Raw genomic sequence first — 46121 nt, forward strand, 5'->3', positions numbered from 1 at the left:
TAATAAATCGTAAATCTGCTTATCCATTACCTCCGTGGTAATAAAGTCACGCTTGCTTACCTTGGTTGTCCAATCGATAAAGCTTTTTAGTAACCGTTCCGCAAATAAAAACTCGCTAAAGCTCTTGTGAACAAACTCTACTGAACCGCCTTTATCGCCGGAAGCTGGTTTAATATAAAATGCCGTCAACAAATTATTGAGTAGCTTATCTTGTTGATTTTTTTGGGAGGTATTCTCCTGTCTGGCATCCTGAATTAACTTTGCTGCGGGGTTGTTGCTATCTTTGAGCCGTGCTTCTAACATCGTCACTCTGGCAGATTCATTCCCAGACTGCACCACACACAAAGCGGCTTCGGTGAGAAACTGCCGCAAATCTTCACTCTCCAATCCAGTCAAGCGAGAGTTATCATTCTGATTTTCACTGTCACGCTGTTTTTCTAGTACCCACTTCACCGATTCGTCATAGATGCGGATTTTTGCCTTAATAGCATCTGCGCCTGCAAACATTTGGACGTTGAGACGCTTGTCTCGGTGCATCCGTGCTAGTAAATAAAGCAGTAAGGGTTCTCGTGCTAGTTTATTTTTGACTTCATTAGGGCAAGCCTGCAAAAATTCTTCAAACTCACTCTTGTTAACTTGAGCCGCAACCGCCCATTTATCCAGCCATTTTTGCTGAATTGAGTCATCCATTGGCTGAAGTTCGACGCGCTTCAAGCTTTTGGTTTGTGAAAGTAGCCGCTCAATTCCTTGCAGCGCTAAAGGACGACCAGTAATCAAAAACTGATGACGGCAAAAGGGGTTTTTTTGAAACTGTTCCACCTGTTCTAAAAATTCCTTCAAGCCGCCGCTGGCTCGTCCTTCTAGTAATAACTCGTCAAACCCATCTAGTAAAAACAAAAACCGAGTATTCTTATCTGTCAGCCAGCCTAAATCACTGGTGACAAAATAAAAGTGTTGTAAATAGTTCTCTAAAGTATCAGTTAAGTTATCTCTTAGTACCCGCAAATCTCGCAACCGAATCAGAATTGGGGTAAAGCTAGGATGTAATTCTCGCTGTACCCAATCGGCAAACATCCGACAAAAGACACTCTTACCACGTCCGGCTTCGCCTTGAATAAACAAAACTTGTTTGTGTTTTGTATCTGAGTCATTCAGTATATTCTTAACCCACGCTTCTAGTTCCAGACTTGCGTCGTCATTGGCATCCAGTTCTTTGACTTGCAAAGGTACATACAAATCCCGAAAGGTAATATGGATTTCATCAAAAATCTTTTCTTCTGGCTTTGATTTAATTACCTGTTCCAAATAATCTGTAATACTTAGATTCTTCTCTAGCTTTTCTTTTCCTCCGGCGCTATACCATTTCCAAAGTTTGTCTGCTTTCTCCCCGACTTCTACCAATGCATCTTGCATATATTCATCAGTGTGACGAGCTACCCGTTCAGTTAAGGTTTTTGCTTCTGTCTCGGATAATCCCGCTTCTTGCAAGCGTTGCTGTAAAATCTGATTAAATGATTCTGCTAGTTGAGATTCGTGAAAATAGAGAATAGCTTTTTTAACTTCCCGCTCATCAAATTCTTGCTCACCTAATTTCTGAATCTGCGAAGCTAAAGCATGAGAAGCTGGAAGGTTTTGATCAATTTTCTTGAGTAATTCCGAATCTTGTTTGAGAATATCCTGAAAGCTATCTATGTAAGCAGCCTGACTAACTAGTAGCACACAGTTTTCTAAACTTGGCTCTTTGTTGGTTGCATCAATAATGAACTTTAGTATAGTAATGGCGATGGGTGCAAAGGGAATTACTTCTTTGGTAATTTGACCGAGAGGAGAATTAAATACATCTAATAGCGACGAAATCTGTTCTACATAAGGTTTGAAGTTTTGAACATTGGGTTTTTGCTCTTTGATGGCTTTTGCCAAATCAAGCACGGCTTTAGCAGCGTCGGCTCCAGTCTTTGTTACCTCTACGCCTTGTGTCCAGTTCAAATCCTGAATGTTTCGCAAAAACTTCCAGAGTTTCGTCATCGCCATAGACTATTCTCCAACAGCATCAATTTGGTAAAAATGCACCTGTATAGCGCTTCTCGTTTGTATGCAATAGACTTTGACCTCTCTCCAAACCTCTCTCCTAAGAGGAGAGAGGCTTTGAAATTTACTCCCCTTCGCTTGTAGGGAAGGGGCTGGGGGTTAGGTTTATATTGGACTCAACTGAGAACCGCTATATTACTTAACTCATAGTCAACCAGCTAAAAACTTGTTTAACTGTCAGTTTTAACTCGGTATCTGTGAATGTAGGCAACTGATAAGCTATTGTATATAATTTCACTCGCTACTTGGAAACGCTGTTAGCACAGTTTTAAGTTTCATGCAGAAGCGTAGAGACGTAGAGAGTAGTATCAAAGGCTCGTTAATGAGTATCAAAGGTGGATTCATCCAGTTCAAAGGCTCATTAATGAGTATCAAAGGTGGATTCATCCAGTTCAAAGGCTCATTAATGAGTATCAAAGGTGGATTCATCCAGTTCAAAGGCTCATTAATGAGTATCAAAGGTGGATTCATCCAGTTCAAAGACTCGTTAACGGAGTTCAAAATGGATGAATAGACGCGATTAATGGCGTCTCTAAGCTGATGCGCGTCTAGATTGTACATTGCAATCGCTAAGACTGTCCTTTGTCAATTGGTCATCTGTCCTTTGAAATACAAATGACTAATGACAAATGACTAATGACAACCCTCACGAGTAAATATACAACTTAAATGCGTAACAGCTTACTAACTGCGTTGCCAAATTTTAATAGTCTTATCCAAACTCCCGCTCACCAACATCTCGCCGGAAGCTGTGAAGGCTAATGCTGTGACTATATGAGTATGACCTTTAAACGTACCCAGCAATTCCCCGGTTTGTAAATGCCACAATTTGATGGTTTTATCAGCACTACCGCTAGCGATAATTTGTCCATCGGGACTTAATGCGATCGCATATACTCTATCTCTATGTCCTTTCAGAGTATGAAGTAATTCCCCAGTCTCCAATTGCCAAATTTTAATCGTTTGATCCCAGCTACCACTCACCAGCATTTTACCATCTGCACTAATCGCCAAAGAACGAACGATGTGAGAATGACCCATGAGGGTATGCAGTGGTTGTGCGTCCTTTAAACTTTTTATCCCCGTCTCGGGTAAGGTGCGCCAGACTTTAATTTTGCGATAGCTACCTGTAACTAAAGTTTCCCCGTCTCGACTTAAAACCAGGGAATGAGCAGCTGTATCATCTAAAGAGAGTGCGATCGCAACCTGACGATGCATCAAATCCCAAAACAGAATTTTTCTATCATCTCCGCCAGTAGCTAACATTCTCCCATCTGGGGTGAAGGCAGCACAGCGCACTACCCCATTATGTTTGTGCAAAATATCTATCAAGTCTAAAGCACCTACATGCCAAAGCTTAATTGTGGAATCTGCACCGCAACTCACTAAAGTCTGTCCATCTGAACTAAAAGCCAGGGAATTCACTTCATCTACCAGCCCAGATATCACCCAAGGATACTCTGATAATGTATCTATTAATTCACCCTTGCTTAAATCCCAAAGTTTCGTTTCTCCCCGACTACCACTTGCCAATATGGGTAAAGCTTTGCCATTCTTACACCCGGAACTGAAAGCTAGGCAATTAATACCTCTGTTGTGTCCTTGCAAAGTTTGCCAGCATTCCCAGTCACCTACAATACCCTTGAGGCAATGCTCTGATGGTAGAGTCTGTATTGTATCTGCGATCGCTAAATCATTAATTAATGGCGACGTGTCTTTTTTACCAATAAGTGATTCTAAATACCAACTTAACCCCCCTGCATACAACAAGTTACTCGGATTAATGTAGAGTTTTGGTTCAGTAAGTTCAATTTGATTTGCAGGTAAAAAGCCTGTAATTATGCTCTGTTTTTCGTCGTATCCTAGCTTACCTGTAGATTGATAAAACAAACACAGAAAAATTAATACTTGGTGCTTTCTTAAATCTTCTTGAGTAACCGACCACCTAATTTTGTCTTTCTTAATACCATTAAAACTTTCTCCATCAGCAACATAAACTTGAACACTTAGCTGAGGATTATCTTTTAGTACATAAGAAAATTTGCTTTCGCCACACAAATTTCCCTCATCATCTAAAACCATGTTTTCCACGGTATCTTGTGATACCTTTTTTAGCAATTTCCCTAAACGTTCAGTTATCACCCCGTCAACAATATGCTCCCGCAAAAGATAATCTTGGGCTTGTTGTTGGAAGTATGTAGGAAAAGGTATCGTCCAGTCAGGAGGCTCAGGATATTCAGGCGGCGTCGGCGGCGGATTTTTGGCAAGAACTTCTGCTTGTTGGCGAGAAAGTTCTTGGAGTCTAGCCAATGGCTCGCCCCAAAAAGCCATAATTTCAGTGTGACAACCTTTGACTTGACTTTCCAGCAAAGATAAGTCATAAGTTTTAGGTTTTTTCACACGTTGAAGGAAGTCAGCTTGTTGAGATTTTAGTAAGCTAATCCAATCCATCTGCATTCCTGCGGCAAACTATTGCATACCTACGGTAAGCTATACCAATGCAATTACTCAAGTTTATAACCTTAGTTAATTAAAATACAGTAATCTTAGTAGTCTAATAAAACACAGTCATAAGGAGATGTTTCCGGGAAAGATAGAGATTATTGCACTTAGACATTTCATGAACTGATGCAGTTGAAGTATATAGAATTAAATGATGTCAGTCAATTCTAACGGAGATGGAGAAAGAGATACTGTTTCCCTAGAGACAGTTATAGCCGCAAAGGAAAGTTTAAAGTGAGACGGATTTCAAAGGTTGCCGTAACCTTAAGTCAACAAATCCCTACACAAAAATAGCGTAGTACAGCACGGCGGAAGTAAACCACCCATCCCCAATCAATGAAACCCTTGCGGTATAATAATTACGAATTACGAATTACGAATTATTTTAACCTTTGCGTTTTGGTTGTCTGGGTGTGGTACTTGTATCAGAGGAGTCGCCAAAAGTATCCCTTGCCTCAATCTGTTTAATTTTCATTTGCAAATTCAAGTCATCGCTGCTAACAATTGTTTCTAAATTAGCTAATCTTTGCTCTAACAGTTCTATTTGCTGCTGTTGCAAATAGTTAGTTTTTGATTTTTGCTCATCAGAACGCCAAATAGCAACTGTACCAACAGCTGCGCCACCAATTGCAACTAAAGGAAGAATAGCACCGCTTTTAGTAACTGCTGACAGTGGGATGCAAACTCCAAGAATGGCGACTGTAATTACCCAAATTCTTGTGGTGGCAGATAATCTGACATCTTGGTATTGTTCTAGATTGGGTTGAGATTTTTTAGCCATACTTAAATCCATTGAAAAGTTATTTGCTAGATTGGCACAATTGCTTATTAAAATACTTCCTACAATTGGGCTAAGTACAGCATTTCATTAATTCGTAGCAAATTAAATTTGGCAATATCCTGCAATGCCAACGCATCGGCTGACAATGCCAATGCATCGGCTGACAATGCCAATGCGTCCCCTTGCATTAAAAACGCTACAATTTTACGCAAAGCTGTACTAAGTAAATTTTAAGTAGGGTGTGTTACGGCTTTAGCCTAACGCACCATGTTATATAGGGTGTGTTAGGCGCTCATGTCATGTTTTTCGTGACAATCCTCTGATAAAATCCTTTGAGCGTAAGTAGTTAAATTTATTATGACAAGTGCATCTTATATTTTCCTGGCTGGGGCAAGTCGCGGTGTTGGTCGAGAAATTGCTCAATACCTCACAGCGCAACAGCTAAAGGTAAAAGCCCTCCTGAGAACAACAGCAGTTGCTACTGAATTAGAAAAAATCGGTATTGAGGTAGTTCTAGGAGATGCCTTGAATGTTGGCGATGTAGAACGCGCCATGCTTACAGATGAACCTATTCACACTGTTATCAGTACAATTGGCGGTTTACCATCAGATGTAGAAAGACCGGATTACCCTGGTAATAAAAATCTGATTGATGCAGCAGTTAAAGCTGGGGTGCAAAAGTTTATTCTTGTATCATCCATTGGTGCTGGCAATAGTGTTGTTGCTGCGTCACCCCAAGTTTTAGCCGTACTAGGAAAAGTTTTAGCTGAGAAAGACAAAGCTGAACAACACTTAATTGCCAGTGGACTCACCTATACAATTATTCGTCCTGGTGGACTCAAGTCAGAACCAGCAACGGGTAATGGTGTTTTGACTGAAGATCCGCACATTATTGGTAGCATAAATCGTGCAGATGTCGCACAGTTAGTTGGTCGCTGTTTAAATAGCGATGCCTACGGCGGGCTACGCCAACGTGCCAATAATAAAATTTTGTCAGCCATAGACCGAAATATGCTGTTTGGACAAAGAGAATTTGCAGAATTTACTTTGGAGTAATTTAACTAATTACTAATTCGTAATTCGTAATTCGTAATTCGTAATTGGTAGTTTTTGGGTTTAATTCTTCAACTCTTGGAAATGCACTCGCGTTCGTCTATACGTGGCGCTTTTTTTCAGTCAAGGTCTAAATAAGAGTCTGAAACAGTCTTTAATTACGAATTACGAATTATCAATTACGAATTATTTTAGGCACGCCAGCGGAGTATCTGACCCTTGACAGGATTCACAAATTCTCGTCCTTCAGCGACAGACTTAGCATACTCCCGCTTTAACTGGTAATACCACTGCGCCTGCATATCTGAGTCTTTAATCAGCCGCAGCACGGGATTATATTTCAAACCAATCTGCTGCTTTTCCACAACCGTTCGGTCTTGGCCAATGAAAGTCCGCGCCAACACATGTAGCAGTGGCTTGAAAAATCCTACCCAAGGAAGTGTCCAGTAAAGAGCAAAAGTTACCTCCGTTTCTGTGTCTGAAATCGGTGTAACTGCCGTTAAATTAACGACTCGATGGTTGCCAATGGTGGTTTCTTCGATTCTGACTCCAGGTAAACGAAAAGAAATTTCCGTTTCCGGCACACCACCGCCAATCAGCCAGTATAATCGACCCCCATTCGCTGGTAATCGGTGTCGTCGCATTGTGAAGCCGTAGGGCGAAGCATCGAATTGCTTCACTTCCTCATGCAGTTGCTCACTTCGCCACCACCAAGCGCGATGAACATAAGGTGAATGAGCAGGGTCCATCAGACCTACCACTGCATGATCTATAAAACAAGGGAATTTTACCACTTCTACAAACTGGTGCGGCTCGTCAAACCCTGGAATTACCGGAATCTCCATCTCAGAAGCAGGTTGAGGGTTATCGGGATCAGCCATATATATCCAGATATTCCCTTGGGCTTCCCGAATTTCATAGGAATCTACGTCAAAGCGCCTCAAATCCATCTGCTGTTCCTCCACAAGAGATGGAATCGCAGTGCAGCGTCCAGCCGGGTCAAAGCGCCAACCGTGGTAACAGCATTCCACTTCTTGTCCATTGAATCTACCACAACTCAAGGGCACACCACGATGCGGACAAATATCTGTCATCGCAGAGACTTTACCATCCTGGCTGCGAACTAACAGCACTGGTTCTCCCAAGAAAATGCGGCTGATCATCATACCTGGCTTGATCTGATTACTAGGCAGAGCATAGTACCAAGTATTACGTAATACAAAGTTATCGTTATTTTTCATCACTAATTGCGTCTGCCTTTGTCACAACGAAAGTTCTGGTTTGTGGAAAGGAAGGTTATGCTTAGAAACATTCTTTCAGGTTTTTAATTGCTGTAGGTAAACTCAACTGATACACTTGTTAGTTGCGTTCGTAATTTTCTCAGATTTAGGTTGTGGGAGGATTACAGGTGTGAAGTTGCATTATTCGCCAGAAATTTGGAAAAATACCGTTCTTTTGCGCGGCCCATCCAACTCAAAAAACAATACAGATTGCCAGGTTCCCAGAGCTAATTTACCATCCACAATGGGAATTATCTCACTAGTTGTCAGCATCATTGCCATTAAATGAGAGTGAGCATTAATCGGCTCATCTTCCGGGACATCTCTTAAATGCAAGTCATTATGCAAATAGCTGTCTGATTTAGGTGCTAATTTTTGCAAGAACACTTTTATATCTTCTAATAATCTAACTTCATTTTCGTTGATAGCTAAAGCTGTTGTTGTGTGTTGAGAAAATACTAAAACTTGTCCATTTTTAATTGATGTTGAAGTAAGAAAATCTTGGATTTGTGATGTTATATTATGAATATTAATTTTTGGTTTAGTTTCAATTTCAATTAACTTATTAATAATTGGCATCTCTTCAATTTAATATTTGGGATTGTAAAGGAGGTACGCCAACACAGTCTAACGTTCTCATAAATTAAATATCAACTCTTAACTCTTAACTCCTGTACAGACGCGATTAATCGCGTCTCTACTCCTAACTCCTAACTATAGTTTCCAAACCTTGCACTAATCTTTCTATACCTTCTTTTGCTGTCTCTTTTTGCAGCGCCCCATAGGCAACGCGGAGGTAGCATCCGTCATCCATGCCAAAGGTTGTACCTGGAATGACTGCTACTTTATGTTCCTGGATTAGCCTTTTAACTAACTCAAAAGCATCCATCTGAGTATTAACTTTGAGGAAAAAATAGAAAGCGCCATTGGCAGGTGTAATGCTACATAAACCTTGTAGGCGGTTAAGGGAGTCGAGTACTACTTGCCGCACTTGAGCGATGCCTACGGCGGGCTTTGCCAACGCACCTATATTACTCTCCAAATACTCCGCTTTGGCTTGCAATGCCCCTAAAGCTGCATATTGGGAAATTACTGGCGGACAAATCAAAATCGTATCCTGAACTTTTTTGACGGCGACAAATAAGTGTTTGGGAATCACCATGTAGCCAATGCGCCAACTGGCAAAACCGTATGCTTTAGAAAGGCTAAAAAGAGAAATGGTGTACTCGCTACTACTCGCAAATGCACCAGGGGAAACATGTTTTACCCCGTTATAGGTAAAGTATTCATAGGCTTCATCGCTGATGTGGTAAATGCCGCTATCCCCACAAATTTGATTTACTTGGTGCAATGCTGCTTTTGAATAGACCACTCCAGTCGGATTATTTGGTGAGATTGTCACCACAGCCCGCGTTTTGGGAGTAATTGCTTGAGCGATCGCCTCTTTTCGCAGTTGGTAATTTTCATCTGTCGCTACTAACACTGCACGACAACCAGCCATTGCGATCGCCATTTCGTGGTTGAAATAGTAGGGCGTATTCAGAATAATTTCATCGCCTGGGTTAGTTATTGCAAGAATGGCATTCATAAATCCCATATTGCTCCCGGCTGTCACGACGATGCAGTTTTCCCCATTGATTTCAATGCCGTTGAAGCTTTGCAATTTTTCTGCAAGTGCTGTCAGCAACGGGGGAATTCCTTCAACTGATTTGTATAAATTATTAGCGGGTTCGGCGAAGAATTTGGATAAAAATTCTATCGCTTCCGGTGGTGGATTGTAATAAACAACACCCTGTCCTAGAGAGATTGTTCCAAGAGAGTTTTTAATCAGTTCCCCAACCACAGGAATAATTGGCGACTGTACCGCCTGCATACGAGAGGTTAGGGATTCCATATTTCCTTGCCTATTTACCTATCTGGCTTTAGTATCCCTTAATGTGGAAGACATGGAAAGTTCCTTTGTGATAGATTCCCACACTTTCAATACGGTTCGGTTAACAAAGTTTGGGGGTTTAAGTCCCCTGCCTAAGAAGGGCAGCACGTTTTGATGCCTAATTAAAATCCCCGTTACAAAACGTAATTGCGAATGGGCGAAAAAGCGAATTGCGAATTGGTTTAACATGTTTGTCTCTCGGAGATCCCCCCAACCCCCCTTTTCAAGGGGGGCTTTTTCTGATATTTACCCCCTTTTTAAGGGGGTCGCCGCAGGCGGGGGGATCTTATCTTAACTGCAACAATGTGAGAGTCTGTGACCACAATGATTAGCCTGATTTGCGATTACCTAAAAATTTAGTCAATCGAAATCTGTTGAGGCCCACTTGCTTTGCCATTATGTGCATCTGTTGTGGTGCTGGTGTAGCTATTGGAGCGGGTCTGTTGATCCAGCCAGCTTTTTACAGGATCATCTGCAAGATTGAGCCGAAGTACACCAGAGAAGAACCCACCCACAAATGAGGCTGGATGCTGGATAAATTCTTTGAATATAGGTGACAATTCATTAATGAACATTTAGAGACTCCTGGCGGTGCCGTAAAGAATTATTACTTCTTAATTGATCGTAACCTGTTGAGCAATATATGGTTGGCGGTAACGAAAGATACAAATTTTGTCTGCCATGAACTGGGAATAAAGATGAAAGAGATAGCTAAATATTCTGGGTGTCCCACTATCTGAGCGGTTGATGGATTTGGGGCGTGATGAATTACGTAAAGTACGGTCAAAGTAAATCTTCTCACAACCAGTTTGCTGCAAGGCGAGGCGTCCATTTGCAGGTTTGACCGATTAGTATTTCAGGTCGCTATACATAGACTCACATGTAGCTATTTCTTCGCTACTTTTACGCCATTTATAGTTCCAGGTCGAGCCAACTAGTAGGTTATTGTGCCTGAAGCGATCGCGTCCTGCTCCCTTTGCCTGATATAGTGCTTTATCCGCCGCCGTAATTATTTCTTCAAAGTTAGAACCTGGCTCAGGAATTACTGTGGACAACCCAGCACTGAGGGTTATATGAGAACTAACTTGTGAATGACTATGAGCTATTGCCAATCTCCGCACCGCAAAGCAAATTCTCTCGGCAATTTTCGTAGCACCAAGTTCGTCTGTGTCAGGCAAAATCACAGCAAATTCTTCCCCACCATAACGGGCGACTAAATCAGCAGGGCGTTGAACAATATTTTTAATGGCTTTACAAATTTCTATAAGAGCGCGATCGCCTGCTTGATGACCATAGGTATCATTGTAAGATTTGAAAAAATCTACATCAAGGAGGATGAGAGACAGAGGCTGTTGCAAGCGTGCCATGCGCCGCCACTCTTGGTCTATATACTCTTCAAACCGTCGGCGGTTAGCTACTTGAGTTAAGAAATCGATAGTAACTAACGTAGCTAATCGCTGCAATTTTTCGTTAGCGGCAAAGAGTTTTTGATGTAGCTGCGATTGCTCAATCAAGCGTCTTACCCGTTGACGCAAAACTTGCCAGTTAATCGGTTTGGTAACATAGTCGATTGTACTTACTTGAAATACTCGCTCGATTAACTCAGTATCCTCAAGTTCTGTAATCATTAAAACTGGAGTATGTTTGTTTTCTTCAATACTCTGTACCATAGAGCAAAACTCAAACCCATCCATATCTGGCATGATGGCGTCAAGGAGTACTAAATCAGGGTGCAATTGGTGAAAAACATTCATTGCCTCCGTGCCATCTTTTGCCTCCACCACTCGATACCCTGATTGTTCTACCAAAAGTCGCAGTTGTTGACGGTGAAATTCTTTATTATCAACAATAAGAACTAAAGATTGGTTTCCTTGATGAGTAGCTTTCATTGTTGCTATCAACTATTTTTTATGTAGTTCTAAACAGTTGCGTCTACAAGTTGTAATTTTTGTAGCCTGAAGCCCTAAAAGCAAAGCCATCAAAAGAGAAAAATTCTTTAACCGACAGCTTAATACCTGGCTCACTCAATATTACACACTCAAACTTAGGAGTCTGTACGGTTTCAGACATTTGGCTCCTTAGTACAAAACTTTTAACAAAGGCTGCCCGGCCACAGCCGAATCGTCGCCATCAAGGTGAACGGTCTTTATTTAAAGTATATACGTACTAATAAAATTTATATGTTACTTAAGTATGAGCTTTACTACCAGATAAAATCCGGCACGACTTATTTGGGAAACATCCTCTAAGAGGATGAATGAACAAGTCCTCTTCACGGTAGCGAAATGTTCTAGATCCCCCTAAATCCCCCTTTTTAAGGGGGACTTTGATTCCGGTTCCCCCCTTAAAAAGGGGGGTTAGGGGGGATCAATAAGTGCAAAGATACAGCAAATCACTTTTCAAACAACCTCTTAGAGTTACGCCAAGTTTGGAACTTTTTGAGCTTCAACTCGAACAACAAAATTCCCAACTTCTTAAAGAAGTCGGGAATCTGAGTGTGCTGCATCAACCTACAGAGAATCTATAAACTGCTGTACTTTTTCCAGGAGTGGCTGATATTCGATTTGCTCTGCTAACTCTTGGGCGTTTTGATAGCACGATCGCGCCATTTTTTTGCGTTTCGTTGTGGCGTAAAGGCTTCCCATATTCAGCAAAGTTGAAATTTCTCCCAGCACATCGCCGAGTTGTTGATGAATCGCAATGGCTTGCTTATAGAACTTCATTGCTTGCCGATGCTCTGCCAGAGTGCTATAGGTATAACCAATGTTATGAAGCGTTGTTGCCTCACCAGAGCGATCGCTGATTGCTCGACGTGTCAAAAGAACTTGATAGTAGAGCAATAACGCTTGTTTCGGTCTTCCTAAATCACTATAGATTGAGGCAATATTATTCAAAGTGGTTGCTTCACCAACCAAATTCTTGACTGCTCGTTGAATTGGAAGCGCTGCTTGAAAAAATTCTAGAGCTTCCTCAAACTTGCCTAAGACATTGTAAGCAAACCCAATACCATTTAGGGTTGTTGCCTCACCAGAAAAGTCACCTAACAATCGGCGCATCCTCAAAATTTGGTGTTGTAGCAACAGTGCCCGTTTCGGTTCTCCTAACCGGGTATAAATTAGTGCTACATCATTAAGAGTAGAAATTTCACTTTGAGTATCTTGCGATCGCCTGCATATTGGTAGTGCTTGGTCAAAATATTCCAACGCTTGCAAAAAGCGTCCAAGACGGCTGTAGGTAGAACCCAGATTGCTAAGTGCAGTTGCTTGTGCTGGCGCGTTGCCAATTTCAACAGCAACCGAAAGCGCCTGATTAAAGCGCTCTAATGCTTTTTGAGGTTGCCAGCAACTGAGGTGAGCTAAACCAAGGTCGTTTAATGTATAACCTTCTCTGGCTCTGTCTGGAATTGATCTAGCCAAGTCTAAATTCTCCGTTGCCAGATCCAGAGACTCTTGGAATCTCCCCCTCTGGTAGTAGCGGCTTGCTTCATCACGACGTTGTTCCCACTCTTTGACTCGATTTAAAGGTTGCGTCATCTGACCTCAGTTGCATTCTGCGATAAATAGGCAGGACATCTTTTAGGAATGAACCTCTCTTAGGTTTCCCAAATTTTAACCTTAATCATCTACCTTTAGATATAAGACTTAAACAGAAAAATATGGTATCGTTTCATACTTACAGGGATATGCATGAAGTAATTAATACAAATAACCTAGTAGGAACGCACAGCTATGCGTCCCTACCAAAGAGCTAAAGCATATATTCTCTATAGCTTTATTGAGTTTGCAGCAGTGGTTTTTATATGTAGCAGTTGGTTCGCCCATGATTCTGTAGGCTGCGGGATCTGATAGTTTTAAGATTGCGAAATGTAAAGGGAATCATCTGGCTGCCATTCTGTGTGTGAGACAGCGTAGTACACTACATCATGGCCGTAATAGGTAGCATTCTTTTCGTACTTCATCCCTACCTTTTGAATTACACGCACTGAAGCGATATTTTCTGGATGTGCAATCGCTACTATCCGATCTAGCTTCACTTCCCAAAATCCAAACTTTAAAGTTGCAAGAGATGCTTCAGTTGCCAGTCCCATGTTCCAATAGGATTTGTCAAACACATAGCCAAGCTCAACTTCTGGCGTATTTTCCAGAAACCCAAGTCCACACCGGCCAATCATTGCACCAGTTTCTTTGTATATTACTGCCCACATGCCAAAGTTGTGTTGTTGCCACTGTTGGATATGTTTGCTTAAACTTGCCTGGGTTTGTTCCCTTGTTCTTGGCGACAGATACCTCATGACTTCTACATCGCTGTAGAGGCGAAATAGGTAATCGAAGTCGTTTAGATTGAAGTGCCTTAGTCGCAATCGTGCAGTTTCTATCTCAGGCATGGTATCAGAGGAATAGGACAAACGCTACTTTAAACATGCGTATTTTTTTATAAACATTAATATAATGCTCTTACTATGAGCATCTATCAATCTCTCAAAAAATCTTATACGCAAGATCGCCGGAGTGAAAATGACTGGCGGTTGTTTTCGCGTTTAGTGCCTTATGCCCGTCGTAACGGACGGCTGTTGGCGCTATCAATGGCCTTACTCGTACCGATCGCCCTAGCTAATGCCGTACAACCACTGTTGATTGGCCAAGCTATCTCCCTAATTCGCAATGAACCAAGCACTTACGAATTTCTCAGGAATCGCCCCATGTCCGAAGGGCTAAATATCCTGGAGGGATTATTGTTAGTTGCGATCGCAAGCCGACTAATTTTAACAGGCTATCAGGGTTATTTAGTACAGAAGTTAGGGCAACAAATCACCGCAGCAATTCGCCAAGACTTATTCCAGCACGTAACATCTTTAGCTGTACGCTTTTTTGACCGTACACCCGTAGGTAAATTAATTACCAGAATCACTAGCGATGTGGAAGTGTTAGGCGATGTCTTTTCTACTGGGGCAATTGGCATTGTGTCCAATTTGTTTTCCATGCTGGTGATTTTGGGTTTAATGTTTTCCATCCAATGGCAACTCACTTGCTTACTGCTATTGATGTTGTTACCAATTACCTGGTTAATTGTTTACATTCAGCAACAGTACCGCAAAGCCAATTACAAAGGGCGGGAAGAACTTTCTATATTGAACTCACAACTACAAGAAAATGTGGTTGGTATTAATGTGGTGCAGTTGTTCCGCAGAGAAAAATTTAATGCCGAATTGTTTCGCGCCACAAACAGCCGCTACACTCAGCAAGTGGATAAAACCATCTTTTATGATTCATTTATTTCAGCAACCTTGGAATGGATTGGTCTGATTGCGATCGCAGCTGTTTTGTGCATGGGTGGTTTGTTACTGTTAGGAAAAAGTTTAGCTTTTGGGACATTATCTGCATTTATCTTGTATGCCCAGCGATTATTTGATCCTTTAAGGGATTTTGCCGAAAAATTTACAGTAATTCAAGCAGGTTTTACTGCCATAGAACGCGTAGGCAATATATTAGATGAACCGATAGAAATCCGCGATCGCGCCAATGTCCGCTTCTCAATATTTGATGCGAAATTTGGCTATATAGACGAGATAGTTGCCAATCTAGAATCTCCAGACCTGATTTCCCCGCCTGAACTGGGAGAAATCCGTTTTGATCACGTCTGGTTTGCTTACAAAAATGATGATTACGTAATTAAAGACTTAGATTTCACCATTCATCCAGGTGAAAAAATTGCATTAGTCGGCCCCACAGGTGCGGGTAAAAGTTCGATCATCCGTCTTTTGTGCCGCCTCTACGAACCCACCCAAGGACGTATTCTCATAGATGGCGTAGATATTCGGGAAGTACCACAGGCAGAACTGCGGCGCTACATGGCAGTAATTTTCCAAGAAGGCTTTTTGTTTGCTGGCGATGTTAAAAGCAACATTTCTTTAGGAGATGGCTATACTGTTGAACAGATTCGACAAGCAGCAGAGCAAACCAACATTGCCCAGTTTATAGAAGAATTACCCCAAGGTTATGATACTCAACTTCGAGAACGGGGCACAAATATTTCTAGTGGTCAAAAGCAACTTTTAGCCTTTGCGCGGGCTGCTATTCGCAGTCCTCAAATCTTGGTACTAGATGAAGCTACTGCTAGTTTAGATGTTGGCACAGAAGCTTTAGTTCAAGAAGCATTAAACCAGCTTTTGCTCAGACGTACCGCCATTATTATTGCTCATCGCCTGTCTACGATTCGCAATGTAGACCGGATTTTTGTTCTAAAACGCGGCGAATTAATCGAACAGGGAAGTCACGAACAACTACTGGAACAAGGAGGGCTTTATGCCACTTTGCATAACTTGCAGATGTTGGGAAGTTAGACGATATATAGTCAAAAACTAACATTTACTAGAAAAATGCCTTAATTTTGCGGAATAAGTGACAGAGTTTGTGTAGATAATAATGAATAGCCTTTTTGCAAAGTAGTTACTGAAACTGGATTTGCAGAAATAGTGGGTGTGCAACCTTAGCATATCTAGCTTTTGTATTGCACTTGATTAAAAATGACCATAGGTTTATCACAAGCTGGCTCTAAAGACTTTGTTTTTCTGAAAAGCAAATAAGCCTTTGTGTTTATTTTATTGAATACGCCGAGGTAAATTGTGGAAAACCTGGATGTACGTAAATTTTTTCAAGCAACTCAGCCCAGCAAGACGCTGAATGTGAAAAATCAGGACGAGGGACAGTATTATATTGATTTTTCCTCAGTCCGTGGTGGTCAGATCATTGAGGAATTGAAGGAAATTATCACCTTCCTTTCACCTGATGAGCCAACCTGTAATCTATTTACAGGGCATATAGGTTGTGGCAAATCTACTGAGTTGCTGCGACTCCAAGCAGAACTAGAGCGGGAAGGTTTTCATGTAGTTTACTTTGAGTCTAGTAACAACATGGAAATGGAAAATGTCGATATTGCTGATATTCTGTTAGCGATCGCTAGTAGTGTGAGTGAAAGTTTACAACCATTCAAAATCGAGCAACCAAAGCGTCTTCAGGCGTTGCTCAAAGAAGCAGAACAGTGTTTACACACAGAAGTAGGGTTGGAAGCTTCGTTAATTCATAAAGGCAGTGAAGAAGAAATTCATCTTTTTCTACAAATAGGAAGAATTGGTGCTAAAACCAAAGCCCCTGAACTTCGCAGCCGATTGCGGGAGTATTTGGAGCCACGAACAGCACAACTTATAGATGTAATTAATCAGGAATTGCTCCAACCCGCCATAGAGAACCTAAAAGTTGAAGGCAAGAAAGGACTTGTAGTAATTGTTGATAACCTTGATCGCGTGGATATTTCTCCAAAGCCGTGGGGACGCCCTCAGCCAGAATACTTGTTTGTAGATCGGGGAGAGCAATTACGAAAATTGAAATGCCATTTAATATACACTATCCCCTTGGCGTTGATTTTCTCAAATGAATTGGCAACACTCATACAGCGGTTTGGAGTACAACCCAAGGTATTACCAATGGTACCAGTGCAACATCGAGATGGCAGCGAATGCAAAGAAGGAATGGATTTACTACAGCAGATGGTGTTGGCAAGAGCTTTCCCAGATTTGAAAGCAGAGCAACGTATTGACAAAATCGAAGAAGTTTTTGATAGTCCTGAAACATTAGACCGTTTGTGTCGTATCAGTGGAGGTCATGTTAGGAATCTGCTCGGAATCCTCAATCAATCTATTATTAAGCAAAAGAAACTACCTCTGGAATCTCAAATTCTAGAAGACGTAATTCGAGAGCAAAAAAATTCGCGAGTTGCAGCAATTAAAACAGACGATGAGTGGCAGTTGCTAGAAAAAATTGCCCGAGAGAAAAAGGTGATTGAAAATAACCAATGCCGAATGCTGCTCCGCAGTATGTTTGTGTACGAGTACCGTGATTTCGAGGGATCTTGGTTTGATGTTAACCCTTTATTTGTGGAAAAGACAGAATTTAAGTCGCGCGTAGAATCTCAAAAGCAACATCAAAATAAAAGTGCTAAAGATATTATTGATTCAACGCTTTTTGATGGACTAGAAAAACTATCTAATAGATATGATAAGTTTTTTTTAACACAAGATTACTCTAGTGCTTTTGATGCAGCACTTTCTGCTTATAATTTTTGTCAAGAAATTCTTACAAGTCTAGATAAAGAAAAGCAGAGAGATATTTATAGTGTTGTTACTGCTCTGCTTGAATACTGGAAAATAAATAAAGAACAAGCAAAACTATATAATAGATTAGATCAAGATGACTTCTACTAACTCTTCACGATTGCGTTTTAATCCTATTTTTGAAAATATTAAAGATATAAAAGAATTTCTGCATAAAATACCCATGTGGAGATTTTTTTTGTCGCCCATCAAGAAAAAATGTCAAAATGTAAAAAATCTAATTAGTTGTATTGAAAAACAATTAATAGAAGAAATTGATATTTTTTCTCAATTCAATCAATCGCTTAACAATTGTCATTCATTGATATCAGAAGTTTTATTGGCTAGACAACAAGTACACAAAGCAGCTTTATTAATTTATGAGGCAAAAAATTATAAACCAATGGCTACTAATAATACAGAAAATTCCTATGGAAAAATTTCTTCTGCAATAAATCGGCTTGCAATTACGAATAATTCAGAGTCAGACAGAGGTGAATTAGATTCATTACTAAAATTGATTCGTGATAGTATCAAAGACCTGAAGTCATGCAGTGAGGATGATGTAAAAAGGGTTATATACCTTTTCAATAACATAGCAACTCACTATACAGATATGGAGATCATAATTTCAAAAATTATTGCCAGCATTTTGATAAGCTAGATTATGTTATGTATATTGCTTCATCCTAGGAAATAAAAATTTGAGCTTTATATTTATATTGAGGCGTAAAAATATGAGTATTGATTTGTCATTATTAGCTTCTATAATTAAAACAATAGGGGATATAAAATATATCTTAGATACAGTTGAAAAAACAAATATATTTCAACGCCAACCTAAATTAGATGAACTAAAAAGAGAGGTTACGTCTCTGGAAAAGCAAGTTAATAGTGGGTTTCCTACTTTAGTACAACTTCTTCGCTCTTATTCTTTAATATTATCTGATGTAAAAGTAGTAATAGCCATATCAAATAAGGCTTCTGAACTTATTGCAACAGCACCAGATAAAGCACTCCAGTATACAGGAATCTTTATCAATCAAATCGAAACTAATCATGGTCAAATTAACTTTGGTATGAGTCAGCTTCCAGCACTTGATGTTAGAGAAGGAGGAGAATTAAGTGGAAAGCTAAATTCAATTCGTGATTTTATTAGAGATATAAAAAGAGAAAATAATATCCAAAATATCAAAAGAACTTTTGATAATATATCTACTCAATATACAGATGTACAATCAATACTATCACGACTGGTTGAAAGAATTTTGAGTAGTTTAGAGTCAAAGAACTAGTACTGCTATGCAGAATTCAAGATTCAAAATGCCTATGAAGTAATCCCTTAAGCAATTTAAAATGGTAGCTTTATTTACAATGGCTGATTTAGGAAAATGGATTTAATAGCTTACAACTTTCGTAGTGGAGGCAGTATGAGCGGCGGCTTCCGCCGATTATAACTGCTGTTGCGTTACATTTATAACCCACCGAAAGCACCTTTAATGGTGTGTTACGCTGTTGCTAACACACCATACAAAAAAGAAGTTTTGTATTTTGTTTAATCCAAGTTACTTAATTATTGTACATAGTCATTATTAGCCATAAGACTGATAAGTAAGCATGAATAAACCGAACTATGCAACGAAATGTAAACTCGCTAAAACTCTTGTGATTGCTTTGTTTCACTTCGTTACACTCGCAATGATGAACTTATAAATTTTCCCACCCACCTACTTAATCTCATTCACCTTTAATTATTAATTTACAGAAAACGCTTGAGGCTGCTATATCAATCTGGTCTGCATCAACTGTGTTCAAAAACAAATTCTTTAGGAACTGAATTAAAATGACACTCGATTTGCAGAAGTTTTACCAAGCTTGCAACCCTAGCAAGACCTTGGCTGTAGAAAATGCCGAGGATCGAAAGTACTATATTGATTTTTCCTCAGTGCGCGGTGGCAGGATTATTGAGGAGTTAAAGGAGAATATTACATTTTTCTCACCGGAAGGGACTACCTGCGAATTATTTACAGGACATATCGGCTGCGGCAAATCTACAGAATTGCTCAGGCTGAAAGCAGAATTAGAGCAATCAGACTTTCATGTAGTATATTTTGAATCCAGTCAAGACCTAGAAATGGGTGATGTTGATATCAGTGATATTTTATTGAGCGTAGCTCGCCGAGTTAGTGAAAGTCTCGATAGCTTAGAAAAACTGGAAATTCCTGAACCCCAAGGTCTGAAGAAAATACTTCAAGGAGCCGCTAAACTGTTGATGACAGAAGTTGAAGTTTCTGCCGAAGCATCAATTCCTGGCATTGGTAAAGTTTCTACGAGTACTGAGGGTAAGTTTGCCGCCGAAGCGAAAAATCCAGATATTGGAGAACTGAAAGCAAATGAGAAAGAAGGAGTATCAGTGGTGGCACTAGGCATTGACAAGATTACAGCCAAAGCCAAAAATAGCCCTGAACTTCGCAACAAGTTAAGAGAATATTTAGGGCCGCGCACAAAAGGCATTATAGATGTAATTAACGAGGAACTACTCGAACCTGCCATAGTAAAACTGAAGCAACACGGCAAAAAAGGACTAGTGGTAATTGTCGATAATCTTGATCGCGTTGAGACTGCTAACAAGTCCTGGGGACGACCTCAGCCTGAATATCTATTTGTAGATCGGGGAGAACAATTAACTCAACTCAAGTGCCACATGGTTTACACCATGCCTTTAGAGTTAATGTTTTCCAACGACTTGAGCAGGTTAACACAGCGGTTTATGGTCTATCCAAAAGTGTTACCAATGGTGCCAGTGCAATTACGCGATGGCAGTGAATGCGCTGAAGGTATGGCACTATTGGCACAGATGATACTAGCAAGAGTTTATCCTGATAATCAGCCACAGGAGCGCCTCGGCTGGATTACAGAGATTTTTGATACTCCGGAAACATTAGAAAGACTCTGCCGAATTAGTGGCGGTCATGTCCGCGAATTACTCAGACTGCTCAACGATTGGATCAAAAAGGAAAGAAAACTACCTTTATCGCGTGCAGGGTTAGAAACTGTAATTAGAGCCTACTGCAATCAAATGACCTTAGCAATCACAGATGATGAGTGGGACTTGTTGCGCCAAGTACAAGAGCGGAAATGGGTAAGCGGCGATGATGGATACCGAATTTTGGTACACAGTCGATTCGTCTATGAGTACCGAGATACTCAGGGGTCTTGGTTTGAAATTAATCCGATTTTGGCAGAATCAAGAAAATTACAGTGATGAGAAACCTACGTTGCCAGAAAAATGTCACTGCCTACCATAATGAGTCATTGGAGGAGTTGGTATGGGCAATGAAGGCATCTGAAGGAAACTTTTCAGTTCTTTTAGCGCATTGTAACGATCCTTTCCTACAAAATTCTATTAGACAACACCTGCTAACAATATATGAACGTAATATTCAAGAAATATTTATTGAGAAATCTGATACAAAACTTTATACCTTTATCGAAGCTAAATTAATAAATGAGCAGGTAACAGCCTTAATGGTATATGGTCTAGAATCAGTTACTGAGATAGATAAAGTGCTAATTACGACAAATATTTTTAGAGATAATTTCAAAAATTTTTCACTTCCTATTGTGCTATGGGTTAATGATGAGGTTATAGTAAAGCTTCAGCGGATAGCACCTGATTTCTACAGTTGGACTACAACAACTCAATTTGCAGTCATTTCTGATGAATCGCGAAAAACGCCAGAATTTTAGCTATGGTTAACCGACATCACTCAGAAAATGTACTGAAGTACAACGAAAATTCTTTACAGGAATTAATATGGGCGATCGCTACTTCTCAAGAAGAATTTTCCCTGATTTTGGCACTTTGTAATGGAGCTAGTTTGCGAAGGCGTTTGGTGCAAAGTCTGCAAGCGTCGAGCGATTTGAAAATTCGGGAGATAGTTTTGGATAAATCGATTAAAACATTTTTCCAGACTATCCAAAATTTACTCGGTTCTGAGCATCCCCAGGCGCTGGTAGTATCTGGTTTAGAATCGGTCAGCAAGCTAGAACAAGTGCTGAGTGGTGCTAATCAGGTCAGGGAGGAGTTTAGAAAAAATTTTTACTTCCCGTTGGTGTTGTGGGTAACGGATGACGTGCTGCACAAACTCATGCGATTAGCACCAGATTTACACAGTTGGAGTACTATCGTTGAATTTGCGATCGCCACTGATGATTTAATTGATTTTATCCAGCAAACTGCTGATGAAATCTTTGAAAAAGTTTTAGCCGCTGGTGCAGGCAGATATCTCGATAGTACAGCGCTGAATTTACAAGTTGGCTCTCCACGCCGAGTTGAGTTGGAGTCAGCATGGCATGATTTACAAAATCGTCGTTTGAGTTTGAATCCAGAACTGGAAGCGAGTTTAGAATTTATGCTAGGTCGGGCGAATTCTAGTTCACTGGAATTGTCAGGGCAATATTACGAGCGTAGTTTAGCTCTTTTTGTCAACGATTCACCATCACCCCGCTTCCTAGAACGACGCGCCTGTTTACTTTACTCTCTAGGACTTTGGTGGCGTACCTATGCAGTGTTACATCACCCCGAACGCGATCGTGCTATTGGTTTTGCTAAAAATTATTTTCAGGAATGTATTGAGGTATTTGAGCAAGCTAATCGCCAAGATTTGGTAGCAAAATTTATCAACGCTTTGGGTTCTGTACTGCAAGATTTGCAACAGTGGGAAGAGTTGGAGGCTGTTGCTAACAAAGCAATTGCGTTGCATCAAACCTATCCTAATCAGTTTAAACTAGCCAGAGCTTATAGCTTTCTGGCTGAGGTGCTAATTGCTAAATCCGCTTGGAATGAGGCAAAGCAAACAGCCGAACAAGCGCTTTCTTTGCTGGATAGCTTGCAAATAGATACATCTGAGCCAGTCTCAGAGGAGATGAAAGCAGATTTAGATTGGGAAAGGTCGTATCATCAGGGTTGGTATTTTTTTGCGTTAGCGCGATCGCAATCTGCACTCAATCAACCAGAAGCAGCACTGCAAACCTTAGAAACTGCCAGAACAGAAACCAAAGCACAATACGATCCAGAACTTTACATTCAGATTTTGGCAGAGTTACGAGCAAACTACTTTAAAAAAGGTGAATATCGAACTGCATTTCATCTTAAACAAGAACAGCGATCGCTTGAACAGCAATATGGTTTCCGTGCTTTCATGGGTGCAGGTAGGTTACAAGCACAACAAATAGTAAATAACCCGACTTTACCATCGGTTGAACAACAAGCAACAGTAGCCACAGAAATCGCTGCTTCTGGAAGACAGCAAGATATTAATCGCCTCATTGAGCGCATGGGTCAACATGACCGTAAACTAACAATTATTCATGGGCAATCAGGTGTTGGTAAAAGTTCAATTTTACAGGCTGGATTAATCCCTGCATTGAAACAGAGATCCATTGGTGTTCGTGATGTTTTGCCTGTTTTACAGCAAGCTTACCCAGATTGGATTATAGAATTAGGCAACCGTTTACGAGATGCTATTTCTGATTTACCGCGCATTCCTTATGAAGGCAGAAGCTATGAATACTCTCCTCCCTTAAGAGAAGACGCAGCAGGGGAAAAGTCTATTCTCAAGCAATTAGAAAAACATGATGATTATAACCTGCTGACAGTTTTAATATTCGATCAATTTGAAGAATTTTTCTTCATTTATAATGATCCAAGCAATAGACGAAAATTTTACGAATTTTTACGTGACTGCTTAGATATCCCTTATATAAAGGTTATCTTGTCTTTACGCGAAGATTATCTCCATTATTTATTAGAATGTAATAATCGGCTGGCAAACTTTGATGTAATTAATAATAATGTTTTAGATAAAGATATTCTCTACCATTTGGATAACTTTTCATTAGAAGACGCTAAATTAATTATTCAAAACTTAACTCAAAAAAGCCAGTCAGTTTTAGAAGCACCATTAATTGATGAATTGGTGAAAGATTTAGCTAGAGACTTAGGCGAAGTACGCCCCATTGAATTGCAAGTAGTAGGAGCGCAATTACAAACAGAAAAAATAACGAAGCTAGAACAGTATCAGCAACATGGGCCTAAAGAAAACTTTGTTGGGCGATTTTTAGAAGAAATTGTCCAAGACTGCGGTTCTGATAATGAACAGATAGCTAAATTAGTTTTATATTTGCTCACAGATGAAAATAATACCCGCCCTTTAAAAACTCGTGCTGATTTGGAATTAGAGTTAGATGTAAAAACTGAAAAACTCGACTTAGTTTTAGAAATCTTAGTGAAATCGGGGTTAGTCCTAAGAGTACCAGCATCACCTGCTGACCGCTATCAACTAGTACATGATTATTTAGTACCATTTGTGCGCCAGCAACAATCAGCCAGATTAATTGCTGAGTTGGAAAAGGAGAGAGAACAACGAAAGCTAACAGAAGCAAAGCTGAATGAAGTTCTTAAGCAGCAACTACTAGAAACACGTCGCGGATTGCTTTGGAAAGTATCATTAGGAACGATAGCTGGAGCATTAACAATATTCTTACCTGTGGTGTTGATAAGTCAGAACAATACCCAACTCATATCTATAAGTACAGAAGCAAAAGGGCTACTAAAATCGAATCAAGATTTAGAGGCGTTGGTCAAAAGTATAAAAGCAGGTAAACGACTGCAACAGTGGTGGTCAGTTGGAGTAAAACCCGAAACTGAAATGCAAGTAAAGACTGCATTACAAGATGCAGTTTATACCATAAAAGAGCGTAACAGCTTAGAAGGACATAGTGATACTGTCACGAGCCTTAGCTTTAGTCCTGACGGTAAAATGTTAGCCTCTGGCAGTGCAGATGGCGTGGTGATAATTTGGAATCGCGATGGTAGAAAAATCAAAAATTTTAAAGCCCATGAAAAGAAAATTACTAGGCTTGGCTTCAGCCCCAACAGTCAAAAAATACTTTCTGCGAGTGAAGATAAAACTCTAAAATTGTGGAGTTTAGAAGGTAAAAAAATTGCCACTTTCAAAGGACATAAAGAGGAGATTACTACTTTTAGCTTCAGCCCCGATGGACACAAATTGATTTCTGGTAGTAACGACGAAACTTTAAAACTTTGGAATTTGGACGGTACAGAAATCAAAACCTTCAGGGGACACAAGGAGGGCATTAACAGCGTCAACTTTAGCCCGGATGGCAAGGTAATTGCTTCTACTAGTAACAATATGATGAGATTATGGAGTCTAGATGGAAAAGAAATTAAAACATTGAATCAAGGAGGTAATGGCGTCAGCTTCAGCCCCGATAGCCAAACTATTGTTGTAGAAAATGGTAGTGATATTACACTAAGGCGTCGTGACGGCTCTTTTATTAATTCATTGTATGGTAGTTATCAAAGTCCAGTTTTTAGCCGTGATGGTCGGGCTCTTTACACGGCTAGCGTCTCTGGAGAAACTCTAATCGCATCAATTTTAAAGATTGACACTAAAAACAGAGTTAACTTTAATTTTAGAGGACATAGAAATACAGTCACTAGTATTAGCTTCAGCCCTGATGGTAAGATGCTCGCTTCTGGAAGCGAGGACAAAACTATAAAACTCTGGAGTCTGGAAAGCAGAAAATTCCAAACTTCTAATGAAAGTGAGTTTAATGAGGTGAAGGAGGTGAATGAAGTCAGTTTCAGTCCCAATGGTCAGATAGTTGCCTCTATTAATAATAAAGAAGTAAAACTTTGGCAACGTGATGGCACTCTAAAGACAACCTTGCCAGAAAGTAAATCAAAAATTAGTTTTAGTACCGATAGTCATAAATTAGTTTCTGCCAGTCAGGTTAATACATTGCAACTGTGGTCGCAGAATGGTACTTTTATCAAAAGTTCTCAGGGTAAATTTATTGATGGCAGTTTCAGCCCCAATAACCGAACAATTGCTCTAGTAAGGAATGATAATACTGTAGAACTACTATCATCAACTGATGGCAAGCTAATTAAAATTCTCCAAGGTCACAAAGATAAGATATACCAGATTAGCTTCAGTTCAAATCGAGAAACTCTTGCCACCGCTAGTGAAGATAAAACTGTCAAACTCTGGCGACGGGATGGAACATTCATTGCCAGCCTTAATGGCCTTAATAAAGTATCTCAGATCAACTTCAGCCCAGATGGAGAAACTCTTGTCACAGCTAGTGAAGATAAGATTATTAAACTCTGGCGTCGCAATGGAACACTTATTACCAGCTTTAATGGTGATATCCAAAATATTGGTTTCAGTCGTAATAGCAAAACGTTGGCTATTTTGGACAGCGATAACACTGTAAATTTTCTGGCAAGGGACGGTAAATTAATTAAGAGTCTGAAATCTGATCAGAAAATGTCAGTAAATTTTAGCTCTGATGGGGAGATAATAGCTATTAACAATCGAGTGCAAAATGAGACGGAGAAGACACCAGAATTATGGCGCATGGATGGCACTTTCCTGGTAAAGCTTCAGAATAAGGACAAAAGCCGCTATATTGGAGTCTTAGATTTTACGCCTGATAGTCAGATAATTCTTCGTTACAATGATAATAACAAAGTAAATTTTTGGAGGCGTGATGGATCTCTTCTCTTAACTTTGGATAAACGTGTAAAGAGTTTTAGTCCGGATTACCAAACTTTTGTTACTGTTGAAGGCAATGATAATTTAAAGCTTTGGAAGCGTGATGGTACACCAATTAGAACTATTCAAGTCAAAAGTCAAAAGGTAAATTTAAGCAATAATTCATCAGATTTAAAGTTCAGCCGAGATGGTCAAATTTTAATTATCACAACAAATTTTGGTACTGTAGAACTGTGGCGGATTGACGGTACTTTCCTCAAAACTTTCGAGTGTCTTCCAGATAAAAAGATTGAGCACTTTAGTGATGATAATTTCTGCGACTACCAACCCCTACTGAGTTTCAGTTCAGATAGTCAAACCTTAGCTATCCAGACTAATAAGAATGAAGTACAATTCTGGGGAATTAATGGTAATGGTAAGACAAAAGTAAAACTGTTAAAGACTATTAAGGTACAAAATAATCGGGTTGAAAGCATGGTACCTATCCCCAATAGCAATAAAATAGCAATTTTTGGGAGTGATGATGTATTAAAACTATGGCAGCTTCCTGAACAATCAGGCAAGGAAGCTCAACTATTAAAGACTTTGCCAGGGCATAAAAGTTGGATAAAGAGTTTGAGTATCAGCCCTAAGAGTGGGATGATTGCTTCAGCAAGTGACGACAATACTGTGAAACTTTGGCGGCGTGATGGTACTCTGGTTTACACTTTCACTGGACATAAAAATAAGGTAAACAGCGTCAGTTTTAGCCCAGATGGTGAGCTAATTGCCTCAGCGAGTGATGACAAAACCGTTAAAGTCTGGCAAACCGATGGCAAAGTAATTAAATCTTTTGAAGAGCATGGTAACAAGGTAACAAGTGTGAGTTTCAGCCCAGATAGTAAAACTATTGCCTCTGCCAGTCAAGACAATACAATAAAACTTTGGAGTCTAGATAGCAAAAATAGTAAAAGTTCAGCTACTTTAAATGCTGATGAGCCTGTTACCAAAGTCAGTTTTAGCCCAAATGGTAAGATGATTGCCTCAGCTGGTGTGACAAAAGTCAAACTCTGGAGCATTGATGGTACTTTATTGACAACTTATGAGCGCTTTGGTAGCAATGATGTTAGTTTTAGTCGAGATGGTAAAACTATTGCTGCTCCTTCTGGCAACGGAATTTCAGTTTGGAATTTTGACCTCAAGGAACTGCTCAAGCGTGGTTGTGAGGTGGCGCATGATTATCTGAAGAATAACCCAAAAGCAGAGAGCGATCGCTATCTCTGTGACGACATCTACAAAAAGAAGTGAAAGAGCAATCTTCAGAGATAATAACAGCGATCGCATTTCCATAAGTTTTTAACTGTTTGCTTCTATAGTTTTATCATCTGGCTTTTAGCCTTTTCTGAAGGTATTTCCAAAAAAATATAAGGTCTATTAGCCCACGCAGGTAGAGCTTCTGTTTGTATGAATAGGCTTGGCTTTGTGGAAATTTATCTGTTAAGGCAGGCAGGGGAGCCAAAGGAGGCTGGCGTTGCAGAGGAAGCAGGGGGAGAGAAAAAAGCTTAACCCAAGGGGAATGGGGACTGGGAAATAGGTTATACCGAAATATCGTAATGTTGATGATGAATATTACAGTATTGATAGTGAAAATTGTAATGTTGATGATGAATGTTGCAATATTGCTTATGAATATCGTAATGTTGATGATGAATATTACGGTATTGATGATGAATATTGTAATGTTGATGATGAATATTGCAATATTGCTTATGAATATCGTAATGTTGATGATGAATATTGCGATGTTAAGGAGAAATGTCGCAATGTTGGTAAGAATAACTTCTACATTCAGGGTGACGGCCAATGAAGTGGTGATAACTGGTGAGCTGATACTGTCAAGCGATCGCACCATAAATAATTTTACATCACATCTTGCACCAACCTGCGAGCTAGGAAGCAATTAGACTAAGTAAATATGCAACAAGTAAGAATATCACAACCTGCTCTCATTTAAGATAGCGTAGACGCATGGACGCAAAGTGCCTTGTCATGAGATATGCCGTGCTATTGTTCTCAATTTAGAAATTTAGATGTGTATGTATCCCACAACTTTTGGCGCATCAATCCGCAAACTCATCTGCTCACAGCGCACAGTTAACCAAGGCTGACCTAAACCTATTCCAGAAAAAGGACTTTCGGCGGGGATTTCTAACTTAGAACTAATCAAACCCAACACCGACTCAAATTCAGCAGGGAATATCAGCAAATCAGCACCCTTGGCGCCAAAAGCAGAGGCACTTAACCACTGTCTCCATGCCAAGCTTTGTTGATTATAGTTAAGACTACACAATCTCTGATTTCCCTGATGTACAGTAACGTGCTTTCCTTGTTCCCAGGTAAACTCCGCTAGTTCCTTTGGTAGTCCCCAAATTTCTCGACCACCAGCCACCGAATCAGCATTATCTACATAAATATGGGAAACCCAGCCACCAATTTTCTTTTGGTAATTAACCACAGCTGGGGCAATAATTAACTCGCTGTACTCCAGTACCGAGCCTGACCCATAATTAGATAAATACACGCTAGCGAGAGTTTTACCAGGCCATACAGAAATAATTTCTAACTCTAAGGGAATCAAAGGGCGCACTTGGTCAATATTTACCAAATGCAGAGTTTGGATAGCGTAGCCCTGAAGTGTCCAAGGTGCTTGTGGATATGGCATAAGGGAGTTAGGAGTTGAGAGTCAGGAGTTAGGAATAAAGTTAAGAATTAAGATTAAGAGTTACCAATATTAGTTCTACTCTAACTTCAAACTCCTGTACAGACGCGATTAATCGCGTCTGTACTCCTAACTCCTGTACAGACGCGATTAATCGCGTCTCTACTCATAACTCCTAAAAAAATCCCCACTTAGGGATTTGCCTGAGTGGGTAATATGAGGTGGGACTAAATAATCTTCCCAAAAGAAGTAGGGGAATTATTTGCTCTCTGTAAAATCAGCGTCAATTACATCATCGCCACTACCAGAGCTAGATGTGGAACCACCATCTTGGGGTTCAGCACCAGGTGTAGCACTGTTACCAGCTTGTTGATAAATATTGCTACCAACAGCAAATAGCGCTTGTTGCAATTCTGGAGTAAGCTTTTTGATTTGCTCATCGTCTTCTTTAGCAACTGCTTCCCGCAGTTCTTTCACCAAACCTTCGACTTTGGTCTTGTCAGCATCGGGAACTTTATCGCCCAATTCTTGTAGCTGCTTTTCAGCTTGGTATGCCAAAGAGTCGGCTTGATTCTTGCGTTCAATCTTTTCACGCCGTTCTTTGTCAGATGAAGCGTTTTGTTCAGCTTCTCTAACCATCCGGTCAACGTCAGATTTATCCAGGGTGGAAGCGCCGGTTATGCTGATGGACTGTTCTTTGCCAGTCCCTTTGTCCTTAGCGGTAACGTTAAGGATACCGTTGGCGTCAATATCGAACACCACTTCGATTTGAGGAACGCCGCGTGGTGCAGGAGGAATACCATCGAGGCGGAAGGTTCCCAAGCTCTTGTTGTCGTTAGAGAATTCGCGTTCACCTTGGAGGACGTGAATTTCTACATTGGTTTGTCCATCCACAGCAGTGGAGAATACTTCCGATTTCTTGGTGGGAATTGTGGTGTTGCGGGGGATAATTTTAGTCATCACGCCGCCCAATGTTTCAACACCCAAAGATAGCGGTGTCACATCTAACAGCAAGATGCCAGTTACATCACCAGCCAGTACCCCAGCTTGAATAGCTGCACCAACTGCTACGACTTCATCAGGGTTAACGCTTTGGTTGGGGTCTTTACCCAATACCTGCTTCACAATCTGTTGGACTGCGGGAATGCGGGTAGAACCACCAACTAACACCACTTCATCAATATCGCCTTTGTTTAACTTGGCATCCCGAAGGGCGTTTTCCACAGGAATACGGCAACGGTCGATTAAGTCAGAGCAAAGTTCTTCAAACTGAGCGCGAGTTAGGGTTGTATCCAGGTGCTTGGGCCCATCCTGGGTAGCGGTGATAAATGGCAGGTTGATTTCTGCTTGGGTAACGCTAGAAAGCTCAATTTTGGCTTTTTCTGCGGCTTCCGTCAGACGTTGTAAAGCTTGCTTGTCTTTCCGTAGCTCAATACCTTCGGCTTTCTTGAACTTCTCAGCTAAGAAGTCAACTATTTTTTTATCGAAGTCGTCACCACCAAGGTGAGTATCACCAGATGTGGCTAGTACTTCAAAAACTCCATCTCCTACTTCCAGCACGGATACGTCGAAGGTACCACCACCAAGGTCAAATACGAGGATGGTTTCGTTACTCTTCTTGTCAAATCCATAAGCCAAAGATGCAGCTGTCGGCTCGTTGATAATCCGTAGAACTTCAATACCTGCAATTTTACCAGCGTCTTTTGTCGCTTGCCGTTGAGAGTCGTTGAAGTATGCCGGAACAGTGATTACAGCTTGGGTTACAGTTTCACCGAGGTATTTGCTGGCATCTTCAACTAGTTTGCGAAGAACTTTTGCAGAAATTTCTTCAGGAGCAAACGGTTTACCAGCTATCGGACAATCTAATTTGACATTGCCGTTGCTGCTGAGGACTTTGTAAGAAACTTCCGTAGCTTCGTTACCAACTTCGTCGTAGCGGCGTCCGATAAAGCGTTTGACTGAGTAAAACGTATTTTCGGGGTTCATCACCGCTTGGCGTTTGGCGATTTGGCCAACCAAGTTGTCACCATTTTTCGCAAATGCGACTACTGATGGCGTTGTCCGAAAACCTTCAGCATTAGCAATTACTGTGGGTTTACCACCTTCCATCACTGCCACGCAGGAGTTCGTTGTTCCTAAGTCAATTCCAACTACTTTTGCCATTTTAGGTGCTGGCTCCGTATAACTACAAATGAATGAATGAGAATATAAAGGACTAAATTTTGAACCAATAGGGTCAATAAATCAGCCAGTTCAGCATGAATACCTTTGTTTTGGCTTTTCTGGGGTTAAAACTCCAGATATGCTGATATATATACTGAAGCTTAGTGCTAGCCAGTCCATGAAGGGTGGTTTCCCGAACCTTACTTAGGACGGTTAAACTAACTAAATAGTTTTTTTAGTTATTTCATGGATTTATTGCCTTCACTTTGTCTAATGTATGAGAATTAATACTTTCAGTAATTAGGGTGAACCGTAACGGTAGAGTCGTGTTTGCCGTCTTTAGAGGTAATAAATTACAAAAGTACCGAAAATAGAACAAAAATTAAAAGGCGCGTAGGCTAGCAACAACCGCAGGCATTGCTTCCGTATTCGGTATAATCAGCAATATTTTGGAATTTGGCATTGGATAAAATACTACTCAGCGCTCACTAAAGCCCAGAGAAAAGAGTTTCCCAGTTAATTACAGGCGGCCTTTGTCCCTGGTTGACTATTTCAAAAATTTTCCTGGAACTATTTGGGTGTAAAAGACTTTCTACGCAAGCGTTTGCTACATCAATCCGGCTGGTATCACCCGAAAGTGTATCCCCAGTGCCTACTACCACACCGTATTTACCCCCGGTTTTTGCTTTCAGCAGGGTGTTGAGGTCGTATGAGGTATATGGCCCGTCAATCAGGCGTCCTGGGCGGATAATGGTGTAGGGTAATCCTGAGTTAATAATAGACTCTTCGCCCTTCTGTTTGGCATCCAACACGCCAAAAGCATTAAGAACACTAAAAGGAAACTGATTTTTACGGAGAATTCCGCAAGAAGAGACGAAAACGAACCGCTTCAAATTGCGGGGTGCTGCTGCCACTAGGTTGCTCACACCTTGGGCATCGACCTTTGCCGGACTATTCTTTGCTTTTGCTTCACTAGATTTGGGGTTAAGGAAAGTGATTCCCCATTCAATCAAGTTTGGGGATTGCTCAAACTCCCATCGCGCAGAGGGAAAGGCAGTGGTTCCAGTACAACTGATGATGTGGCTTGTATCTTGCGTTGCGGCTGGTAGTGTAGCTGGCTGGCGGATGTCACCAACGGCAATTTCCACTCTCTGGTTAAACATTTCTTCAGCTTTTGCGGCATTGCGTGTCAGAACGCGAACTTTCAAACCCTTTTCTAGTAACTTGCCTACCACCAGTTGTCCCACTCCACCAGTAGCACCAGCAACTAGTACCAAATCTTCAACGGAATCAAAAGAAGTCATAAAGTGCCTTTGAGATGGTCTATTGTTAATCTACTCAAAAAATGCGATATCTACGACGGGCTATTCGGCGTCGCACATAGAATCTTTTACGTAGCCTGCTGCATCTGACGAAATGAGGTTTATCCTTCCTCAAACTTGCATCTGCGATCGCTAAAATAGACCTAGATTAAAAATTTTGCTACTTTCTGTTGACTATCGCTCCCGTTAGGTGATGTATGTCAGAAGGTGAGGCTGTGGCGATTGGGGAGATGATGCAGCTGTATCATCAAGAGGCTGCTGGCAAAGTTTCCCCAGTGGGCGATGCCTGCGGTGGTAACAGAGGCAAGTCGTACCCCTCCTCTTAAGCAAGCTACGCGCAGCGTCTGGTAGAGAAGCGCGGGCTACGCCAACGCAGCTGTGGATGGGGAGTTGGTTTAATAGCAGAGGTAGTCATTACACTCAATATTTTTTCATCTAATGTAATGATTGTATATTTAGTTACAACAATAATTAGTATTAGTGGGAAAAGTAGGTTTAGTAGGATGTTTTGTATAAATCCTCAATTATTCTGTTATGAAAAAATAGCCAATACTAAAAGGATACAAGAGGTAAGAAGTTTTTTATTTCTAAGCTATAGCCTAAATAAAATTACTTAATTGCTATTTATACGACATGAATTTATCGAAAATAAAAAGTAGGAAAAGTAAGAAAAGTAGGATATTTCCAAATATGTATAACATCACATGACATAAACTGTATAATTGCTTGTGTAACTTATAGAATTAAGAGTTGAACTGATGGCTATTCAAATGTTAGATTTAGGAATGTCAATAGTAAATGGAGATATTTCTGCAACCTTATTTGAGGAGTTGAACGAGACACAACAAAGCTCAATTGTTGGCGGCAGCACTGTTAACGATTTAGAAGCAACGTTTGGTGCTACCCAATCCCTTGCAGGAGCAGCAGGACAGACACTGACTGCGATTGAACGTGAGGCAGTAACTGGGCAAGGTCAGATAGGGCAAAAGTCAGGAGGAGTATTAGGAGCTACAGGTAATACAGTATTCAACGCTTTAGGTGGCTAAAAAACACTACTCATATAAATTACAAGCTTTTAGTTGCTATCTATGGAAATCTAGTAGTTTTCTTGACAAACTTGAGTAATAAATTGATTCAAGAGTGTTTAGTAGTTAGCACGACTGTACTCCTCTGTTAACTGCTTGGTGAAAACTGCTGGTTCTTTTAGCAACTAACACAACAATTATTTATCACTAACTAATTTTCGATCTTTCCAGTAGTTTAAGGCGTTTTAAACTGGCTTTTTCAAGTTAGTTTAAAACGCTTTTTCCTTAATTAGTAAGTGGATATTTTTGGCTTTTACTTAAAGTGGTATTGATAAATTTAATAGTTAAGGGAAGAGTATGTTAAAAAACTTCTGGTACACCTGCGAATTCAGCTTTGCTGTAACTAGTAATACCAATTCTGTATGAAGATGCACTAAACCATAAGTACAAGAAAGAAAAACGTAGATGCCAAGCGGCTTGCCGCAGGCTACCGTAAAGGAGGCATTCGCGTAGCGTCTCGTATAGAAGGACACAAAGAAAGAAGTTAAAAGGGTTTGGCGCAGCCTCAGAAAGAAATGGTATAAGCCCAAACGTATCACAATGCTAAACCAGGAATTTGTCGTGTACCGCAATTCTGTTGGAAATGTTGTAGTATTTCTAGACCAATGTCTTCATCGCGGTGCGGCACTCTCTTTAGGTCGTGTGGAAAACAACTGTATCCGATGTCCTTGCTCACGAAATTAACAACCCAGTTAGTTTCATCTACGGCAACCTCCAGTATACTGATGATTACATTCAACAGCTGCTGCTGTTAATTAAGCTTTCTGCGATCGCAATGCCTATCGTAAAAATCAGCGCGAGTAGTTTTTCAACCCATAAGTGCGATCGCACTTATAGGGGGAATTGCGCCTGAATTGTTCGGTTCTACCACTGTCATCAGTACACAAATAGCTATAACCTCTTAAGTAGTAGTGAAATTTCTACCCTAGACGCTGTTAGTCGCTCTTGAATTAAGGGGTGAAAGCCTGTGTACAAATGGATATTGCCAAGTCTGAGCGAAATCTTGGCTGAAAATCAATCAAGTGTGGCTGAATGTTCACCTGCTAAAGCAGAGCGGCAGTGGCGTGTCAGCCTAGCAGCAACAGAACATTTGCTATTAAATACTTTAGCAGGTGCTTCAGTTGACACAACCCAAGGATTAGTTTTAGCTGCACCAGCACCCTTATTTAGTCAGCCAAAACTAACTCAAAGCTTACAAACAGTAACCTTTACGGCAAAACCATTTAACCCTTTGGCGCTGATGCCATTTCAGATGCCAGATGTAATCGTGTCTGTAAATGAAGAAATCGCTCCCCATGAATCGGTACTTCCCTTATTAGCTGCCGATCCACTAGGTGCAGAACAGTTTTGCTTGGTTTTTACAGATAAATTTAGATTAGTGCTGGTTTTAGCAACTCACAAAAACGGTAAAAAAACCTTTTCATTTTCTTTTGAGCCAGAGGTAGTGCAGCAGGCTTGGCGATCGCTAGGAGCAAGGGTAATGCTGGCTAATCCAGAATTTTTTGCCCGCCTGGATACATTAGTACAACAGTATTCTCCGGTAGCGCCAGATTGCCGCATCATCATTGAGTTTAGCCAGTTGTTGCTTCAGGAATTAACAGAAGCGGAAGAGACTAAGGACTCTTTAATAGGAACTGGAGACAAGGAAGACAAAGAAAATAACCCATGCCCAACCCTCAAAGCCGAATCCCCAAATCCTGATGTAGAATTGCTCCAAGCTTTCGCTCACGAAGTCCGCACACCTTTAACAACTATTCGCACCATGACTCGCCTACTGCTGAAGCGGCGAGATTTAGATGCCAGCGTAATCAATCGTTTAAAAATTATCGATCACGAGTGTACCGAGCAAATAGATCGGATGGAGTTGCTGTTTAAGGCAGCGGAATTGGAAACTACTACCTCAGCAAAATCGCCAAAAACTCAACTCACGCCGATGTCTTTAGATCAAGTGTTGCAGCAGAGCATTCCCCGTTGGGAACAAGCAGCGCATCGGCGGAACTTAACTTTAAATGTTGTTTTACCCCAGCAACTACCAACTGTGGTAAGTAATCCCATGATGCTGGATCAGGTACTCACTGGTTTGATAGAGAATTTCACTCGCAGCTTACCTGCTGGTAGCCATATTCAAGTACAGGTTATTCCGGCTGGAGATCAACTTAAGTTACAATTATCGCCCCAATTTGGGTGCAAAGATTCAAGTAAAACCGCCATACCTGCAACGCCACCAATTCGCAAAGCTCTAGGTCAATTGCTGATGTTCCAACCAGAAACGGGTACGATTAGTTTGAATATTGCCGCAACCAAGCATTTGTTTCAAGCGATCGGCGGCAAACTGATTGTGCGCCAGCGTCCACACTATGGGGAAGTTTTGACGATTTTCCTCCCCTTAGAAGTTAGCAATAAACATAAATTAGGAGCTAAAACTTAGCAGTGAAGATTCATTAACTATTTTTCAAAATTATAAATATTCACTCTAAATTAACCTGAGTTCGACAAACCTCTCCCTGCCTTGAACTTTAGTTCAAGTCTATCCCTCTCCGACTCGGAGAGGGACAGGTTTTACGTAGTAAAGCCAGGGAGAGGTCTTTTTATTCGACTAATTTATGCGGACACAATATAACCCAATACGCTTGGGTTAACGCTAGCACTCTTTGTTAAAGTTGTTTTTTTTACATAGACGCGGAGCGGCTTGCCGCAGGCTACCACAGAGGCGCAGAGAACACCCAGAGAAGAAAGAGAAGGAAAAAATTGCTTAACTGAACTGTATTGCAATATAACCCAATACGGTTCAGTTAAGGATTTTTGGTATGTAGAGACTAGCAATTGCAACGTCTCTTGCATTGGATTTAGGGCTTAACTGAACCGTATTGCAATATAACCCGTAGAACTCACGTTAAATTAAACAGTAGGTGAGTAGAAATAAAACACAATAATAGATCCCCGACTTCTGTGAAAAGTTGGGGATCTATTTACTAAGGATTTTATGTTTAATTAGGTTGACCTATTTTTTATGAACAGAGATAATTTATTTTCATCAAATAGACTTTGTTTAACAATCTAATTAAATTTTTCTGACTTGCCATCTGTAAAAATAGATGCCAACAATGTATATAAATTCTGGTTAAGAACCAAGTACACATTTCTGCAAAAATCAAAAGAAAAATTATGGCAAGTTTTGAAGTAATCGAACGAGAAAGCTTACGTTTAGTCAAGGTAACTTTACAAAACGAAACAGTCCGAACTGAATCTGGTGCTATGTACTATATACGTGGCAACATTCAGATGCAATCTAAAGCCCCTTCAGCAGGCGGGTTTTTAAAATCCCTAGCCACGGGAGAAAACATTTTCCGTCCTACATATACAGGCACTGGTGAATTATATTTAGAGCCTTCGTTATCGGGATATCACATCCTAGAATTAGACGGTAGTGAATGGATTTTAGATAGTGGCGCTTATTGGGCTAGTGATGGCACTGTAGAAGTAGGAGTTGAACGAAACAAATTTGTATCAGGCTTAATTGGTGGCGAGGAATTGTTTCAAACAAAAGTCAAAGGCAGGGGTACAGTAGTGATGGCAGCACAAGGCCCTGTAGAAGTAATAAATTTACGAAATGACCGATTAGTTGTGGATGGAAATTTTGCCATCGCTCGCACAGCTACCTTAAATTATCGCGTTGAAAAAGCTACCAAATCTCTTTTCGGTTCGATGACTTCTGGTGAGTTTCTCGTGAATACTTTTGAGGGAACTGGTACTGTATTGCTAGCTCCTGTACCTTATTGGCAAGTTATGATGCTCCGCCAAATTAGCGCCGCGCTACCAAAAACTTCTAGCTAAGAATTATCGGTAAGCTTAACTGATCGTAAGTCTTTCCGGCACGCTTGTGCGATCGCTAATTTTCTTGAATTTCCGTGGGGAAATCTAGTTATTAGTCATTAGTAGTAATGACTAATGACTAAAATTTTTATAACTCAAATAGGATTGCTATAGCACCATAAAGTTAACTCAGGGGATAATTGTAACGTAACTCATCAATCATTTTCTATTGCGATCGCTTTTGGGGTATCGCCAACGCTTGGCAGTTGCACTGTAAAAGTGGAACCTTCATATAATTTACTTTTCACAGAAATAGAACCGCCAGAGCGCACCAGCAATTGCTGTACAATTGTTAACCCCAACCCAGCACCACCATAATCTTCATTGGCTGCTGTACGCACACGATAAAATCGGTCAAAGATTTTGGAAATCTCGCTTTCGGCAATACCGATACCTGTGTCGCGGAATTCTAATTGGACATAATCGCCTTGAATTCGGGCACGCACCCATACCTCACCCCCATTAGGAGTAAACTTAATGCTGTTATGCAGCAGATTAATCACAATCTGCCTCAGCCCACCACTCACACACCAAATAGATGGAAGTTCAGTGGGTACGGTGTAGGCTAGCATAATCCCTTTTTCTTGGGCTAGAGGTTGGTACGTACTAACTACTCCAGGTACAATATCTGAGAGTCGCACCGACTCTAAAGCTGTTCCTTCTAAATTACGTTCTAGCTGCACCAGTTCCAACAAACCAGTAATCAGGGAATTTTGCTGATCGCACTGGGTATTTAACATCTGTAAATAACGTTGTCGCTGGGGGGGTTTAAGATTAGGGGAATTCAATAACGAAAGTGCTGTCTTCATGTGCGTCAAGGGTGTACGCAATTCCTGACACACATTTTTTAAGTATTCATCTTTAAGTTGCTCTTTGTTTTGTAGTTCTTGATTTTGCTGCTGCAACCTGGTAGTGCGTACTGCGCTGATTTGACGATTAATTTCATCTTGTCGCAGGAGTTGTTTTGCAAACAGTTGATTCATCAGTGCGGCTTGGGGCGCAACTGGACAAATAAAATCAACAGGTATTGGGGATGATTCTGGCGTAATCGCTTGTTCTATACCATCTAATACTTGCTGAATTACTCTCCCCTCAAGAGTATTTATAATTAGTAACGGCTGGTTTTTATTAGTATTTACCTTGCCCGATGTCTTATTTTTGCGTTTTTTAAGTGGTCGATGAGCCAAAATTAAACTGCAAAACTGGGGCGATAACACCATCAGAAAGTTTTCCCGTCGCATTTGGCTATCTGGTGATAGGTGAACGGGGACATGATGAGGGAATGAGGGGGATGAAGAAGATGAGGAAGATGAGGGAGATGAGGAAGATAAGGGGGTATTTTCCTCCCCTACAACGCCAGCTCCCTCATCTTCCCCTGCTCCCCCATCTCGCCCTTTTTCACTCTCGTCAATCTGGCAAGTATAAATGAGACTAGACGCACCTACCGAGGATTGATAACGCGCTAGTTCTGATTGCCAAATTTTTTCTGGTGGTAGCTTCACCCATAAAGTGGCTGCAATTTGCTGCTCAATTAGTAAGTCAATTTGCGCTCTCACCAGTGATAGCAGAGTAGCAGGACTGAGGGACAATGGTTTAGGAGGCGCTTGCACTCCCATAACCAGTTGATAAACAGACAGATCCTTAGCCAGAGAAACATTCATGAGTCAAGCACAATTTGGATGAAGCAAGAAATAACTCTGTCTTCGATTTTCACCTTTATGTGTGCATTTTTTACAAAATTCCTACGGAAATAAACATTAACTATAAAAAACTACATCTACAAGGGAGTGGGGAGTGGGGAATGGGGGGGCAGGGGGCAGGGGGCAGGGGGCAGGGGGCAGGGAGCAGGGGGCAGGGAGCAGGGGGCAGGGGGCAGGGGGCAGGGAGCAGGGGGCAGGGGGCAGGGGGCAGGGGGCAGGGGGGATGGAAAAGAGGAATTGGGGCAGGGTGCGTTTTGCAGGCTAAAAAGTTTCCCCTTTTCCCCCAGCTAAGAGCTCCCCTGCTTCTTCATTCCCCTCTGCTCCCAGCTAAGAGCCCCTCTGCCTCTTTTCAATGCCCAAATTAGGCTTGTATGTTCAGTCTTTGGTGTAAAGCGTCGCGTGCGTGTTCTCGGTCATCAAAATGGATTTTTTCGGTGCCGAGAATTTGGTAGTCTTCATGACCTTTACCAGCAAGTAACACTCCATCACCGGGTTGTGCTTGTAAAATAGCGGTACGAATTGCAGTAGCCCGATCGCAAATTACAGTTGGCTGCACTGTGTCAGCAATTCCCGCCAAAATATCTTGCAAAATCCTTTCTGGGTCTTCAGTCCGGGGATTATCTGATGTCACCACTGCAACATCAGCTAATTCAGCAGCAATTTTACCCATTTTTGGGCGCTTAGTGCGATCGCGATCGCCGCCACAACCAAACACGCAAATCACTTTTCCTGGTATAAACGGGCGTGCAGCTTTCAGCAGATTTTCTAAACTATCGGGTGTGTGGGCATAATCCACAATCACGCTAATATCTTGGTCAGCATCAATTTGTACCCGTTCCATCCGTCCGGGAACTCCAGGAAACTCAGGTATCACAGACGCTACTAACTGCAAATCTAGCCCTAAGTGTAAAACTGCTCCTACGGCTGCGAGAAGATTTTCTAAATTATATTGTCCGACTAGAGGCGATCGAAAAGCTACGTTACCTTTTGGTGTATGTAATGTACCACTGACACCATTGGGCTGGTAACTTAAATCACTCATCCATAAATCGGCGCTGTTGTCGTTGACACTGTAACTCCAAACGCGCTCAGAATCTAACGAGGCAATTAAGCGCTTTCCGTAAGAATCATCAGCATTAATTATTGCCCGTCCCTTGAGATAATCAGGGCTAAATAACAACGCTTTGGCGGCAAAGTAATCTTCCATGTCGGTGTGATAATCGAGATGGTCTTGGGTAAGATTACTGAACACCGCCACCTCAAATTGACAACCCAACACTCTACCTTGGGCCAAAGCGTGAGAACTTACTTCCATCACCCCGAACTCACTACCAGCCTTTACAGCCTCTGCTAGCTGCTGTTGCAGTTCCACCGCAAAGGGCGTAGTGTAGGCAGCAGTTTGCTCAAAACCTGCCCAACGAGTGTAGAGAGTTCCCATCAAAGCTGTAGCTAGATTAGCTTTGATCAGCAGAAATTCAATCAAATGAGTTGTTGTAGTTTTGCCATTTGTACCAGTCACACCTACCAGCTTGAGTTTTCGCCCCGGATAACCATAAAAAGCACTAGCTATCTGGGCACAAGCTTGAGTTATATTACTTGCACTAATGACCACAGCCTCATTTGTGGGAGGATTTTTTTGTGCAGCTTCGGGAGAAACGATCGCAGCTACAGCCCCCGAGGCGATCGCACTTTGCCAAAATTCGCCACCATCAACCCGCCCTCCTGGCATCCCAATAAACAAATCTCCCACACTACAAGCATGGGAATTCGTCTTCAAACCCCTAACTTCCACATCCTCCATCGGATGGCTAGGCAATTGTTCAACACTGTCTACCGCCGTTAATAATTCCCGCAATTTCATTTTGTGAACCTCGTCACGTAGCTTCGCTCCGAATTCAAAATTCAAAATTCAAAATTCAAAATTAACAAGCCCATCAATAAATTTAGTTGCTCTGTATCCTTTTCTTTTTTGATAACACGCTTATCTTGCGCTTATTGTGCATTATTTTTTTCTAATTGGCTAAATACTTACGCAACATTTGCTCCAACTGTTGCACACTAGCACGAGGAGAAGGACGTGGCAATAATTTCTCACTCCCCTCCTCTACCTCCGCGTCCTCTGCGCCTCTGTGGTTCGATAAATAAAGTACCGGCACCTCATACTCATACGCACCGAACCAATCTTCACGAGTCGTAATATCCCTAATTTCCAACTCGAAACTGAGATTTTGGATTTGTTCTAGCTTTTCTTGCAAGCCTTCACATAAATGACAGCCGGGTTTACTGTATAAAATTAATCGCATTTGTTAATTAATTACCATGAACACTATTTTACATATCACCAAAAGCGAACAATGGGAACAAGCAAAAATCCTCAAAACCTATCGCGGTGATACGTTAGACTCGGAAGGATTTATCCACTGTTCGACAGCAGCGCAAGTAATCTGGGTTGCGAATCGTTTTTTTGTCAATCAAAAGGGTTTGGTAATTCTTTGCATTGATTCTGAACAAGTTAAAGCTGAAATTCGTTATGAAGCTGCGGAGGTAGATAATTTATTTCCTCATATTTATGGTGAGTTAAATATTGATGCTGTGTTTCAGGTTGTTGATTTTGAGGCGGGGGAGGATGGATTTTTTGTGTTGCCACAAGAGGTTATAAGTTTAAGATAACTAACCGCAGAGGCGCAGAGGGCACAGAGGAGGAGAGATGAGAAGAGAAGGGTTTAATGTGGGTGAGTATGTTGATCAAATGGCGTTATTGTTGGATTTAGAGATAAGAGATGAGTATCGAGATGGGGTGGTGGCAAATTTTGAGAGAATTAGTGCGATCGCTAATCTTGTAAATTCTTTTTCTCTAGCGGAGGATATTGAAGTTGCACCAGTTTTTGAACCATGAATGATGCTGTATCAATAGCTGCTGCTGTACGCGAAGGCAAAGTTAGCGCGGTGGAAGTTACTAAGGCTGCGTTAGCACGAATTGCAGCGCGGGATCATCAACTCAATTGTTTTACGGCTGTAACTACTGAGACAGCTTTAACAGATGCAGCCCGCATTGACAGGGAAATTGCCCAAGGTAATCATCCTGGAATGCTTGCTGGTGTCCCTTTTGCGGTGAAAAATCTCTTTGATATCGCTGGTTTAACGACTTTAGCGGGGTCGAAAATTAATGCAGAAAACCCAGCAGCTACCCAAGATGCAACCGCAGTAGCGAAGCTGAAACAAGCGGGTGCTGTGCTGGTTGGCGCTTTAAATATGGATGAGTACGCTTATGGGTTTGTGACGGAAAACTCCCATTACGGTGCTACTCACAACCCCCATGATTTACAGCGAGTTGCTGGTGGTTCATCGGGTGGTTCGGCGGCGGCTGTTGCTGCGGGGTTAGTACCGTTGACGCTGGGTTCTGATACTAATGGTTCAATTCGCGTTCCGGCGGCGTTGTGTGGCGTTTTTGGTTTTAAGCCGACTTACGGAAGGTTATCTCGTGCTGGGGTAGCTTTATTTTCTAGCAGTTTTGACCACATTGGCCCTTTTGCGCGTTCGGTGCAAGATATTGCCACGGTGTTTGATGTGCTTCAAGGAGAAGACGATCGCGATCCAATTTGCACAAAGCGTTCGCCTGAATTGGTTTTACCACAACTTGAACAAGATATTTCTGATATCAGAATTGCGATCGCAACTGATTATTTTACCAAAGGCGCAGAACCGGAAGCTTTAGCAGCAGTGCAAAAGGTAGCTGATGCAATAGAAGTCACTGAATACGTAAGGATACCAGAAGCACACCGCGCCCGTGCAGCAGCTTTCGTGATTACAGCTAGCGAGGGCGCAAATCTGCATTTGGATAAGTTGCGATGTCGTCCTCAAGATTTTGATTCAGCAACACGCCATCGCTTTTTGGCTGGGGCGTTAATTCCTAGTAACTGGTATCTACAAGCACAACGGTTTAGAAAATGGTATCGCGATCGCGTGCGGGAAGTTTTTCAAAATGTTGATGTAATTCTTGCGCCAACTACACCAATTTCCGCACCGCTAATTGGTCAACAAACCATGATTTTGGATGGTGAAGAAATTCTTGTCCGTCCTCATTTGGGATTATTTACTCAACCATTATCTTTTATTGGTTTACCAGTTTTATCAGTACCAATTCAGCGTTTAAATGCTTTACCATTGGGTGTGCAATTGATAGCAGCACCATATAATGAAGCGTTAATTTTAAGGGTTGCGGCTGCGTTAGAGGCAAAGGGTGTAGTTTCAGCACCAGTGATATCATGTCCGCATAATTAGTTATGATTCCCACAGTCATTGCACCCCACCCCGCCAAAGCTACGCTTTGTCTCCCCTCCCGAAGAGCGGGGAGGGGATTAAGGGGTGGGGTTCTTCGGGTTTAATAAGTAATCAAGCGGACATGATATGATTTTCAATTGCTAATGAAGCGAGCCATTTTTGCAAAAATACTGCTTGCTCTGATTCCCTTGTAGCTAACGAGGAAAATTAAAACAAGTCGCGTGATCCGCTAGCAAAAACGCAAGCGCAATATGTAAAAAGAAGTGAATTCAACCTAAGCGCTGTTTGAGTTCACGAATTGCGGCACTGGTATTGCGATCGTAGGTAACTTCAAAGCATCTGGCAACTATATCTTGGAGGTTTATATCAGGGAAATATTGGCTTTGAGTTTGAGCAAGATATTCTGTACCTTGTAACTGATAAATACACAGTTGTTTTTTGCGGTATAGCCAGACTTCTGGAACTTGATAAGGGAGGTAATCATTCACATCAGAATAACTCATTACATCAATTTCCAGCACCAAATCAGGAGGAGGATCAACACTCCAGTCAATTCGTTCCTTACCAGATACAGCTTCCCAATGGTCAATGTAAAAACAATAGTCTGGTTCGATTCCACTCTCCTCTGGTAATTCCATTGTTACAGGAGTAAAAGCATCGTACTCACGTCCAACATAATCCAGCAGAACTGTAATGATATTTGCAATTAAATGGGCATCACGTCCATGTTTGGGAAGAGGAGACATGAGTAAGACTTCTCCATCTTGGTATTTTATGCGGGGAATTGAATTGCCACCTCGTTGCTGACACAAACTCTGATAATCTTGCCAGGTTGCAGGCAACCGCACAACTGCTCCCACAGGTAGCTGAATTTTCTCAAGCGAGACTAATGCAAACATAGCTCAAACTTTAGAAATTGAAAGCTCAAGGTTATTCTAATTCTTTTGCTGGAGATGACACAAGTAAGGGACTTCCAAATAAAAAAATATCCAATCGCTTTTAGGGCAGGGGAGCTCTTAGCTGGGAGCAGGGGGAGGGAAAGTCGTTGTAATTCCAAAAATTGGATAATTTATTTTTTGAAGTTCCCGGATATAAGCCAATACAGTTCAGATAAGACCAAAACATTTATAGAGACGGTGATTTATCGCGTCTCGAAAACCCAAAACATTTGTAGAGACGGCGATTTATCGCGTCTCGAAAACTCAAAATTTTGTACCAGTAGCCCTTAACTGAACCGTATTGGGATATAAGCAAGCAGGATGCTGCAAAAGTTGGAGTAATTTTAGCTACCATGACCGAACAATTCGCAATTCGCAGTGACGCTCGTTCGCGCAGCGTGCCGTAGGCAAGACTCGCTAACGCAATTCGCAATTGTGGACGTAATTGATAATTGATTCATCCTTCAAGGTCATTGCCCCTAATTTTAATTATGAAAAGAAACAAAACACGTAGTATCAATATTCAGAGCAAGCGCATTCATAAGCCACTGCGGTGGACGGGTTCCCCGGCATAAAGCAAGTGGCGTGCGTGGGGTATTATTAATTGCGAACTTGTACTGAGCGTAGCCGAAGTATTGCGAATTGGAAATTGCGAATTGCTTTGACATTGAATTGGGTTGTGTCTGGAAGTATGAGGAGTAGCGTTAGATGAATTAGCAGTGAGGACTATTTGTCCTTTGACGTTTAGCACTGCACCTGTGGCTTCAACAATGCGTTTGGGAGTGGAGGTTGTTGGTTTATTAGTAACAGGTGGTAGGGAACGGTTGTTATTGCTGGGTTTAAAAGCCACCCAATCTATTTGGGTTGCATCTGGAGTGAGAATGTCTTTGGGATTGGGTGGTAAACCGCCGCGTCCAGTAATCACAAATCGGTTTTGAGCGTAACCTGGACTATAGCAGCCTTGGGCTAGTTGGGTGTCAACTGGTACTGTTGGCAACTCAACCAAGCCACTGTTGGGGTCGATACCAGGTGTATTCAGTTCTACAGTGCCTTGTGTACCAAATTCTGAACTAGCAGTGATGTCACTCAAGGGAGTTGGACTTTCACGGAACTCAATACCATAAATGCCATTGGCTTTGATATCCACTCTCCCACCAATGCCAGTAAAAGCATTAGCAGTGATGTCGCTATTTTCGCTTGGGACAGCAACAATGAAGCCCGTCGGGGCATCAATATTAATATTGCCACCATTACCACTAGTTTTGTCTGTGCCTGCGGTGGTGGAAATTTGAGCGCCACGACGCAGAAGGAGTAAATCAGTTTGTAAGTTGATGTTGCCACCGTTACCCGATGCAGATTGGGCGTTAAGTGTGCCACTGTTGTCTAGGGTAATTCTAGGTGAGGTGACGATAATATCTCCGGCAGTACCCGTCGGACTTTGGGAGTCAACAAACAAGCCACTGTTAAAGTTAGAACTATTGCCAGAAATGGTAAAAAAATCAGCAGCATTAACTTCAATTGTGCCTGCATTCCCAACTCCTGAAGTTGAGGCAATAAGTCGAGCGTCATCACTTAGAGAGAAGGAACCAGAATCGATAGTAATGTTACCTCCATTGCCAACTGTCCCCCTTTCCACTTCGCTGCGAATCCTACTAAAACCATCGTTTTTCTTTCCAGCAATATTAACAAT

Annotated in this window: 36 protein-coding genes and 2 pseudogenes (1 of these 38 cut by a window edge); 19 read left to right on the top strand and 19 right to left on the bottom strand. The window is 41.3% G+C overall.

Features of this window, described 5'->3' with window-relative positions; all coding sequences use genetic code 11:
* Nucleotides 1-2031 (bottom strand): annotated as a pseudogene (locus LC653_RS06785) (NACHT domain-containing protein); its annotated part reaches 528 nt to the left of the window's first position; the annotation flags it as partial.
* 334 nt (nt 2032-2365) lie between these two features.
* Here LC653_RS06785 and LC653_RS06790 point away from each other — a divergent pair.
* On the top strand, nt 2366-2602 hold the full coding sequence (locus LC653_RS06790) for a hypothetical protein (RefSeq protein ID WP_229493563.1): 237 nt from the start codon (nt 2366-2368) through the stop codon (nt 2600-2602).
* A gap of 170 nt (nt 2603-2772) precedes the next feature.
* On the opposite strand, the gene LC653_RS06795 is transcribed toward LC653_RS06790, so the two are convergent.
* The 3 genes from LC653_RS06795 to LC653_RS46145 form a co-directional block, all read right to left on the bottom strand.
* Nucleotides 2773-4539: a WD40 repeat domain-containing protein gene (locus LC653_RS06795; RefSeq protein WP_229493565.1), complete on the bottom strand. Its 1767-nt coding sequence runs from the start codon at nt 4537-4539 to the stop codon at nt 2773-2775.
* A 436-nt stretch (nt 4540-4975) separates the two neighbouring features.
* Complete coding sequence (locus LC653_RS06800) at nt 4976-5371, bottom strand: hypothetical protein (protein WP_229493567.1); 396 nt, start codon at nt 5369-5371, stop codon at nt 4976-4978.
* Between the two features lie 59 nt (nt 5372-5430).
* A complete protein-coding gene (locus LC653_RS46145) occupies nt 5431-5559 on the bottom strand; it encodes a hypothetical protein (RefSeq protein ID WP_267922973.1) in 129 nt (42 codons plus the stop codon).
* 169 nt (nt 5560-5728) lie between these two features.
* Here LC653_RS46145 and LC653_RS06805 point away from each other — a divergent pair, with 169 nt between their 5' ends.
* Nucleotides 5729-6427 carry an SDR family oxidoreductase gene (locus tag LC653_RS06805; protein ID WP_229493569.1) on the top strand — a complete coding sequence of 233 codons (699 nt, stop codon included), beginning with the start codon at nt 5729-5731 and terminating at the stop codon, nt 6425-6427.
* A 188-nt stretch (nt 6428-6615) separates the two neighbouring features.
* On the opposite strand, the gene LC653_RS06810 is transcribed toward LC653_RS06805, so the two are convergent.
* The 7 genes from LC653_RS06810 to LC653_RS06840 form a co-directional block, all read right to left on the bottom strand.
* Complete coding sequence (locus LC653_RS06810) at nt 6616-7665, bottom strand: Rieske 2Fe-2S domain-containing protein (RefSeq protein WP_229493571.1); 1050 nt, start codon at nt 7663-7665, stop codon at nt 6616-6618.
* A 180-nt stretch (nt 7666-7845) separates the two neighbouring features.
* Nucleotides 7846-8283: a secondary thiamine-phosphate synthase enzyme YjbQ gene (locus LC653_RS06815; protein ID WP_229493573.1), complete on the bottom strand. Its 438-nt coding sequence runs from the start codon at nt 8281-8283 to the stop codon at nt 7846-7848.
* A gap of 124 nt (nt 8284-8407) precedes the next feature.
* Nucleotides 8408-9598: a pyridoxal phosphate-dependent aminotransferase gene (locus LC653_RS06820; RefSeq protein ID WP_229493575.1), complete on the bottom strand. Its 1191-nt coding sequence runs from the start codon at nt 9596-9598 to the stop codon at nt 8408-8410.
* Nucleotides 9599-9993: 395 nt separating this feature from the next.
* Nucleotides 9994-10212, bottom strand: coding sequence for a ssl0294 family protein (locus LC653_RS06825; RefSeq protein WP_229493577.1), 219 nt, complete (start codon nt 10210-10212; stop codon nt 9994-9996).
* 273 nt (nt 10213-10485) lie between these two features.
* Nucleotides 10486-11526 (bottom strand): GGDEF domain-containing response regulator, encoded by a 1041-nt coding sequence (locus LC653_RS06830; protein WP_229493578.1) that lies wholly within the window; start codon nt 11524-11526, stop codon nt 10486-10488.
* 621 nt (nt 11527-12147) lie between these two features.
* Entirely contained in the window at nt 12148-13170 is a 1023-nt protein-coding gene (locus tag LC653_RS06835; protein WP_229493579.1) for a tetratricopeptide repeat protein, read from the bottom strand.
* A gap of 317 nt (nt 13171-13487) precedes the next feature.
* Complete coding sequence (locus LC653_RS06840; RefSeq protein WP_229493581.1) at nt 13488-14042, bottom strand: GNAT family N-acetyltransferase; 555 nt, start codon at nt 14040-14042, stop codon at nt 13488-13490.
* A 54-nt stretch (nt 14043-14096) separates the two neighbouring features.
* Here LC653_RS06840 and LC653_RS06845 point away from each other — a divergent pair, with 54 nt between their 5' ends.
* From LC653_RS06845 to LC653_RS06880, 8 genes are all read left to right on the top strand, one after another.
* Nucleotides 14097-15977: an ABC transporter ATP-binding protein gene (locus tag LC653_RS06845; protein WP_229493583.1), complete on the top strand. Its 1881-nt coding sequence runs from the start codon at nt 14097-14099 to the stop codon at nt 15975-15977.
* Between the two features lie 282 nt (nt 15978-16259).
* Nucleotides 16260-17894: an ATP-binding protein gene (locus LC653_RS06850; protein WP_308189048.1), complete on the top strand. Its 1635-nt coding sequence runs from the start codon at nt 16260-16262 to the stop codon at nt 17892-17894.
* On the top strand, nt 17881-18447 hold the full coding sequence (locus LC653_RS06855) for a hypothetical protein (protein WP_229493584.1): 567 nt from the start codon (nt 17881-17883) through the stop codon (nt 18445-18447). Before LC653_RS06850 ends, LC653_RS06855 begins: the two co-directional genes overlap by 14 nt.
* A gap of 73 nt (nt 18448-18520) precedes the next feature.
* Nucleotides 18521-19078: a hypothetical protein gene (locus tag LC653_RS06860; RefSeq protein ID WP_229493586.1), complete on the top strand. Its 558-nt coding sequence runs from the start codon at nt 18521-18523 to the stop codon at nt 19076-19078.
* Between the two features lie 548 nt (nt 19079-19626).
* Nucleotides 19627-21048 (top strand): ATP-binding protein, encoded by a 1422-nt coding sequence (locus LC653_RS06865; protein WP_229493588.1) that lies wholly within the window; start codon nt 19627-19629, stop codon nt 21046-21048.
* On the top strand, nt 21048-21533 hold the full coding sequence (locus tag LC653_RS06870; protein WP_229493590.1) for a hypothetical protein: 486 nt from the start codon (nt 21048-21050) through the stop codon (nt 21531-21533). Before LC653_RS06865 ends, LC653_RS06870 begins: the two co-directional genes overlap by 1 nt.
* Nucleotides 21534-21535: 2 nt before the next feature.
* Nucleotides 21536-27658 carry a WD40 domain-containing protein gene (locus tag LC653_RS06875; RefSeq protein WP_229493592.1) on the top strand — a complete coding sequence of 2041 codons (6123 nt, stop codon included), beginning with the start codon at nt 21536-21538 and terminating at the stop codon, nt 27656-27658.
* A gap of 311 nt (nt 27659-27969) precedes the next feature.
* Nucleotides 27970-28314 carry a hypothetical protein gene (locus LC653_RS06880; RefSeq protein ID WP_229493593.1) on the top strand — a complete coding sequence of 115 codons (345 nt, stop codon included), beginning with the start codon at nt 27970-27972 and terminating at the stop codon, nt 28312-28314.
* 122 nt (nt 28315-28436) lie between these two features.
* Here LC653_RS06880 and LC653_RS06885 read toward each other — a convergent pair whose 3' ends face one another.
* The 3 genes from LC653_RS06885 to LC653_RS06895 all read right to left on the bottom strand — a co-directional run bounded on the left by LC653_RS06885 (nt 28437) and on the right by LC653_RS06895 (nt 32536).
* Entirely contained in the window at nt 28437-29072 is a 636-nt protein-coding gene (locus tag LC653_RS06885; RefSeq protein ID WP_229493594.1) for an acetoacetate decarboxylase family protein, read from the bottom strand.
* Nucleotides 29073-29327: 255 nt separating this feature from the next.
* Entirely contained in the window at nt 29328-31232 is a 1905-nt protein-coding gene (dnaK, locus tag LC653_RS06890; RefSeq protein WP_229493602.1) for a molecular chaperone DnaK, read from the bottom strand.
* A 488-nt stretch (nt 31233-31720) separates the two neighbouring features.
* A complete protein-coding gene (locus tag LC653_RS06895) occupies nt 31721-32536 on the bottom strand; it encodes an SDR family oxidoreductase (protein ID WP_229493604.1) in 816 nt (271 codons plus the stop codon).
* Between the two features lie 215 nt (nt 32537-32751).
* Between LC653_RS06895 and LC653_RS46150 the strand changes: the two genes are divergently transcribed.
* The 6 genes from LC653_RS46150 to LC653_RS06920 all read left to right on the top strand — a co-directional run bounded on the left by LC653_RS46150 (nt 32752) and on the right by LC653_RS06920 (nt 37473).
* Nucleotides 32752-32880: a hypothetical protein gene (locus LC653_RS46150; RefSeq protein ID WP_267922974.1), complete on the top strand. Its 129-nt coding sequence runs from the start codon at nt 32752-32754 to the stop codon at nt 32878-32880.
* Nucleotides 32881-33312: 432 nt separating this feature from the next.
* Complete coding sequence (locus LC653_RS06900; protein WP_229493606.1) at nt 33313-33600, top strand: hypothetical protein; 288 nt, start codon at nt 33313-33315, stop codon at nt 33598-33600.
* Between the two features lie 579 nt (nt 33601-34179).
* Nucleotides 34180-34323 carry a Rieske 2Fe-2S domain-containing protein gene (locus LC653_RS06905; protein WP_229493608.1) on the top strand — a complete coding sequence of 48 codons (144 nt, stop codon included), beginning with the start codon at nt 34180-34182 and terminating at the stop codon, nt 34321-34323.
* On the top strand, nt 34280-34492 hold the full coding sequence (locus tag LC653_RS06910) for a histidine kinase dimerization/phospho-acceptor domain-containing protein (protein ID WP_229493610.1): 213 nt from the start codon (nt 34280-34282) through the stop codon (nt 34490-34492). Before LC653_RS06905 ends, LC653_RS06910 begins: the two co-directional genes overlap by 44 nt.
* A 114-nt stretch (nt 34493-34606) precedes the next feature.
* Nucleotides 34607-36067 carry a sensor histidine kinase gene (locus LC653_RS06915; protein ID WP_229493612.1) on the top strand — a complete coding sequence of 487 codons (1461 nt, stop codon included), beginning with the start codon at nt 34607-34609 and terminating at the stop codon, nt 36065-36067.
* Between the two features lie 737 nt (nt 36068-36804).
* Entirely contained in the window at nt 36805-37473 is a 669-nt protein-coding gene (locus LC653_RS06920) for an AIM24 family protein (RefSeq protein WP_229493614.1), read from the top strand.
* 194 nt (nt 37474-37667) lie between these two features.
* On the opposite strand, the gene LC653_RS06925 is transcribed toward LC653_RS06920, so the two are convergent.
* The 3 genes from LC653_RS06925 to LC653_RS06935 all read right to left on the bottom strand — a co-directional run bounded on the left by LC653_RS06925 (nt 37668) and on the right by LC653_RS06935 (nt 41515).
* Entirely contained in the window at nt 37668-39173 is a 1506-nt protein-coding gene (locus tag LC653_RS06925) for a DICT sensory domain-containing protein (RefSeq protein ID WP_229493616.1), read from the bottom strand.
* A gap of 400 nt (nt 39174-39573) precedes the next feature.
* Complete coding sequence (locus LC653_RS06930) at nt 39574-41073, bottom strand: UDP-N-acetylmuramoyl-L-alanyl-D-glutamate--2,6-diaminopimelate ligase (RefSeq protein ID WP_229493617.1); 1500 nt, start codon at nt 41071-41073, stop codon at nt 39574-39576.
* A gap of 151 nt (nt 41074-41224) precedes the next feature.
* Nucleotides 41225-41515 (bottom strand): glutaredoxin family protein, encoded by a 291-nt coding sequence (locus tag LC653_RS06935; RefSeq protein WP_229493618.1) that lies wholly within the window; start codon nt 41513-41515, stop codon nt 41225-41227.
* Nucleotides 41516-41531: 16 nt separating this feature from the next.
* On the opposite strand from LC653_RS06935, the gene LC653_RS06940 reads away from it, so the two are divergent.
* From LC653_RS06940 to LC653_RS06950, 3 genes are read left to right on the top strand one after another with little or no spacing between them, the layout of a single operon-like run.
* Nucleotides 41532-41882, top strand: coding sequence for a DUF952 domain-containing protein (locus LC653_RS06940; protein ID WP_229493620.1), 351 nt, complete (start codon nt 41532-41534; stop codon nt 41880-41882).
* 37 nt (nt 41883-41919) lie between these two features.
* Nucleotides 41920-42108: a DUF4089 domain-containing protein gene (locus LC653_RS06945; protein ID WP_229493622.1), complete on the top strand. Its 189-nt coding sequence runs from the start codon at nt 41920-41922 to the stop codon at nt 42106-42108.
* Nucleotides 42105-43493 carry an AtzE family amidohydrolase gene (locus tag LC653_RS06950; protein ID WP_229493624.1) on the top strand — a complete coding sequence of 463 codons (1389 nt, stop codon included), beginning with the start codon at nt 42105-42107 and terminating at the stop codon, nt 43491-43493. Before LC653_RS06945 ends, LC653_RS06950 begins: the two co-directional genes overlap by 4 nt.
* Before the next feature lie 269 nt (nt 43494-43762).
* On the opposite strand, the gene LC653_RS06955 is transcribed toward LC653_RS06950, so the two are convergent.
* Together LC653_RS06955 and LC653_RS06960 are read right to left on the bottom strand one after the other, a co-directional pair.
* Complete coding sequence (locus LC653_RS06955) at nt 43763-44392, bottom strand: Uma2 family endonuclease (protein ID WP_229493626.1); 630 nt, start codon at nt 44390-44392, stop codon at nt 43763-43765.
* 577 nt (nt 44393-44969) lie between these two features.
* Nucleotides 44970-46121, bottom strand: a pseudogene (locus LC653_RS06960) (S-layer family protein); the annotation flags it as partial.

Source organism: Nostoc mirabile CHAB5784 (assembly GCF_020829645.1).
Classification (GTDB): Bacteria; Cyanobacteriota; Cyanobacteriia; order Cyanobacteriales; family Nostocaceae; genus Nostoc; species Nostoc mirabile.

Coding starts and splice junctions, on each gene's coding strand:
- LC653_RS06790 (WP_229493563.1), top strand. CDS start 2,366: ATGCAGAAGCGTAGAGACGTAGAGAGTAGTATCAAAGGCTCGTTAATG.
- LC653_RS06795 (WP_229493565.1), bottom strand. CDS start 4,539: ATGGATTGGATTAGCTTACTAAAATCTCAACAAGCTGACTTCCTTCAA.
- LC653_RS06800 (WP_229493567.1), bottom strand. CDS start 5,371: ATGGCTAAAAAATCTCAACCCAATCTAGAACAATACCAAGATGTCAGA.
- LC653_RS46145 (WP_267922973.1), bottom strand. CDS start 5,559: ATGCAAGGGGACGCATTGGCATTGTCAGCCGATGCATTGGCATTGTCA.
- LC653_RS06805 (WP_229493569.1), top strand. CDS start 5,729: ATGACAAGTGCATCTTATATTTTCCTGGCTGGGGCAAGTCGCGGTGTT.
- LC653_RS06810 (WP_229493571.1), bottom strand. CDS start 7,665: ATGAAAAATAACGATAACTTTGTATTACGTAATACTTGGTACTATGCT.
- LC653_RS06815 (WP_229493573.1), bottom strand. CDS start 8,283: ATGCCAATTATTAATAAGTTAATTGAAATTGAAACTAAACCAAAAATT.
- LC653_RS06820 (WP_229493575.1), bottom strand. CDS start 9,598: ATGGAATCCCTAACCTCTCGTATGCAGGCGGTACAGTCGCCAATTATT.
- LC653_RS06825 (WP_229493577.1), bottom strand. CDS start 10,212: ATGTTCATTAATGAATTGTCACCTATATTCAAAGAATTTATCCAGCAT.
- LC653_RS06830 (WP_229493578.1), bottom strand. CDS start 11,526: ATGAAAGCTACTCATCAAGGAAACCAATCTTTAGTTCTTATTGTTGAT.
- LC653_RS06835 (WP_229493579.1), bottom strand. CDS start 13,170: ATGACGCAACCTTTAAATCGAGTCAAAGAGTGGGAACAACGTCGTGAT.
- LC653_RS06845 (WP_229493583.1), top strand. CDS start 14,097: ATGAGCATCTATCAATCTCTCAAAAAATCTTATACGCAAGATCGCCGG.
- LC653_RS06855 (WP_229493584.1), top strand. CDS start 17,881: ATGACTTCTACTAACTCTTCACGATTGCGTTTTAATCCTATTTTTGAA.
- LC653_RS06860 (WP_229493586.1), top strand. CDS start 18,521: ATGAGTATTGATTTGTCATTATTAGCTTCTATAATTAAAACAATAGGG.
- LC653_RS06865 (WP_229493588.1), top strand. CDS start 19,627: ATGACACTCGATTTGCAGAAGTTTTACCAAGCTTGCAACCCTAGCAAG.
- LC653_RS06870 (WP_229493590.1), top strand. CDS start 21,048: ATGAGAAACCTACGTTGCCAGAAAAATGTCACTGCCTACCATAATGAG.
- LC653_RS06875 (WP_229493592.1), top strand. CDS start 21,536: ATGGTTAACCGACATCACTCAGAAAATGTACTGAAGTACAACGAAAAT.
- LC653_RS06880 (WP_229493593.1), top strand. CDS start 27,970: ATGATGAATATTACAGTATTGATAGTGAAAATTGTAATGTTGATGATG.
- LC653_RS06885 (WP_229493594.1), bottom strand. CDS start 29,072: ATGCCATATCCACAAGCACCTTGGACACTTCAGGGCTACGCTATCCAA.
- dnaK (WP_229493602.1), bottom strand. CDS start 31,232: ATGGCAAAAGTAGTTGGAATTGACTTAGGAACAACGAACTCCTGCGTG.
- LC653_RS06895 (WP_229493604.1), bottom strand. CDS start 32,536: ATGACTTCTTTTGATTCCGTTGAAGATTTGGTACTAGTTGCTGGTGCT.
- LC653_RS46150 (WP_267922974.1), top strand. CDS start 32,752: ATGTCAGAAGGTGAGGCTGTGGCGATTGGGGAGATGATGCAGCTGTAT.
- LC653_RS06900 (WP_229493606.1), top strand. CDS start 33,313: ATGGCTATTCAAATGTTAGATTTAGGAATGTCAATAGTAAATGGAGAT.
- LC653_RS06905 (WP_229493608.1), top strand. CDS start 34,180: ATGCTAAACCAGGAATTTGTCGTGTACCGCAATTCTGTTGGAAATGTT.
- LC653_RS06920 (WP_229493614.1), top strand. CDS start 36,805: ATGGCAAGTTTTGAAGTAATCGAACGAGAAAGCTTACGTTTAGTCAAG.
- LC653_RS06925 (WP_229493616.1), bottom strand. CDS start 39,173: ATGAATGTTTCTCTGGCTAAGGATCTGTCTGTTTATCAACTGGTTATG.
- LC653_RS06930 (WP_229493617.1), bottom strand. CDS start 41,073: ATGAAATTGCGGGAATTATTAACGGCGGTAGACAGTGTTGAACAATTG.
- LC653_RS06935 (WP_229493618.1), bottom strand. CDS start 41,515: ATGCGATTAATTTTATACAGTAAACCCGGCTGTCATTTATGTGAAGGC.
- LC653_RS06940 (WP_229493620.1), top strand. CDS start 41,532: ATGAACACTATTTTACATATCACCAAAAGCGAACAATGGGAACAAGCA.
- LC653_RS06945 (WP_229493622.1), top strand. CDS start 41,920: ATGAGAAGAGAAGGGTTTAATGTGGGTGAGTATGTTGATCAAATGGCG.
- LC653_RS06950 (WP_229493624.1), top strand. CDS start 42,105: ATGAATGATGCTGTATCAATAGCTGCTGCTGTACGCGAAGGCAAAGTT.
- LC653_RS06955 (WP_229493626.1), bottom strand. CDS start 44,392: ATGTTTGCATTAGTCTCGCTTGAGAAAATTCAGCTACCTGTGGGAGCA.